Here is a 57,671-nt window from a genome sequence, read left to right on the forward strand (position 1 = left end):
TTTAGTCATCAGTCCAATTTATTATAGAGCCAAATATTCATAAAAAAACACTGACAAAAGCATTGCTTTCGTCAGTGTGTCGAATCTATTTCTTATAAGAAACGTTTAGCAGCGACAGAAATTGGTGGAATTTCGTCGAAGTCTAATTTTTTATCTTCAGTAATTGATCTGTAAGCCCATTTACCATAGTTGATTGCTTCTTCATTAACAATTTTACCTGGTAATGGTGCAGCATTTGGATCAACATGTACATCAACGATTGTTGGTACATTTTCATTTAACGCTGCTTCTACTACTTCATCGATACGGCTAGGATCTTTTAATACATAACCTTTACCGCCTGCAGCTTCAGCGAATTTAGCATGGTCCATATCAGAGAAATCAATGGCATATTCTAATTCACCTGCAGCTTGTTGTTCATATTTAATAAATGATAATTGTTTGTTATTCATAACAAAAATTGTCATTGGTAAGTCATATTGAACAGCAGTTGCAAAGTCTTGCATTACCATTTGGAATGCGCCGTCACCGCTAATTGAGATAGCTTGACGTTTAGGGAAAGCGATTTTAGAAGCAATTGCTCCTGGAAGTCCGCAACCCATTGTACCTAACCAAGAAGAAATAATAAATTTATTATTTACTGATAAGTTTAGGTAACGTGTTGACCAAACTGTAGATGTACCTACATCGATTGAGAATACAGCATCATCGTCACTATATTTACTAATTGATTTCATTAAACGTTCTGGGCGGATTGGTGTGCTTTCTTGATTCATATCTTGTTCCATCCATTTATCCCAAACAGCTTTACGTTCTAATGTTTTTTCTAAGAATGGGCGTTGAGGTACGTGTTTGATAACATCAGTTAATTGATGGAAAGCAAGTTTCGCGTCACCAACGATACCAACATTGACACTGAAACGATGTCCAATTACATCTGGGTTTGTATCAATTTGAATTGCTTTAATATTTTTCTTAGGTAGGTAGTCAACGTAAGGGTAGTTAGTACCTGCCATGATTAATAAATCGGCATCTTGAATTGTTTGGTAAGATGTTTTTGTACCGATTTTACCTAAGTTACCGATGCTATATGGGTGATCATCAGGAATGATTGTTTTAGCTGGTAACGTATGAATTACTGGAATTTTAGCCGCTTCTACAAATTCACGTAATTCATCTTTAGCATTTTGTGCACCTACACCAATAATCATTACTGGTTTTTTACTTTTATCGATTAATTTTGCAGCTTTTTTAATGCTACGTAATGTTGGAGTTGGTGCTTTTGGTTTAGTAGTGTCTATAGCACGATGAGTTGTGTCTTTAATTTTTTGAGTTAATAAGTCATTAGGACATACAACTACTGCTACACCACGTTTTTCATATGCTGTACGAATAGCTTCGTTAACAATTTCAAATACGTTATCACCTTTTTGAATTTGGTGATTATATACAGATACATCTGAAACCATATCAGTAATGTTTGTTTCTTGGAAAGCTTTTGTACCTAATAAAGTACTATTTGTTTGACCTGCTAAAATTAATTGAGGTACGCGATCCATTTTTGCATCGTACATACCATTTAATAAGTGAACGATACCAGGACCACCAATACTTAATGCTACCCCAATTTTACCTGTCATTTTAGTGTATGAAGCTGCAGCTAAACTTGCTACTTCTTCATGACGTACATGATAGAATTTAAATGAGTCTCTAACAGTACGTAAACTATCTACTACTGCGTCAATTGAATCCCCTGGAATACCATATAAGTGATCAATATCCCATGCTTCTAACGCTTTAACTAATGCTTCGTTTGCTTTTATCTTCGCCATTATTACAATAGCTCCTTTCTCTTTTTAAACGAGTACAATATATATATTCCCTTTAGTAGAATAAAATAATCATAATTGGAATAAGTATCGAACTAATTACAGCAGTTAATATCATTCCAATTGAACTGAATGCACCAGATTCATTATCGTGTTCTAATGCTTTTGCGGTACCAAAAGCGTGTGATGCATTCCCATATGTTAACCCTCTGGCAATAGAGGTCTTAAAATTACCTAATTTCAATAACATTGATCCCATCATACTACCTATTAAACCTGTAGTTATAATGAATAATACTGTAATCGTATCAGTACCACCTAATTCCTGTGATACTTCGATACCTACAGCAGCTGTTATTGAACGTGGTAATATTGTTACTATCGTCTCCTCGTCGTAACCCAATAAGTTTAACGAGGTAAACACTAACATAAAATTAAGTATTACGCCAACCATCACGCTTGAAAAGATAATACTTAAATTCTCAATAATTTTATGTCGATTCTTATATAGTGGGTAAGCTAAACATACAACAGTGGCATTCAATAAATGATTGATCCATTTACCACCTGTCATATAATCATGATAGTTTTGATGTGTTAACAATAATACAATAATGACACCGACCGAACCTACTAACGCTGGGTTCAAAAATGGATTATCATATTTTTGTTGTAGCTTTTTTGCAGCAAAATACATAACGACGGTCAACAATATCATTAAGATAGCTTGAATGAATGTCATACTATTGACGACCTCTCTTAACGTTAGGTTGTTTAACCATTTTTTCAGCGATGTAACCAGAAGCTAGTGCAACGCAACTTGTACCTACAATAATTAATAAGAAGAAAATGATATAACTCTTTGTAATATCAGAAGCAACATCCATTATTCCTACTACAGAAGGTATAAAGAAAAACACCATTGTAGCTAATAGAAATTCTGCGCCGTCAGATATCCAATTCATACGTATCACTTTCAGTTCAAGTAAAATGTACAACATTATCATGCCTACGATACTTCCAGCTAGTGGTATATGCAATAATGTTTGCAATAAACTACCTAAGTAACTAATGACTATGATAATGGCAATTTGTATGATAACTTTTGAAATAAATAATACTTTTTTCAAGATGACTGACCTCCCACTAAAATATGTCGAAATTGTTACAGTGAAATTTAAACCTACATTCATCATTCTAATTCAACCTAAGTAAATAGAAAAATATCCATTTTAAATACCACCTATAGTTTTTTTCTATGTAATCGCTTTAACAACTATACGTATTGGTGTGATTGAATTTCGATGACAATATTATTGCGTTCGGAACGAACCCAACATATGCAAATAAAAATAGAGAAGCGTTTCGTTTAAACGCTTCTCTATTTTTATTTACCTATTTATTCTGCTTGTTGTTATGAAGTATTATTTAGTCATATTTTAATCTCTTGCTCATAAATTCTATCCATTTAGAGGTAGCGTGACTTAACAGTTTATCCTTTTTCCAAATTGCACCTAATTCCCAACTCATTCCAGTATCCTCAATCTTAATACTTCTGATATTGTCTTTGAGCATGTTAGCGATGTGCTCTGGTAAGATACTTACACCTAAACGTGCTAGCAACAGATACTCAATAAAGTTCCATTGCGAGACATTTGAAACCGTATTTGGGAGAAAACCTGCATTTTTAGCTGCGGCAATAATTTTATCATTAAGGTAAAAGTCTTCGTTAAACAATATAAAATCTTCATTCTTAAGTTCTGCCATTGTAACAGAATCACGTGCTGCAAGGTCATGTTCTTTACTTACAACTAATCTCAAATCTTCACTATATAACGGTAAACAGTCAAAGACGTTCTCATCTATTGGAATTGTTGTAATTCCAATATCAATTTGATCATTAATAAGTCGCGTCTCTATAGATTTACCGCCACTTTCATTTAAATTATACGTAACGTTTGGATAGAGCTTGTGAAACTCCCCTAATATGTAGATAAATTGTTGCATGTCCATTACTGCAGACATACCTATATTGATATGACCTGTTTCTAATCCTAATAGCCCATTAATTTCGAAAGGAATATTATCATATAACGCTATAATTTCCTCACACTTTTTATAGAATATTTTACCCGCATCAGTGAGTACGAGGTGACGCTTTTGACGATCAAATAATGTCATTTTCAATTCATTTTCTATATCTTTAATTGCTTTACTAATCGTCGGCTGCGCTATGTATAGAGATTTCGAAGCATTTGTCATACCACCTTGATTAACTACTTCCATAAAATATTTCATATGTTTGATGTCCAAATGCTCACCCTCTTTGTTCATTATTGTAATTTCATTATACACGAAATATTTTGAGAAAATAAAAATATGTAAAGTTAAACTAAATATTTCCGAGAACAAGTCTAATTCAAATTCAATGTCAGACCCTATATGTTTCATTATAAAAAAATGTTATAATCACATAGGCTCAAATTGATTGAAGAGGTGAGGCATTGAGCTTTTATGAATTTATGCAAAATTTCGTTGGTGATGACACACCATTAGGTGAATTGGTAAATTGGATTAATCAAGATAGCAATTTCCCTAGAGAAGTGAAGAGCCAAGCAGAAGTATTGTCATATTTTCGAAATAATCCATGTTCAGAAAACATACCCGTGACTATCGTTAAAAGAGCATTGGCTGTTTTTAACCAATTCACAAATGTATGATTTCTAACTTGTTATTATACATCATGGACGTATCATCTCACCAAGCGCCTTTATGGCGCTTTTTTTGGGAGTGGGACAGAATTTTATTTGAATTCGTTGTATCCCCAGCTTGCATTGCTTGTAGAATTTCTTAGTGAAATTCTTTTTGCTAGGGCCCCGATCCCCAGCTTGCATTGCTTGTAGAATTTCTTAGTGAAATTTTTTTGCTGAAGCCCCGCACACCCCGCAAAGATTACTAGAGCTGAGAATAGCTGATTAGCGCATCTTCTCAGTTCAGTCAGCTACTGCGAATATAATAGGTGAATTTAATATATTATTTTTATTTCTAAGCGCCTTAATGGTGCTTTTTTTATAGGGTAAACTTCAAATCAATTTCACATTTAAAATTAAGTAATGCTTTGAACTTTAAGACATTACCGTGTTGCTATCTTAAATTGTGTAAAATTACTTTAATGTAAAATAAGTTACAAATTACGCTGTTATATTTCATATATATTACAGTTACTTGTATAATTCGTTTCTTATATTGTATTAGACCTTTTTAACGAATATGATTAATACAGTTTTTAATTCTTTTATATTTTGAAGGGAACAAAAATGAAATTTAAAAAATTATTTTCACGTCTTTTACTCGCTACTGGAATCATGTTCGCAGGGACTTTTACATATCAAAACATTGAACACACGCACGTATCTGAAGCCGCTTCATATAACTACTATACGAAAGGTCAATGTACTTGGTGGGCATACCAACGTCGTGCTCAACTAGGTAAACCAATATCAAATCGTTGGGGAAATGCAAAGAACTGGTATTACAATGCACAACGCTCTGGTTATAGAACTGGTCACACGCCTAAACGCTACGCAGTAATGCAATCTACTGCAGGATATTATGGCCACGTTGCTGTAGTTGAGCGTGTATATAGTAACGGTAGTATTAAAGTTTCTGAATACAATTACAATAGACCGAATGCATACGGAACTCGCTACTTAAGTAAATGGTCTGCACGTAGTTATAATTACATCTACTAAAATAAATAATGACATATAAATGATAAATAAAAGCCACTATTTATGAATCGAGGTATTGAATTAAGTACCTCACTCATAAGTAGTGGCTTTTCTATATATTGTTATTGTTGTCGTAAATCTTTTAAAATTTGTTGAGCCGTAGCAGTATTTGCTTTAGGCGCAGTTTTCAATGCTTCGGCAACACGAGCAATCTCATCACCTTGAGCACCTACTACGATTGCTAATGATTTGTATTGTAAACTCATATGACCTTTTTGAATACCTTCAGAAACTAAGGCTCTACATGCTGAAAAGTTCTGTGCCAATCCTACAGCAGCAACAACTTGACCTAATTCTTGTGCTGATTGAACATTTAATAATTCAAGTGATGCTTTCGCAATTGGCAATACTTTCGTACCACCACCAACAATTGCTAATGTCATCGGTACTTCTATTGTTCCGACTAAGCGACCACGTTCTTTATCAAACTTCCAAGTCGCAATACCTCTATATTGTCCATCACGACCGGCATATGCATGTGCACTTGCTTCTGCTCCGCGTGTATCATTACCAGTTGCTAAGACTACGGCGTGAATACCATTCATAACACCTTTATTGTGTGTTGCAGCACGATGTATATCGACTTGTGCTAGTACAGAAGCACGCTCCATGCGTTGTGCTACTTCTTCACCAGAACGATCACCTTTATTTAAATCTTTGATATCAATTTCACCTTGAACTCGTACTACTGAGGCTGTGGCATGGTTAGACAAAATGCTCATAAGCACATCGCGATCTGGAAACTCATTGTTCATATGTGCAGTTATAGCTTCCAAGATTGTATTAAGCATATTGGCGCCCATTGCATCTTTAGTATCTACAAATACTTTTAAAGACAATAGTTGATTCTCTGGGAACGTATCAATTTCAATACGTCTGTATCCACCACCACGTTCTATAATTGATGGGTAAGCTTCAGCTACAATCTGTTCAATTTGTGGTTCTAAATCGTAAATTGCTTGTGCCAAGTCATCGGTATCACTTACGTCATCAAATACAATTTGACCAATCATTAGTCGTTCACTCTTAATAGTTTTAAAACCACCTGTATTATTGACTAACTTAGCGCCATAACTTGCAGCAGCTACTACAGAAGGTTCTTCAACCATCATCGGTACAACATATTCTTTATCATCGACAATGATTTTAGGTAATAAACCTACAGGCAATGTGCCTTGACCAATTACATTCTCAATTAAGCTATTCGCAACTTCTTCATTAATTAATGGATTTTTTAGTAAAACATCATAATTAGCATCTGTTAACCATCCATAATCAACAAGTTGTTTTAATTTATCTTCACGAGATAAATGTCGAAATTTCTTATCTAAACTCTTCATAGCATTATTCCCCTTTATCAATCATTAGAGCGATACCTAATCCTCCACCAATACATGCTGTAGCAATACCCGTACGTTTATTTTCTTGTTCAAGTGCGTTCACTAAAGTAGTGACTAATCTAGCACCACTGGCACCAATTGGGTGTCCTAGTGCAATAGCACCGCCATAGATATTTAATTTTTCATCTGGAATATGCAAATTGTCTTTGACTGGTATACTTTGTGCGGCAAATGCTTCAGTCATTTCTACAATATCAACATCATCGATTTTGCTATCCGTTTTATCAAGTAGTTTCTCAACAGCATAGAATGGTGCATAGCCCATATATTGAGGATCACAACCTACTTCCGCATAATCTCCAACGATTCCTAAAATGTCGTAACCATGCGCTTTAGCATATGATTCCTCCATTAAAATGAGTGCAGATGAACCATCGTTAATACTTGAAGCATTACCACCAGTTACTGTTCCATCTTCTTTGAAAATTGTCTTTAATGTTGCAAGCTTCTCGACACTACTATTTGGACGAACACCTTCATCAGAAGTCATTTGTTCCCCTTCCGCGTCAGTCATACCGATAATTTCATTATTAAATTTACCATCTTGCGTCGCTTTAGCAGCTTTAGCTTGTGAATGGTTTGCGAACTCATCTTGCATTTCACGCGTGATGTCATATTTTTCAGCTATGTTCTCAGCTGTTACACCCATTGGTACATAATGAAAGGCATCTGTTAAACCATCATGCATAAAGCTTTCCACTGGTTCTTGACCTTCTTTTAAGATTAATTGTGGGGCATTTGTCATACTTTCAACTCCACCCACTGCAACAATATCCGCTTCACCTAGTTGAATTAACTGTTTCCCTAATATAATTGCTTTAAGACCTGATCCACATACCTCATTAATTGTCATAGCTGGTGTTGTATCAGGTACACCCGCTTTAATCGCAATTTGACGTGCTGGATTTTGTCCTACACCACTTTGTAGCACGTTACCAAAGATAACTTGTTGTATTATATTAGGGTCAATATTTGCTGAATCGATTGCACCTTTCAAAGCTGTCGTTCCCAATTCAACTGCAGAATAATTTCTTAATTTACCTTTATATCTACCGATTGGCGTTCTTTTAGCACTAACTATAGCAATTTTTTTCATTCTTTATCTCCTTATATGTAGTTTATATATAAATTGTAATTTAGTTATTTAATTTGGTAAAATAACTATTAATATGATTATTAATAATAGCCGATAGAAGTTATCTCACACTCAATGTTATACCATGCAGTTTCACGTATTTTATTATATTACTATATTAAACGACATGCGTTATTGCATTTAACTTTTCGTATGAAAACGCTTTCTATTAGTGAGCATTTTAAATGAAATTGTCTCAAAATGCTACTATTAATATGAATTATAAAATTAGAATAACGAAAGGATGTAGTGCCCGTGAGTATAGGAATCGATAAAATTAACTTTTACGTACCTAAATACTATGTAGACATGGCTAAGCTTGCAGAAGCTCGCCAAGTTGATCCAAATAAATTTTTAATTGGGATTGGTCAAACTCAAATGGCAGTCAGTCCAGTATCACAAGATATTGTATCTATGGGGGCTAATGCTGCTAAAGATATTATAACAGATGATGATAAAAAAAATATTGGAATGGTCATTGTAGCAACTGAATCTACAATCGATAATGCAAAAGCTTCTGCAGTACAAATTCACAATTTACTAGGTATTCAGCCATTCGCACGCTGCTTCGAAATGAAAGAAGCTTGCTATGCTGCAACACCTGCAATTCAATTAGCTAAAGACTACATTGAGAAACGACCTAATGAAAAGGTACTTGTTATCGCAAGTGATACAGCTCGATATGGTATTCAATCTGGTGGCGAACCGACACAAGGTGCTGGTGCCGTAGCTATGTTGATTTCAAATAATCCAAGTATCTTAGAATTGAATGATGATGCCGTTGCATATACTGAAGATGTGTATGACTTCTGGAGACCAACTGGACATAAATATCCATTAGTTGCCGGTGCATTATCTAAAGATGCATATATCAAATCATTCCAAGAAAGTTGGAACGAATATGCTCGACGTGAAGGAAAAACATTATCTGACTTTGAGTCATTATGTTTCCACGTACCTTTCACTAAAATGGGTAAGAAAGCTTTAGACTCAATTATCAATGATGCCGATGAAACGACGCAAGAACGTTTAACATCTGGATATGAAGATGCAGTATATTATAATCGTTATGTAGGTAATATTTATACTGGGTCTTTATATCTAAGTTTAATTTCATTATTAGAGAATAGATCGCTTAAGGGTGGTCAAACTATTGGATTGTTTAGCTATGGATCTGGTTCTGTAGGAGAATTCTTTAGTGCTACGCTAGTCGAAGGCTATGAAAAACAATTAGATATTGAAGGACATAAAGCCTTATTGAACGAACGTCAAGAAGTTTCAGTTGAAGACTATGAAAGTTTCTTCAAGCGATTCGATGATTTAGAATTCGACCACGCTACTGAACAAACAGATGACGATAAGTCTATTTACTACTTAGAAACTATTCAAGACGATATACGTCAATATCATATTCCTCAATAACATTGACATTAATTAAGAGGCGTTCGAGACAAGAGCAATTTAGGCTCTTGTCTCGAACGCCTCTTAATTAATGGGTAAATATAAAGGTGTTATGGTTTAGTTGAATTTTTAGGTCTATACAATTTAGTCATATCTACTTTCTCAAGTTCAAGTAATTTAATTTTATGATTAATCGTGCCACCATATCCTGTTAAACTTCCATCTTTTCCAACCACGCGATGGCATGGAATAATAATAGAAATCGGATTGCTACCTACTGCACCACCTACTGCTTGTGCAGACATATTCGGCTTATTACGTTCTTCACCTACGCGTTTCGCTAGATCACCATACGTTTTTAATTGTCCATATTCTATTTCTTGTAGCTTTCGCCACACACTTTTTTGAAAATCAGTGCCTTCCGGTTTAATTGAAAAATCAATTTGCGGACGATTTCCTGAGAAATATTCATTTAACCACTCAACCACTTTTTTAAAAATTTCTAAATCAGGATTTGTTGGATGAGTAACCGTTGTGTCACTATATTTATAGAGTACATGTGTAAGTGACTCACCATCACTAATGAGTTCTAAATTTTGTACGGGAGATTCGTAAAGCATTGAATAAGACATCATACCACTCCTTTCTGACCATTATGAAGAAGTTTCATGTCAAAGTACAACGGGAAGTATGTTATTACTTAAAATAATGGAGGTGTTAAAATGGCTGGTTTAAATAAAGATGATGTTGATTTACATTTTAATACCAGTCAATTTAATGAAGATGATCATGCGAAGCAAATTTCATTCTTCTACAAAGCCCTATACCAAATCAACGATATCGTACTGGGCATTATATTTTTAATAGGTAGTTTTCTATTTTTTTGTGACCAAACAATGGATTGCCGGCACGATACTATTCGTAGTTGGAAGTATTCAAATGACAGCACGACCTGTGATCTCTTTTGTCCATGACATGAAACTGTCTAAATATTACAAACGCAAATATAAACGGCTCCTATAGGAAGAGAAGCAACATTAATAGGTATAAGCGTATGAATCTAACACTTGTAGAATCATACGCTTATTTTGTTTGCGCTAGAACCAGTCCTTCTTTTTGAAAAGAGTAATGAGTGAAACAACAACCACTAATGAAGTAGCAATAAAGACGAAATAACTATAATGCCAATCAAGTTCTGGCATATAAGAGAAGTTCATGCCATACCAACCTGTTAAAAATGATAGCGGAAAGAATATAGACGAAATAATGGTTAAGATATCCATCACACCGTTAATTCTATTAGAACGGTAAGACTCATTATTATCTTTAATATCATCTGTGATGTGCTCACATGCCATCAACGTATCTGTTTGTCTTAATATTCTACTATGAATATGTTTAATCAATAGTTGATATTCGTGTGATACGTCTAATGGTGATTCATCTATTATTTCATTTAGGAGTTGCTCCATAGGAATGAGCACACGTTTCAGTTTAATCATTTCAGAACGAATATTATATACGTCATCCATTAATTTACGGTTATTGACTTTATCTACATTTTGATCCTCAAAAGAGAAAACAGTGTCTTCAACATGATCCACATATTTAAAGTATTGATGTGTAATCTTATCAACCATGATAGTTGTTAGTTCAATCGCAGTTATAGCTTTAGGTGACTTATTGAATGACGTAATGATATCTGATAATACATTCATAGGATATTTATGGACCGTGATTAGCCAATTACCCTTAACAGTAATACTCAATGGTTCTGCTGAGAAATTATTATGGCTAATCGCATGCAATATTAAATATAAATGCTGTTTCTGTGGGTGATTACTAACTTTAGGTCTCGTAACTGTAAATACAGATTCCTCAATGTGGTGTCTAGCAATATTGAATCGTTGAGTGAGTAATGCTTGATCGTTTTTCGTCGGATTCTCAAAATCAATCCACACAAGTTTGGCATCCTCAGGAATAGCTGAAAATATACATGCAGTATGGAAGTGATCTGCTTGGTCTTGAAAATGGACACGAATTGCCATAGTATCCCCTACTTTAGTTAAGTTTTACTCATCAATACCACTTTTCAGAAAATGAAAACAAAAGGTTAGGACTATCATGTCGAATAGGAAAGAATTCAATATTCATTCATAGTCCTAGCCCCACAATCGTCCTAACCACTTATAACAATTCATTTATACTTATCAATTGATGTCATTAGTTTTGGTTAAAATTATATAATTCATAACCTTTATCTTTAGCATATTCAATTGCTAAAATTTCTAAAACATTAATAAACGCTGGTTCATCTTTAACATTGACATATTGGAATTTCAAATTATAATCTTCAGCTGTAATTGATTTAATATCCTCTTCATTAACACCTTTTTTTTGTGCTAAACCTTTTTTAAATTTAGTAGTGCCGACACCTGATTTTAAATTATATTGACCTAATTTATTAAATAAGTCTTTTGTAATTAATTGGTAACCTGTAGAATAGCCACCTGTTTGACCAACGAAGATAGGCGTCTTTTTATCGAAAATAACATATACGCCAAATTTGTCTTGAACTTTTTCACGATCTTCTTTGCTAAATGTTAATGCATTATCTTTATCATATTTGAATAATTTTTTAAGTTGCTTCTTATTATCTTCTTTAATTTGATCTAATTGTTTAGTACCTTTCATAATTAAAATCCTCCAATATAGAATGTATTTATAAAATAAGACTTGGAAAATAAAATAAATTTATAAAAATTGCAATTTTATTTTTAGTAGTTAAACAATGTTTCTATTTGGATATCATATACCCTTTCAAAACGCTTTAAAACGCTTTACCAAATTCATTACACAATACATTTCTTATTTTTAATCAGTTTATTTTTTATACGTAATTTACATTTTTAATGTAAATGCATGTTTATTTATGTATTTATATAATCTATAATTAAATATTATGTTTCACCAAATTTATTAGATTCTTCTATCTATGTTAGGGGAGAACAATTTTGAATGATAAAGACTTACGGGTAATTAAAACTAAAAAGGCATTAACTGATAGCTTATATTCATTGCTCGAACAAGAGATGTTTACAACATTAACGGTTAATAAAATTTGTAAGCATGCTAGTGTTCATCGCACTACTTTTTATAAACATTTTTACGATAAATACGAATTGTTGAAATACCTATTAAAGTTAACACACAATGACTATTTTGCGACTAATATTAAAGAACGTTTGAATAATCCTTTTCAAGCTTTAGCTAATTCCTTCAATAAGGAAGAGATATCTCGAATTGAACTTAAGCAATATAACGATAAAGAGTTTGAAGATGTTCGCAATAATTATTTAATTGAAATAATGCAAAAGGATTTCAAAACCAACATGCATCGTATTACTGTTGATAATGTAGTACCGAAAAGCCTAGTATTCTATGTGTTCGGTTCGGTACTAAATGCATTTATCGATTGGAAAAAGAATGAAAATGTCGAGATTAAACCTAAGCAAATGGACCAAATCTTTCATAAACTTATCAATGTCAAAGCACATGATTAATTAGAATACTCATTCCATTTTGTTCAAAGTTACACGACCGTATATTAATCGCTATTTACATCTATTCATTATATAATGGACTGAGTTACAAACTAACTAAAGGGGTTTTATCATGACTGAATTATTTCCATATTTAGCCTTTGAAAAAGCAAAAGACGCAATAGCATATTACGAAGAAGTATTTGGCGCAACAAACGTCAAAAAATTAGAAGTGAGCGAAGAACAAGCGGAACAATTTGGCATGACAAAAGAACAGGCTGCAGAAGCTACAATGCACGCTGAATTTGAAGTACTAGGTGTTAAAATTTTATGCTCTGATTCATTCGGACGTGTAGAGAACATCAATAATGGAATTTCATTACTTATTGATTTCGATGTTAACAATCAAGACGATTCAGATAAAGTTCAACAATTTTACGATAAAATTAAAGATCATGACTCAATAGACATTGAAATGCCACTCAAAGAACAATTCTGGGGTGGAAAAATGGGCGCCTTTACAGATAAATATGGCGTACGTTGGATGTTACATGGCCAAGACTATACACAACTTAATTAATAATCACATTGATTTTATTAAACTACTAATCAAAGATGTTATGACATCCAATTCATAGATTAGTTAGAAGCAAATTCTATTGAAGTACTATAGAATTTGCTTTTTTTATTTAACATTAAAGTCATACTCATTTAAGAAAGTAGCGTTGATATAGATAATAAATAGAGTTTGGGAATGGGGCTCAGCAAAGAGATTTTCAACAAGAAAATCTACAAACAAAGCAAGCTAGTGAAAAGTAACTTAAGTGCTTGAGCACTTAAGTAAGTAGTTCAAAAGATGAATTATGAATATTGTTGCGTGACTCTTGGCGTTTTAATTATTGAACACAAGTGCTGTTGCACTTGTGTAAGACGTTCTAAGATAGAATACAAAACATAATTGCGAAGACTCCTAGGGGAGCAGTGCCAGTCGAAGACTACAGGCTGAGACGGCATCCCAGGAACGCGAAGCAGCTTATGTGAGTAATCATCTATCTAACGAACGCCTTTAGAGTAATACAGGCACGAGCCTTTCCTGCAAGAAAGCGTCGCAACTAAAATGAGTAAAAATTCATCTGAGAATTTCTTTACCCCCTAGACAATCATCTCAACTTTAATGAAATAAAAATAAGTCAGTAAATGAATGGACTGCATTCATCTACTGACTATTTATTTAAAAATGTTATTTTAAATTTTATTGAACATGATATATATTGATCTTAATGGCTTAGAACATCTCTGAAACTACTTTTTGTTCTAAGAAGTTTAATAAGTAATCTGGGCTACCTGTTTTAGCATCTGTACCAGACATTTTAAATCCACCAAATGGATGATATCCTACAACTGCTGAAGTACATCCACGGTTAAGATATAAGTTACCTACTTCGAATTCATTAACAGCTTTAATCCAGTTTTCACGATTATTTGTAATAACTGCACCTGTTAAGCCATAGTCTGTATCATTCGCAATTTCAATTGCTTCTTCGAAATTATCAAATTTAGTAAAGCCAACCACTGGACCAAAGATTTCTTCTTGCATTACTTGATCAGATGATTTTAATCCTGAAATAATTGTTGGTTTAATGAAGTAACCTGTTGAATCATCAGCTTCGCCACCGATTTCAATTTTACCTTCTTTCCCACCAATTTCGATATATTTTTTAATTTTGTCGAATTGTTTTTTATTAATAACAGGACCCATGAATGTATTATCTACAGTATTACCAACTGTTAATTCTTTAGTTAATGCTACCGCTTTTTCTAATACTTCATCATACACTGAACTGTGTACGATGGCACGTGAACATGCAGAACATTTTTGGCCTGAGAAACCAAATGCTGACGTTACAATTGATTCTGCAGCTAAATCAGTATTAATATTTTCATCAACGACAATCGCATCTTTACCGCCCATTTCTGCAATAACACGTTTTAAGAATGTTTGTCCTTCTTGAACAACTGCGCTGCGTTCGTAAATACGAGTTCCTGTTGCACGTGAACCTGTAAATGTAACAAAATGTGTATGAACAGAATCAACTAAATAGTCACCGATTTCTTTCGGATCACCAGGTACAAAGTTAACAACACCCTTAGGTAGACCCGCTTCTTCTAAGATTTCGATTAATTTATACGCTGTTAATACTGTATCTTCAGCAGGTTTCAATAGAACCGTGTTACCAGCTACTACTGGTGCTAATGTTGTACCAGCCATAATTGCAAATGGGAAATTCCATGGTGGAATTGTAACACCAGTACCAATTGATTTATAGAAGTACTTGTTATGTTCCCCTTCACGATCTAATACCGGTTTACCATCTGCTAATTCCATCATTGAACGTGCATAGTATTCTATAAAGTCGATACCTTCTGCAGCATCGCCTACAGCTTCATCCCAAGGTTTACCTGCTTCATATACCATGACTGCAGAGATTTCCTCTTTACGACGACGAATAATTGCTGCAACACGTAATAATAACTCTGCACGATCTTTATGTGACCATTGACGCCATGTTTTATAAGCTTTGTTTGAAGATTCAAACGCTTTATCTACATCTTCCTTAGTAGCTTTAGATACTTTAGCAATTAATTCCGTTGTATTAGCTGGATTAATTGAATCAAATGTATCATCTTTAGTAATGTGCTCACCGTCAATCACAATTGGAAGTGTTTGACCAAGTTCACTTTTAACTTGCTCTAACGTTTTTTGAAATCTTTCTACATTTTCTTGTACTGAAAAATCAATCCCAGGTTCATTTTTGAAAGGTACTACCATTCTTAATTACCCCCTATGTATTTGTAAGAATTATAAAAATCAGTAAAACAATGACTTACTTAAAATGATAATTTGTGTCATTAATTTCATTCTACTATGCTTCGGGTTATTTTTGCAATCGCTTACATTAAAATTATCTGAAAAGTTTTAATTATTAGTCAGAGATGGCTTATTTCTCGAAACAATCTAACTATATTATTATAATTTTATATTTTTATAAAAATAAGGTATAATAAATTTACACAATTTAACGACATCAAGAAAAGGAAGTTCACACATGAAAGCATTAATTACAGGCGGAGCAGGATTCATTGGTTCACATGTAGCCGAACATTTTGTTAAGCAAAATATCGAGGTACATGTCATAGATAATTTAAGTTCCGGATACTTACATAATATTCCCTTTGTTAATAAAGAATATATTTACGTAAAGGATATCACCGATTTTGAGTTTGTAACGCACTTAATACGTCAAGAACAATTTGATTATGTTATTCATTTAGCAGCCATGGTGAGTGTTGTTGAAACGATTGAGAAACCATCATTATCTAATCAAATTAATATTGATGCCACAGTTCATCTTTTAGAAACCATTCGAACGTATAATAAGCAAATTAAGAAATTCATATTTGCGTCATCGGCAGCCATTTACGGTGATCTACCAAGTTTACCTAAATCCGTTTCTCTCTCTAAACCGTCGCCATTATCTCCATATGCAATACAGAAATACGCTGGAGAACAGTATGCTAAGATTTACAATCATTTATTCGATATTCCCTGCGCTTGTCTCAGATTCTTTAATGTTTATGGCCCAAGACAAAATCCTAACTCGGATTATTCAGGTGTCATATCAATAATGAATCATAAATTTACGAATCAAACTGAATTTACCTTCTATGGTGATGGTGAACAAACTCGTGATTTTGTTTACATTAATGATTTAATTGACGCTATGTGGCTTGTGCTTAATACCCCAACAACAAGTGGTTCAATATTCAACATAGGTACGGGCATACAAACAAATCTGAAAGCAGTTTTTAAAGCGTTTGAGAAGGGCTTCAAGTACAGTATCCCATGCCAATTTAAAGCACCAAGACTTGGAGATATTAAGCATTCTTGTGCTGACATTACACCACTTGAATCATTGGGTTATCATCCTCAATATGATATAGCCAAGGGCATTCAATCTTATTTGGCATATAATAAAGAACATAAAGTAAAATTATAAAACAATCGACTCAGATAAATTTAAAAGACAATCTCTATTTAATTTCAATAGAAATTGTCTTTTTATCATTTTAATTAACCAATGGAATTGCTACATGCATTATTCAATCATGATTAATACACATTCAAACGCTTTTTGGATCAAGAATTCTTTAAGTTTAATAGATATTGTATTTACTGATTATTTTAGAAGTTTATAGAACTCTTCTATCGCTAATTGATTGTATTCTTGAGCGTTAAACGTCTCATAATGTGGTGTTTGATGTTTGATAAAACGCTCTAAGCCGTGCTTAATATCATTGACATCATGACTCACTAACATCCCATACTTACCATTGTTTAATACATAACGATTCGCAATGATATCCGATGCCAATACGTTCATACCAAGTGATAGTGCTTCAAGTAGAACCATTGATTGGCCTTCATAATAAGACGTTAACGATAAAACATCTGCTTGTTTCATAATATAGAATGGATTTTTTCGTTGTCCTAATAAAAAGACATGCTGTTCTAACTTCAACTTACGAATTTGTTGTTCTAATTTATGTCTTAATGGACCTTCTCCCATAATATATAATTTCGTATTAGGATAATGCACGATAACCTTGCCAACCGCTTCAATTAATAAATCAAATCCTTTTTCAGGTGATAAACGACCAACCGACACAATTTTAAAATCATCCTCTTTAAAAGGTACCGACGTCACTTTCCCTTTATTCACACTGACGAGCACCGGTACATTATTTTTCTCAAATTGATCAGCATCATCTAACATGAATTGCGATATTTTACTTAAATTAATCGTGTTTGTTGACGCTACAAATTTCTTATTTAGTGCTTTTTTAGCTATATTGCGCATATTTTGTTCTTTTGATGCATCAGAAACACATACCAGTTTATCAAATTGATCATATAATGTTATCAAACCTTTTAAATTTTGATAATGCGGTTTCACACCATTTACGGTTCTCTCCATATCTGCTTTGATATCACTATGAAGGTAGACCAATTTACGTTTAGCAGTCGTAGCTAAAATAAGATTCGCCCAAAACATAGAATACCCACTGAAATCTATCGCATAATCAAATTGACTTTCACCTAATACTTTGCGCATCTCACGTTCATATACATGTTTTGGATATAAGAAACGTTCTAATGCACTTTTTAGCCCTCGTTGTCTGACGAAGTCTACTTTATACGTCTCTTTTAACGACGCTGCTAATGGGCCAACTCTTAAAATAATTCTTACATTTTGGTTAACATTATTCAGATTATTCAAGATTTCTTCATTATTACTTCGATTTGTAAATAGTGTAACGTCATATTGATTGTAATCAATATTCTCTAATAAATTGATAACAGAAGAGGTAATACCATTATTTTTCATTCCACCAGGATAAATTAATAGTCGTTTTTTAGCACATTTCTTTTCCTTTTTACGTTTATGTTTTGAGGTGAATACCCGGTCAATCACCTTGTCAGTAACATTTCCATCATCTAGATACGTATACGTATTTTTGAACGTTTGATAGTTATGTTGCACCTTACTTAATTGATATGTTTTCTGTTGTATCACTTGTACAACATCATCAATGGTATGCACAACCGGTCCCGGTAAATCTTGAGCATTGATATACATTCCTCTTTCAAATTGATATGCTTCGTAGTCAGGTGTATAAAAGACAATGGGTTTATTTGTGACTAAATAGTCAAAGAAGATACTTGAATAATCCGTTATCATTAAATCAACAAACGCCAATATTTCATTTGTATCAAAATAATCTGGAATAAGATATGGTTTTAGTGCCTCATTTTTAATTGCTTTTTTTATAAATAAATGGATGTACCTTTACTAATACTTGATAATCAAGAAGAAGTTTCAACTTTTCAACTTCTTCCACAATATGATTTAAACTTTCCTCAGGCGTGTTGACATCATCACCTCTCCAAGTTGGACAATATAACAATATTTTCTCATCAGTAATATCAATGTAAGATTTTAATTCATTAATGAGCATTTTTGAATCACTATTCAATGTAAGATCTATTCTTGGATATCCAATTTCTAAAATTTGCCCACCATAAATGTTATCCAATCTAAATGCCCTTTTAAAAATTTCTGACGTATGGCGATTAGGACTTATGATATAATCACTCGATAAAAAGTTTTTAATAATATTTTGCGAACCACGTAAGCCATTTTCAAGGTCTAGACCCATATATTTGAGTGGCGTCCCATGCCATGTGTTCACATAAATTTGATCAGGCTTTTTAATGAAATAGGCTGGAAATGTTGAGTTGTTAATTAAATACTTACATTCGGTTAGTGCCCTTAAATACTCTGGAGATTCTTTAATCACGAATTCAATATTTTTGTATTTCTCAAATTTCTTTTTATAAAATTCTAACGTTTCGGTAGTGTCGACGACCCATTTATGCGTATATTTACGATATTTAGGATGATGAATCAAACGTTTAAAGATAGCATAAGGACTATCTGTAATACTCTTTCCATCTCTTACTTGGTATAGAATATCGTGTTGTTTAAGTTTATTCGCTTCATAATTTTGCGCATAACGCATTATTTTACGTGTATAAGCTGAGTTATTTCTTCTTTGTAAAGGCGTCGTTATAAATTTGAATTTACGTCGACTTTGATTTTGTAAAAATGTTTTCAGTGTCATATTCATTTTCCTTTCTAAGTTGTATTTCGTTTCTAAAGTTGATGTCATAAAATGAATGTTTTGAGTTACATTTTGATTCTTAAGTATGTATGGAGATAAACTCCCATATACACTCCAAATACATTATATCATTTATCTATATTATATATTATGCAACTAATTTATTTTATATATTAAATTCTTAGATACAAAAAAACTTTGGGCCACTGGACGACTCAAAGGTTATTTATACCTGACCTATGAAATGACTATTTAGATGCACCATTTTCATTTATCTCTCTTATTACTTTAGCTGGTACACCGGCAACTAAACTATTTGGTGGTACATCTTTAGTTACGACACTTCCTGCTGCTATAACTGAACCATCTCCAATCGTTACACCAGGTGTGACAACGACATTGCCACCAAACCAAATATTATTTCCAATCGTAATCGGCTGTGCTAACTCTAATCCTGCATTACGTTCTTTAGATGTTAATGGATGATGCGCAGTATAGAATCCACAAGATGGCCCTATAAATACATCATTACCTATTGTGATGCCACCTCCATCCATAAAATAACAATTACTATTAACAAATACATTTTTGCCTAATTTAACATTCCAACCATAATCTGTATCGAACGGACTATTAATTGCGACATTCTCTAATGTATAACCAAATAATTCAGTTAATATTGCCTGTCTTCTACTGTCATCACTCGGACGCGTTTGGTTAAAGTCAAAACATAAATCTTTTGCACGTACTCGTTCAGTTTCCAAATCTTTATCAAAATTGGCATCATACCACTGGTGTGCTAACATCTTTTCTTTTTCTGTCATTGTACTTACCCACCTTCATTTAATATTTATATTACAGTTTAAACAAATTAAGTGGTTTTCGCACGGAAACACTCCCTTTTTCAACATATAATAAGCCATAAAGGCACTCAACACCTTTATGGCTCAATATAAGAAGCTTACTTTTAAGTTGTAATATAATCGCCACCATTAACATGTATGATTTGACCAGTGATGTAAGAACTATCCGCATTTGTAGCAAGAAACACATAGGCTGGCGCTAGTTCAGCTGGTTGTCCACGTCGACCCATTGGTGTGTTTCCACCTTGGTTCTCTACTTTGTCCTCATCAAAAGTAGCAGGAATTAACGGAGTATAAATTGGACCTGGTGCCACGCCATTAACTCGAATATTTTTCTCCATTAGTGTCGTTGCTAGTGAACGTGTAAATGAAACAATCGCACCTTTAGTTGAAGCATAATCAATTAAATGACCAGAACCACGATACGCCGTCACACTTGTCGTATTAATAATTGTATCGTTGTCACTTAAATATGGAACGGCAGCTTGTGATAAGAAGAACATGCCAAATATATTTGTTTCGAATGTATCTTTAAATTGTTCAGGCGTAATGTCCATGAAACTATCCTGAGGATATTGGACCGCCCCATTATTAACTAGAATATTCAGGTCACCAAAGTCTTGAACAACTTGTTGCACTAATTTTTTAGATTGCTGTGCATCTTTTAAATCATGAGCATAAGCTTCAGCCTTTACGCCAATCTCTTTAAGACGATTAACAGTTTCCTCTGCATCTTCATGCTCGTCATAATAACCAATAGCTACATTAGCGCCTTCTTTAGCAAACAAGATTGCAACAGAGCGACCAATCCCTGAGTCACCACCAGTGATTAATGCAACTTTACCTTGCAATTTACCAGCTGCTTTATATTCATCTAGTTCTGAAATGGGTCTAGGATTCATGTCTTTCTCTGTTCCTGGTTGACGATTTTGAGTATAACCTTTAATTTGTTTATGGAATTCTAATAGATTCATTCATTTTCACTCCTTATCCATTTACTTAACCGTTCCCAATCAAGACTCTTTTGAAACAAAGGATCAAGTTGCATAGGGCAGTTCTACTTATTACAACTTTAGAACGATAAAAAGTCAGTTCTCTAGTATCATGCAATTTTATTAGAAAGCCTATATAATTAAATTAAACTTCTATTAAAAAAACAACTAAAGCCACTAACGAGATATTACAGAAAAAGGAGTGCGACATTCTATGAGAGGTTTATTGAAAGGTATTATTGCATTGCTTATCATTCTTGGCGTTGTAAAGACATTCCAAGATCATGATGTAATGAACGAAGCAAATTATTATTATAATCAAGCCAAAAACGGTGAACTTGTTCAAAATATATCCAATTTTGATTTTAATAATTATAAAGACTTAAATTTAGAAAATTTTAAACCATCTGATTTTTTCTAAGTTAGCTGTATAATCTTTACAAATACAATAGTAGTCTAGGACATAAATAATATATTGATACTATTTTGCAAATTCGAAGTAGTAGGACAATGAATTCACAAAGATTTCTGTCCTACTTTTTTTATGCGAAAAAGTAAGACATAAACATTGACTTTAATACCCTAAGGGGGTATATTATGTATGAATTGCAATGGAGGTGTCTTAATGAGCAATAAACAAAATGCCACATTGAACATTACTGGTATGACTTGTGCAGCTTGCTCAAATCGTATTGAAAAACGATTAAATAAAATGGATAACGTAAAAGCACAAGTTAATTTGACAACGGAAAAAGCAACGATTGAATATGATACTAATGACTATGCAATAAATGACTTTGTTACGACGGTTCAAAAGCTTGGGTATGATGTAGTCATTGACAAAGCTGAGTTAGACATAACTGGTATGACCTGTGCAGCATGTTCAAATCGTATAGAGAAAATATTAAATAAAACGCCAGGCGTTAAAGATGCGACAGTTAATTTAACGACTGAACAAGCTATGGTAGCGTATTATCCTGGGCAAACGGATTTAGATACCTTAATTGGACGAATTAGAAACTTAGGTTACGACGCACAACCTAAACAATCCGAAGAAGATCAAGCAAACCGAAAACAACAAGAACTTAAGCATAAGCGAAATAAATTAATGATCTCTGCTATTCTGTCATTACCTCTATTAATGACAATGCTCGTCCATCTCTTTAATATGCATTTACCCGACATATTAATGAATCCTTGGTTCCAATTTATCCTTGCGACACCTATCCAATTTATAATTGGTTGGCAGTTCTATGTTGGTGCTTATAAAAATTTACGTAACGGTGGGGCTAATATGGATGTGCTCGTTGCATTAGGCACTAGTGCTGCATACTTTTACAGTATTTATGAGATGATTAAATGGTTAACAGGTGCCACAAACATGCCTCACCTTTACTTTGAGACAAGCGCTGTACTTATCACATTAATTCTTTTCGGAAAATATTTAGAAGCACGTGCTAAATCACAAACGACGAATGCATTAAGTGAATTACTTAACTTACAAGCAAAAGAGGCACGACTAATTGATGACAATGGTATCGAAAAAATGGTACCGCTCAATCAAGTTAATGTTGATGATATCTTGTTAATTAAACCCGGTGAAAAGATACCTGTCGATGGTCAAATTATTAAGGGTGAAACTGCTATTAATGAATCAATGCTAACAGGTGAATCAATGCCAGTTGATAAACACGTTGATGATGCAGTAATAGGCTCAACTATGAATACGAATGGTGTTATTACAATTAAGGCAACTAAAGTTGGCAAAGATACTGCCCTATCCAATATTATTAAAGTGGTTGAGGAAGCTCAAAGTTCTAAAGCACCTATCCAACGTTTAGCTGATATTATATCAGGCTATTTCGTTCCAATTGTTATTGCGATTGCTTTACTGACATTCTTAATTTGGATTACACTTGTACATCCTGGTCAATTTGAAGATGCACTTGTTGCTGCGATATCAGTTCTAGTGATTGCTTGTCCATGTGCACTTGGTTTAGCTACACCAACTTCAATAATGGTTGGAACTGGTCGCGCTGCTGAAAATGGTATTTTGTTTAAAGGTGGCGAATATGTCGAACGTACACATCAAGTTGATACAGTTGTGTTTGACAAGACAGGAACACTTACACACGGCAAACCAGAGGTAACTTATTTTGAAGGTGACAAAGATATCTTAGCTTTAGTTGCTTCAGCCGAAAATAACTCTGAACACCCACTTGCTACTGCAATTGTTAACTACGCCAAACACCATAAAGTTAACTTGGTAAATGTCACAAATTATCAAACATTACCAGGTCACGGAATACAAGCTGTTATAAATAATACTAAGTTACTTGTTGGCAATCAAAAATTAATGTCAGAACACCAAATCAATATACAAAGCATTAAGCAGAAAATGGAACATATGGAAGCTGATGGACATACTGTTATGCTAATTGCCTATGGCGACGAACTAAAAGGCATGGTTGCTGTAGCTGACACTGTTAAAGCATCTGCTAAAGAAGCTATCCAACAATTATCATCTATGAATATTAGAACGGTTATGCTAACTGGTGATAATGAACGAACTGCAAAAGCTATTGCTAAAGAAGTCGGTATTGATCAAGTCATTGCCGGCGTTCTACCTGAAGATAAAGCACAACATATAACGCAATTACAAGAACAGAAGCATAGAGTTGCTATGGTAGGCGATGGAATTAACGATGCTCCTGCACTTGTCAAAGCAGATATCGGCATTGCAATGGGAACGGGTACAGAAGTAGCAATAGAAGCTGCAGATATCACCATTCTTGGAGGAGATATTCAATTAGTTCCTAAGGCCATTCATGCAAGTCATAAAACAATTCGCAATATTAAACAGAACTTATTCTGGGCATTTGGATACAATATTGCAGGCATCCCTATTGCGGCAATGGGATTACTTGCACCTTGGATAGCTGGTGCTGCGATGGCCTTAAGTTCAGTTAGTGTTGTAAGTAATGCCTTAAGACTAAAACGAATGAAATTATAATTATGAAGCATTTCTATTTTATTTCTTTGTTTATTAAAAAGGAGTAAAATATGGGTATATATGAGTAAGAACAATGGAGGTGAAAGGTATGATTAATAAAGTAATTAACGTTGAAGGTATGAGCTGTGACCATTGCAGAAACGCTGTGGAATCTGCATTAGCTAAATTAAATGGTGTGACTTCAGCAGAAGTAGACTTAGATAAGAATCAAGTTCGCGTAGATTACGACGAAAACAGAGTATCAGTTGAACAAATGAAAGAAGCCATTGAAGATCAAGGCTACGATGTAAAATAAAATCCGGATAAGAAACCTGCTTTTGTTAGGCAGTCAATCTAACCAGGGTAAAAGCGATTTAAATATAAGCAAATTATGAAATGTGCGCATTCGCTAAAGCTAATTAAAGGAGTTGAGTCTGGGACAATGAATTCACAAATAATTCTGTCCCACGCCCAACTCCATTTTTTAATTCACTCTTAATTTAGTAGTACCTGTATTAATAACATCAATGACTGCATCAAGTGCATCAACAATTAAATTCTTAACTGCCGCATCAGTATAAAACGCAATATGTGGTGTTAACCAAATATCTTCTCTAGCAATTAATTCATCTAATAAGTCATCATTAATCACTTTATCACGGTAATCTCCAGGGAATAAACCTCGTTCATGCTCATATGTATCTAATGCAGCACCTTTAATTTGACCACTATCAATTGCATCAAGCAATGCTCTGGTATCAACGATTGATCCCCTAGCAGCATTTACAAATACGGCACCTTTTTTAAATTTTGAAAATAAATCTCTATTGAAGAGATGTGGATTATATTTCGTTGCTGGAATATGAACTGTAACAATATCTGCATCACGTAAAGTTTCTTCCAACGTATCCTTATACTCAACATATTGCCCAACCTTTTCATTAGGAAATGGATCATATGCAACAACATGGCTTCCATATCCTTTTGCAAAAATGCTTGCCGCTATCGAGCCAATACGTCCTGTTCCTATAACAGCTACGGTCAAATCACTAATTGAACGTGACAATATTGAAGGTTCCCATCTAAAATCATATTCACGAAGTTTACGTTGAATATCGTTCTGATTTCTTACAATATTAATCGCTTGTGTTACTGCAAACTCTGCAATTGAACTCGGTGAATATGACGGTACATTAGATATAATAATGCCATATTGTGTAGCTAAATTTAAGTCGTAAGTATCAAATCCAGCACTACGTTGTGCAATATGTGTAATACCAAATTGTTGCAATTTAGCAAATACATCTTCCGATATTGGGTGTTGTTGAGATAAAGATAAGCCATCAAATCCTTGAACACCATCGACATTATCTTCTGTTAATATTTCTTTATTTAACTCTACTTCGACATTATTTTGTTCCGCCCACTCTTCAATGTAAGGAATATCTTCATCTCGTACACTCATTATTTTAATTTTAGTCATAAAATTTCATCCTTTCTATTTGTGACTTCTTGTTACTCGTTATATAAATAAGATAAAGAAGCCAATCGTTTAGCCGCTTCAGTTAATAATTGGTCATCTAATGCTAGGGAAATACGAACGTAATGACGACCATTTTCACCAAATGGAATGCCAGGCGCCACTAAGATCGATTGTTCTTTCAACAAATACTGTTCAAATGATTCACTATCATACCCTGGTGGTGTTTGAAGCCATGAGTAAATGCCACCTTTAGAATGTACAAATGGTAAATTGGCATCTTTTAATTGCTTTTCAAACATGTCACGACGACGTTTGAATGTTTCATTTTGTTGATCTAGAAAGTCATCATAGTGATTAAGTGCGTATGTTGCTGCATCTTGAAGGGCACCAAACATACCAGCATTAGTATGTGTTTGATATTTCTTCAGCGCTTGTATCATGTCTTTGTTACCTACTGCGAATCCTACTCTAAACCCTGACATATTATAGCCTTTAGATAATGAAAAGATTTCAATTGCTACCTCCTTTCCATCTTTAGAAGCAAGTATACTTGGGTTCTTTGCATCAAATCCAAAAGCACTATAAGCGAAATCATGAATGATCTTTGTATGTGTACCTTTAAATCTTTGAATCGCTTCATCAAACACTGCTTTAGTAGCCGTTGATCCAGTAGGATTATTTGGGTAAGTCAAATAAACGAGTGACGTACGTGCTAATGTTTGTTCATCTACTTTGCTCCAATCTGGCAAATAATGTGGTGGATCCAAATTAAGTGGTACTGGATTGGCATCAGCAAGCATGACACCAGCGAGGTAATCCGTATAACCTGGGTCTGGAAGTAGCACACTTTCTCCAGGATTAACAATACATGTAGGCAAAGCCACTAAACCATTTTTAGTACCATAAAGTATGCACACTTCATCATCTTTATGTAGCTCAACGCCATATTGTCGTTGATAGAAATTAACAATTGCTTCTTTAAAGGATTCCTTACCATGAAATGCACCATATTTTTGATTTTCAGGAATTCGAACAGCATCAGCAAAGTGATCAACGATGCCTTTAGGCGTTTCGCCATCCGGGATACCAACTGCCATATTAATTAACGGTAGTGGTCCATGCTCAACCTTACGTCCCATTGTCTTACCAAAGTAACTATCTGGAATATTGGCTAGTTTATTAGAAATTGTCATTATTTACCCCCTTTTAAAATTAAAAAAGCTATATATCACTCTCAATTGATAGTGACATATAGCTTAGTTATGACTATGACACTTATCTTTGAGGCATACCTCTTTGGAATTAGCACAGTACTTTTGTCTTTTAAGTCTGTTGCTGAAGTTTCATTGGGCCAAATCCCTTCACTTCTCTGGATAAGTCTATTGAATTAATATTATTGTATCAGTTCAATAAGTATTGTCAATATTTATAATTTTCAGATTTATAGCAAGTTTTACTTTATTTTCCGTGTTCTATATCTTCTAACATTGCTTCGGCAGTAATTTTAGCACTGGTCAACACAATTGGCACACCTGCACCAGGGTGCGTACTTGCTCCTGCAAAGTATAAGTCTTTATAATCTCTTGATACATTTGGGGGTCTATAATAATTGCTTTGTGTAAGTGTTGGCATAAGTCCAAATGCTGAACCGAATTTGGCATTATAACGACTCTCAAAATCAAGCGGTGTAAATACAGTTTCAGATACAATATCCTGACGTATATCTTTAAGTGCCTCAATCGTTTCTAATTTGTTATAAATGACATCTTTCGCTTGTTCAACCATACTAGGATTGTTCCAGTCAATTTCACCTATCTTCAACTCAGGGACTGGCATTAAGACATACATCCCTGTCTGATCTTTAGGCGCTAATGCTTCGTCTTCTACAGATGGGAAGTAAAGATACAATGATAGGTCATCAGGCATCTTACCACTAAAAATGTCATCAATATTGCCTCTAAACTCTTTAGCAAATACGACATTATGTACATGTAATTTATCACGTAATTGACGATTAATACCTGCATAAATTAAAAATGTTGAACATGAATAGTCCATGTTATCTACCTTTTCAGGAGAATAGTTCTTTAAAGGTGAGTGCGCAGGCATTAAGTTTTGTGCCACACATGGAAAGTCAGCGGTACATAGCACTTTGTCAAAACGTCGAATATCACCATTAACACGTAGACCATCTGCACGTTTAAATTTAGGATCAATAATGATTTCTTGTACATCTGCATTAAGTTCTACTTTAACACCATGGTCTTGACCAAGTTGTAGTAAACCTTGTGCTAAGCCTTACATACCGCCTTTTATATAATGAACGCCATGTACCATTTCAATCATTGGAATAATAGAATAAATTGAAGGCCCTTGTTTAGGATCAATACCTATGTAGAACGTTTGAAATGCGAATAACTTACGTATTTTTTCATTGGATACATAATTATCTATTAATTGATTCGCATTATTAAATGTTTTTAATTTTAATCCACGATATAGCATCAATGGGTTATAAAATTCACTTGGTTTACGGAATGTTCGTTCAAGGAAGTATTTGCGTGCCACTTCATATCGTTTATACACATCCGTTAAAAATTGCATAAAATCTTGAGTAGAACCTGGTTCTATCGCTTCTAACGTTTGACTAAGTTGTGATAAATCAGTTGATACACTCACTTTATCTTTATCAGAAAAATAAATATCCATAATATGTGTAAGTGGCTTCATATCAACGTAATCTTCAAAACGTTTGCCACTTTCTTCAAATACGGCTTTATAAACATCCGGTACCATCACTATGGTTGGTCCCATATCAAAAGCAAAGCCATCTTTCTTAAATTGGCTCATACGGCCACCAACTTGTTCATTCTTCTCAAATATTGTAACTTGATGATCTAAGCGGCTAATCGTGCTGCAGCTGCTAAGCCGGTAACACCAGCGCCCACTACTGCTATATTCATATATCTCACCTAATCTTTATATTTTTTCTTTAAATTACGGTAGATTTTATGTTTTTTCCATTTAGAAACGTACGCACGGTCTTTCAACGAGTAATCTGCTTTACGTACTTCGGTTAATATACCTCGATATATTTGGGCTGCTAACTCAATAATCATACGAGCTTCTTCATTGTATACATTAAGATGATTTAAAACCATGTCATAGTTATTATCGGCTAGTGTAGCGTAGAATTCCCAAATTTTAATGTAATTGTCAGAGGGTTGATCACGTCCTATTTCATCAGCAATTGAAACATTAAATTCACTTAAACGCGCTTTACTAAAATAAATACGTCCGTTACGATAATCATCACCAACATCACGTAGTATGTTCGTTAATTGAAGTGCCTCACCTAATTGTTTTCCATACTCATATGCTTCATCTGACGGTGGCGTTGCCAATATTGGGATCAGTAATACGCCTACAGTTCCCGCAACACCATAACAATAATCTAGTAGACCACGATCTGTTTCAAACATTTCGAAATGCTGATCTGCTTCAACCGTATCAATTAAGTCATAGAGGGCTTGGAAATTCATTTGGAAATGTGTAGCTGCATCAGCAAATGCCATCATAATGCGGTCATCACTTTCAAATGTCGTTGTTGTTTGATGTTCAATAGCTTTAACATCACGGTTAATCTTATGTAGATATTCCACGTCTTGGTGTACATCGATACTATCATCAACGATTCTACAAACTGCATAAATCGCCCAGATTGCTCGTCGTTGTTGTTCTGGTAACATATCAAACGCATATGAGAAACTCTTAGAGTAATCTTTCATAATTTGATGACAATATTGATAATTTTCTTCTAATGTGCTCATGGAGAACCCCCTGCTAAATATTATTTAATACTAAATTGTCGTCCTTTCCATTTTACCTGTTTCGTGTAATGAATGTGACGATATGAATTTATATAAATTAAAACAAAAAATAAAAACAATATTGGGTTGATAGATAAAAATAAAATTGAAAAACGTCCTACTCGACGATGTAAACGAATAAATTGTAATGTATATAAACTATATGATAACGCCATTCGCTTAAATGACAAAGTTTTCATAAATAAACTAAATGTTAATCCGCTATATGAGGTGATACTTCCCACCATCCATAAGATAATTAACATCATGATATGAGGTTGTGTTGACGAAGCACCTACCGCTAAGTGTTTCATCCATCCCTCTATCATTGTTTTAAATTCCGCTTCATACATTCTAAAGCTAACAAATCCCTGACCTTCAAATTGTGTCACTGGCAAATGGCAACGATGAAACACTTTTCCTAAAGAAAATCCTTCAATAATATGAGATGTAGCATTTTTATGTCCTTCTGGCGCTTGAGATGCATCCGATTTATTTGAATTAACAAGATAAATCGTTGGGTCTTGTGTCAATACTTTGTCATGAAACACTTCTCGATAATCACGCTTAGAATCATTTGAGAATAGGAAATTATGATGTGCCAATTGAGGGTATAAATGTCTACTCCTAAATGCATCACATAGCCAGATGCTGCAAGTTCATAAACTTTCTCTAATTGTGCTATTTTTTATTTGAAAAGTGCAGTAAGTCACGATACATAGGTCTCACTTCTCTATTAGAAACAATGTAATCTGGACTCACATGTAAACCATCATCTAATCTAACGCCTGTAACATGATTAAAATACGTATCAATATTATGTATATCCGTACCGGTATGAATGGTTACGCCCTCTTCAATCGCTAATTGTTCCAATGCACATGCAAGTTTATGAATACCACCATTAACGTACCATAATCCTTGTTCATATTGCATGTGAATTAAAAGAGAAAGTACTGTTGGTGCATCATAAGAAGAAGAGCCAACATACTTTATAAAGTAGCCAAGCATATCTCTTAATTCTTGCTTCTCAACATAACGATTAATAGCTTGTTGCATTGTTGAGAAGTAATCCACACCTTTAAGTGAACGCAATGATCCCTGGCATTTAATAATTTCAGAAACTGTATCAAGCCCTAGTGCAAAGTAGCCATTTTCCGTAAAACGATGTATTTTTTTGCATGATTTAAAAATTGATGAAGTTGCTGAATATCGTCATTGGTAAGATAGGTATTGGCATTTAACATTTGAGACAAGTCTTCATATAAAGCTATCACTTCACCATTAATGAAGAAACTACGCCATTGCAAAGGTAATCGTTCAATAGTAACATAGTCTTTCATTTGCTTATCACTATAGTTAAACAAGTTTTTAAATATGTATGGCATCGTTAATATAGCTGGACCTAAATCAAAACAGAATCCCTCTGTTTCTAAACGATTTACTTTCCCACCAATGATGATTTTCTTTTGAGACATGTACGTTCATCTCTTTTCATTCATAGTTGATAGTAATGTTCTAACCTAGGACGATTGTATCGTTGCGTGAGTATGACCGGTAAATTTGCCGAAATCATATAACACACATCAATGAATAGTATATATTTAGGCGCTTTGATAAAAACAACAATCGGTATCATTGATAACCAATGAACAAGTTCTGCACGGCGCATTTCTAAAATCATAAAATGTATATCTTCTAATTTAAATGAAATCAGTCACCTTTTATTATAGATACGATAATTGAATTGAGCTGCTTCTGGAATGTAATGTTTCCATTTATTAATACGAAATAGTTTATTCCATAAAGCACCTCTCTTTTCCCATGACCTTATTTTAAAAACTGATTCATATCTCACAAATAAAAAGGACGGGCATCGTAACATGATATTAGATAGCTATAATTGTACAGTTGTCCAGAACACACTATGTATTAAACCTAGTTTTAATACTTTTCTTAATGTCATTGATATTCAACACTTTCAATTTGTATATTGTCTTAGTATCTTCCCTATAATCGCGGTCGGTAAACGTTAAGCTACAGTGTCTATTAAAAATAAAAAAAGAGGCCGACCTTAAAGTCGACCTCTTTCGCGATAACTCGATGTACTATCCAGTTACCTTAGTAAATCCTACCACCAACCGTTGTTAGCACGGAATGCAATTGCTGCATCTAATGAACCGTAACGGCTATTAGCATAGTTAATCATACCTTTAGTTTGTGAAGCTACTGAACCAGTACCCCATGATTCCATAGTTTGACCTAAACCTCTGTAACCAGCTGGGTTAACTGCGTTAGGATTACCACCTGATTCAGGCATTACGATTGCGTTCCAAGCAGCTTCAGTACCACCATTAGCTAAGAATTGAGCTTTAACTGATCCACCAGTTGAAGCTGATGATGAAGTTGAAGCTGAGTATGAAGTAGTTTTTGGTGCAGATACTGCTTCAACGTTAGTGTTGTTTGCTTGTTGGTTTGAGCTTACTGATTGAGTTGAAGCTTCATTGCTGTAAGAAGCTGAGTAGTCAGTTGATTGAGCAGCTGGAGCAGCTTGTGTAGTTGCTACTGTGTCAGCTCCACCAACGTAAGTGTAATCCCAAGACCAAGATTGACCGTCTGAAGTGAAGTTGTATTTGAAACCATCTTTAACGAATGTGATGTTGTATGCACCAGCTTGTACTGGGTGAGCATTTAATTCAGATGGGTTGTTTTGAGCTAAGTTAGCTAATTGTGCATAGTTTGTAGTTGATTCAGATGCATGTGCACTGTTATCTGTAGTTAATGCATAACCTGTTACTCCTAAAGCTACTGCTAATGACGACGCGATTACTGTTTTTTTCATAATAAAAAATTCCTCCAAAAAAATTTAGTTTATATTTTCGTTTTGTTAAATTCTTAAGTTATTGTGTTTTGCTCTGTGTTTAACTTTTGACAATAAGTACTATATCATAAAAAAAAGCCAATAGTATTACGCTTATCTTACAAAAAATTACAATGAACGACTTATTCTGTAACATTGAAATATTTATATTTCATTCTGTAATATTATTTTTTGAACAAATCGTTTAAAATTTCATTATGAAATGAGGTTTTACAATACTCTTTTAAGAAATTTACAATAATTTTACATATTCTGTAATATTACAAATTGCCGTTTTGTTACAATGCCGTAATATTTCTAACAACTTAGAATATATTCAATTTATTTATATAACATAGAAAAACCAAGAAACGACTCTATCATTAACCGTTTCTTGGTTTATTAATCAACTCATTACAGTATAGTCTTATAAATTAATAATCCTTGACGCCCCATAATACTTTTTCGCATTTACGAATAATATACTTCATTATTTCTATTCTTGATGTTTTCTTATGATCTGCTGGTACGACTAGCCATGGTGCATGTGTTGTATTTGTTTTTTTAACCATATCGTGGCTGGCTTCAACGTACAAATCCCACTTGTCACGATTACGCCAATCTTCATCAGTGATTTTCCATTGTTTATCTACATTATTTTGACGATCTTTAAAACGTTTAAGCTGTTCGTCTTTATCTAATGTCAGGAAGAATTTTAGGATGATCGCACCTTCATCGGTCCACATCTTTTCAAATGCGTTGATCTCATCATAGGCTCGTTGCCATTCATTCATTGTTGCAAATCCTTCAATTCGCTCAACTAATACACGTCCATACCAACTTCTATCAAACAATTCGATATGACCGCTTCTTGGCATATCCTTTGCAAAGCGCCATAAATAATGATGTTTCAATTCAACATCTGTAGGTGCGCTGATGCCATTAACTTCATAACCAGTAGGATCAAGCTTTTCTCTAATACGCTTAATATTACCACCTTTTCCTGCTGCATCCATTCCTTCAAATACAAGAATTAACGGAATTTTTCTATCATATAAAGCAAATTGTATTTCGCGCATACGTTTCTGCAGTTCAGTAATTAATGTTTTGTATTCTTCTTTAGAAACTTTTTCTACATCTTTATCAAACAGTTCAGTAGCAAAGTGCTCTGAGAATTCACCATCATAAACTTTATCCTTCGCATGATGTTTCGCTATGGCTTGTTCTAAACGTTCAATAATGTGTTCATACATCTTTTCAATCGCCATTTGGCGTTCTGTATAGTCAATAATCTTCCATTGTTTATCCTGTTTAATAAATTGATGCATGTCTTCTAAATACGTTTCTGTTGATAGTACACTTCCATACTCTTGAACTTTCCAACGCATCAGTGGATTATCTTTTGTTTGTTTAATATGTTCTTGTCTTTTATCTTCATTGATTTCAATAAAGAATTTGATGATTTCATAATCATCCTCGATTAACATATCTTCAAAAGATGTAATTTGTTCTTTTAAAACATCATAATTTTTATATCTATCGTGTTTAATTTCGTTTTCTCGATAATCTAAATAATGAGAGTACCAGCTTCTAAAATAGACATTGATATCACCTTTTTTAGGTAATGTATTCCAATATTTTTGTAAAAACTGATAACGCAAATCATCCTTTTGCGGTGATTGTGTCGCAATAAAATGTGTATATTTGGCATCAAAATTGAGTAATAATTCATTTGAAAGTCGTGTTTTTCCAGAAGCAGGGACACCTTCAAATAGAATCATAATTGGAATACCTAATTTGTGTGTCTGTCTTGTAAGTTCAGCTGTCTTTAGTGCTAATTTTTCGATTTTATTAGCCATTAACCATTCACCCTTTAAGTAACTTATTATTTCATTTTTATTGTAACACTATTTATTTCATATTTTATCTTAATTTCTATATGTATTCTCATTTTCAAAAAAGAATTGATAAAATGCGATAATCAACACTTTATCAATTCCTATTTAACAAATGGTTAACCCATAAATTTATATATGTCGTTTGTATAAAGATGTAATACTTTTCGGAAAATAATATCTAAAATGAATGCAGTCACTAATGGTACAACAAAGAATCCCAAAATAATGAGTAAGATACTTAATATTGCAGAATCTACATGTAAGAATTTAAAAGCACTAATTGGTCCAATCATCCCAATGAAACCAAATCCTGCAGACTCTTTAGTTCCCGCAATACCAATCAAGCTACCTGCAATTCCTGAAATTCCAGCAGTTATAAGAATTGGTAACATTATAATTGGATATTTCACCATGTTTGGCATCATCATTTTCACACCGCCGAAGAATATAGAAATTGGTACTGCAACTCTGTTCACTTTGCTTGTCCCAATAAGTAATACTGCTTCAGTAGCTGAAATACCAATAGATGCTGAACCTGCTGCCAGACCTGTAATCCCTATAGCAATAGCTATCGCAACAGTTGATAATGGTGAAATAATAATAAAACTAAAGACCATAGAGATAAGCATACACATCAATACAGGTTGTAGTTCTGTGAAGCTATTAACCATATTACCAATGCCAGTTGTAATCATATGTACGTATGGCAATATAAGTACACCAATTGTAGCGGATAAACCACCTACGATAGTTGGATACACAATCAGTGCCATGCTACCGACACGTTTTTCAATTAATAAAATAAATAATACAGCAATCGTTGCAGTAATCATCGTATTAATCAAGTCTCCGATGCCGGCAATTACCCAGGCACCATTCTTAAATTGTGCAGCCCCGCTTCCTACATAAGATGCACAAGCAACAACTGCAATTGCTAATGGTGTCATATCAAATTTCAAAGCAATAAGCGCTCCTATTAAAGCAGGTACTGTAAATTGCATTGCTTGTACGACATGTAACAATGTTCCAAAAAATGGGTGGTGATGCATGAACGCTTTAAAGATTTCTCCCAAAATAGCATTAGGTACTAATCCAACAACGATACCAATGGCTACGCCCGATAGCACTCTAAATGTAAAATCTTTAACGCCTATTTCTCTAAGTGTTGATGTCATATAAAAAACCTCCTATTGTTTAATCTGCACACTTAATATGTTGATCAGCCTACTTACTGATGATTGATGCCACATGTAAACAACTACTCACGTCAATCATTTGAATAAGTAACGATAGATTTTACTATATCATAAATTCTAAATTTTCAGAATATTATTTTTATTTTTCTCAAAAAAGTAACATTTAACGATAATGATTGGATTCCAAAATTTACTTCTTGGTTAATAGGTATGAATTTTTGATGTTAAAAAATCTGAAACATGACTCAGGCTTCAGATTTTTAATACTATCTATTTTGTTTTTCATATCAGATATTAAATAAACTCTTTTCTTTTTCTGGTAGTTGATCAATAAATGATTGTGGATCTTCTGCATAATCATTGCCTATGCCATCCTTCATTCTTTGAAAATGTAAATGCGAGCCAGTTGTCTGTTCACCTGTATTACCAGATAAAGCAATCACATCTCCGGCTTTAACTTGTTGACCTTGAGTTACCTTGAAATCATTTAAATGCATATACCATTGATGATATCGGCCATTATCTTCAGAGATTTGTATCACTTTTCCACCTAAATCATCTTCAAATATTCTTGTGACAACACCATCTGTCGCTGCTAACACTTTTGTATCTTCAGGTAAGTCATAATCATTACCATAATGTTTGTCATTACCTTCAAACTCTAAACCATGATTATATGTGCCATAACCATGCGTCAAACGTCCATCACTATTCCAATCACCATATTGATTATCATCATTAAAAGACATTTGAGATGGTTGCATATCAATTTCACGAATTAAATATGTTACGGAAACACCGATACCTACACATATCAGTATAGTCATAACTTTTTTGATAAATTGTTTCAAACATCGCTCTCCTTTTTAATTCATTATTATTCTGTATATTATCAAACATCACGACAAGAAAGTGTATACTTTGCTTATAATCAGACTAATTGACTAGATAATGGACAAAATTGACTATTACAATAGTAGAAACTCGTCTCATAATTAATTTTAACCATAATTAAATTAAAAATTTTATTAGGAAATTGAAGTTTGACTACTCCACAGTTTAGGTTGATAGTTACATATCATTGTAAGCGTGAACTTTGACAACCATCTCACTTCGACAGATAATTTAATGTAAGCTATAGGTCAACAAGGGAGGTGCCTATATTGACTACGACTAAAGTGGATCCTCGTATTATCAGAACAAAGAAGCTGCTGGTAGAAGCGTTTCAAGAGGTTTCCCGAGAGAAAAAGATGTCACAAATCACTGTTAAAGATATTACTGAACGTGCCACGGTCAATCGTGCTACTTTCTACGCACATTTTACAGATAAATATGATATTCTCAATTACACTTTATCCGAAACAATTTTGAAAGATTTAAATAATACATTATCCGTATCAGATATTATTAATGAAACTGTCATATCAAACCTATTTATTTCTATTGCTAATTATATGGTTGAAGTGCAAGACTCTTGCAAGATGAATAGTGAAACGTTTTGTAACCAAGCCCATCAACGTATTAATAATGAATTAGAAGATATTTTTACCATTATGCTTCGTAATAGCTACCCTGAACAGGATATTGACGTTCTCGTTAATAGTGCTAGTTTTCTAGCTTCAGGATTATGTGGTCTCGCTAGACATTGGCTCGATACCAGTTCGCTTACAGCAGAAGCTTTTATAGATAAAAATTTACCTTTCTTAATTCATCACATCACACACTTGTAATTAAACCTTTAAGGCATTGCCTTAAAGGTTTTTTATGGAAAAAGCTAATCTAATCAACAAATACTGAGCATTGTTGTCTAAGCAACAAGTTTCATAAGCATGTATGTTGCATATTATTTAAATGGGGCGTATATTACATTTATACAACATGTGTTAGTTAGATAATAAGTGTTGTATAAATATTAAATGAAGTTAGGAGGTAAGGACATGTCAGATATTGATGAACACGAGGGATTTAAACGTACGTTTAAAAATAATAAATTGACACTAGGTTTATCCATACCGTTTGATAATAAACAACAAAACAATATTGATTTTGATGAGCAATTGAGACTCGCTCAAAAGGCAGAGTCTTTGGGATTTACAAGTTTGTCTGTGAGAGATAATCCATTGTATAGCCCTCACTTAGGCAACGTTACTACGAATTATGATCCATTCGTCTTTTTAACTTATCTGAGTGCCTTTACCTCAAAGATTGCACTGGGTACTGGTAGTACCGTAGCAACCTTACGACATCCCATTCATCTAGCTAAATCAGCTGCCTCACTTGATCTCATTTCCAATCAACGTTTATTACTCGGTATGGCTACCGGTGATCGCTCTTTTGAATTCCCTGCATTTAAAGTAGACGAAAATGAATTAACAGAACGTTATCAAACAACCATTCACTCACTAAGAGAACTGTGGCAATCACATTCTCCCAAAATCTCAAATTCAATTTTCGAATTATATGAAGATTCAGGGTTACAAGTATTGCCAAAACACCATTCAATTCCAATGTTTGGTACCGGATATTCAAAACAATCAATGGCTTGGCTTCAAGAAAATATGGATGGTTGGCTATTTTACGCACAACCTTTTCAAGATCAAAAGAAATTAGTAGAAGCTTGGCACAGTGGTACCGACCGATTTAAACCGTTTATGAATATTCTAATGATTGATTTATCCCAAAATCCAAATGAAACCGTAAAACCGATTAAATGTGGTTTCCGTACTGGACGTAAAAATTTATTACAAATATTAAAAGCTTATGAATCAATTAATACAAATCATATTATCTTAAGATTTACAAACGATGATCGTGATATCGAAGCATTAATAGAAGAGGTTGGTGTGCACATTGTTCCCCACTTCCCAGCTCATACAAATTAGGAGGAATAAATAATGAGAGAATTATTAGATAGAATTAATCAATTAGCAAATAAAGAAAAAGTTGAAAGTTTGAGTGTTGATGAAAAACAAGAACAACATCAATTAAGACAAGAATATTTAGGTATGATTAGAGGTCAAGTACTTCATACTTTCTCAACGATGAAAGTTTTAGACCCACTTGGCCAAGACGTTACACCTGATAAAGTGTATGACTTAAGAGAAGAATACGGCAACATTCAAGAAAATTAAAATCATATTATCAAGACTTAGGCTGCCCTTAAAGTTCCAACTTTGAGGGTAGCTTTTTTATGTCCATATTTTTGAGTAAAATCCTTAGTTGATCACAGCTCATTTTGTTGAAACCCTTTCCTAGGGAAACTATAAAGTAGTTCTTTGATTTTAATAATTAAAACTACTTAATGAAGTGATCGCTCACTTATGTTCGTTTATGCGACTGATTCTCTATGCCGCTCAACAAATATATTTCATAGTCTATCGTAGAATAATTCAAGCCATAAATGTTTATTTATAAGATACATTCAGGTATAGAATCAAACATCCTAACTTATCACGATAATAATTATGATATTATATAAAATAAATATATAATAATATATAAAACAACTAAGAAAGGGCATACCATGAATAAGGTTAAAAAAGGGTATTTATTTAATATTATTTCCGTAGCAATCCTGTCTTTACCCCCAATATTAAACAAACTTTCACTCAGTGATTTATCATCTATTCAAGCAAATTTTTTTATGCTTTGTTTTCAACTTTAATATTATTAATAACTGTATTACTCGATAAAAGTAAAATAAAAATCTATCCTAACAAATTTATATGGCTCTTAGGTATTACTAATACAATAGGTACTTTACTCCAATATGTAAGTTTAAGTTTGTTAGATCCATTTAGTGTTGGATTATTAGGAAGATTTTATATTATATTTGCGTTGTTTCTTTCAGTGCTCTTTCTAAATGAAACATTGTGCAAAAACGATACCCTTCCTATAATTTTTGCTGTTATAGGTACATTCTTGATTACTCATTTTTCAGGTGATTTTAACAGTATATTAGGTGTGATTGTCGCCCTATCTTATACATTCTTTTTTGCGCTAACGAATATATTAGCTAAAAAGACCGTCAAAGACATTGATTCTAAAACCATCTTACTATACAATCGGGCGACTTCTACTTTGTTGCTTATGAAAGAGTTATACTTTGATTTAGCTGGAAAAGTCCTACCTTATCAGCTTCCAAATATTACTCAATGTGTAGACATGGATAAAATTATATATGGTTCAGATGCACCTTATACAACCGATTAAGTTGTTACGATGTTAGCTGATGAACTTGAAAGAACTGATCTATTATCACATCATGAACTTGAGAAAATGTTCTATGATAATGGCAAACAATTATTAAAAACAATTAAAGAAGATTAATAAGCTTGAGCGGCACGGGTATCACTGTACCTGTACCGCCCATGCTTATTTTTATGCCAATATTTCATCCATTGATCGATTTACGCTACTAGCGTACATTCCACCAAATTTTAGTAAATGGACCATAAATAAATATAGTCTATAAAATTCTAAACGCTTACGAGCACCTTTTCCTGAAGGATAGTGCTTCTCATATTCGTCATAAAATTCTCGGGTAAATCCACCAAATACAGTAGTGATTCCTAAATCAAACTCCCTATCGCCATAAAACGGTGCAGGATCGAATAAAGCGGGGCTACCATCTGTTAAGAACATATAATTGCCACCCCATAAGTCTCCATGCAATAATGACGGTTTACTATTGTGATTTTCTAGTTCATTTACCATCACTGTGCGGACTTGTTCATAGACTTTATTATCTTCGTCATTCCATAATCCTTTCCCCATGAGTTCATCTCTCAAATGATCCATACGACGTTCGACAAAGATTTCACTCCACGAATCAGACCAAGTATTATCAAATGAAATATCTCCACCTTCATGAGGTAAATCAAATCCAAATTTGCCGTCAGATTGTTGCTGGCTATGCATTTTGGCTACTAATTGACCTAGTTTTCGTTGACTACCGGTCGTTCCCTCATCTAAGTAACTCAATATTAAGAAAGCATCACCATTAATTTCACCGCTATCAATCACATGTGGTGCTGTAACACCTGCTTCCTCAAAAGCGTTAAGTCCAGCAATTTCAGCAGCATAGAATGATTTATCACGATTGCGTTGAACTAATAAGAAATACACGTCATCTTCTGTAGTTACTTTGAATGCTTCGTTCACATCTCCACCACTCACCGACTTAATGTCTCGTATATGATTTAATGGTAATTGTTCTTGCCAATCTTTTTTCATGATGTTTCCTCCTTCGAATACATCTTCTCACTTTATTATTATATTTCCTGAAATAGGACTATTTAATCGTTAGCATATATATCCACATTTAAGTTGAGGCAAATTTTTAAACAGTTTCTAAATTAACTATGCAATTATTCTTGAACATGCTAGTCTTAGAGAGGAATGTTTTTTCAATGATATTAAATGAGGATAGTAAGCCTCAAATACAATGAAACAGGAGCATTAAAATGTATAAATTAATTAAACCACTATTATTTAAATTCGACCCTGAAAAAGCGCATGGCATGACCATTGATGCTTTAAAACTTGCCCAAAAACGTCTCTTTTTACTACCTATTATGCACAAAATCTTTAACTATGAAGATCCTTATTTAACACAAACAATTAAAGGTATCACATTTAACAACCCAGTTGGTTTAGCTGCTGGCTTTGACAAATCTTGCGAAGTACCTAAAGCACTTGAAAATGTTGGCTTCGGTGCACTTGAATTAGGTGGCATTACACCTAAACCTCAAGATGGTAATCCAAAACCTCGCATGTATCGTCTAGTTGAAGATAATGCATTAATCAATCGTATGGGCTTTAATAATATTGGTATGAACAGAGCGTTATGGAATTTACGTCGCCATTCATACAATATCCCTGTTGGCTTAAATGTTGGTGTAAATAAAACGACACCTTATAATGAGCGTTATCAAGATTACATTAAAGTAATTGATACGTTTAAAGCTGATGTCTCATTTTTTACAGTTAACATAAGTTCACCAAATACTGAGAATTTACAAAGTTTCCATGATAAAGATGAATTTTCAATGTTATGCAAAGCTTTGAAAGACTTTAAAGCCAATACAGAAGTAAATGTCCCTATTTTCTTAAAATTAACTTCTGATTTAGAACTAGATGGTTTTAAAAATATTCTACCAGCAATCACTGAAACATTTGATGGTATGATTCTAGCGAATACAACTCGTAAGCGTGATGGTCTCACTTCTTCTAATAAAGTAGAAGATGGCGGATTAAGTGGACAACCCCTTTTCAAAAGAAATTTAGAGTTAGTGAAATGGGCATATCAACAAACAAATGGCGAATTCTTAATTATCGGCACAGGCGGTATATTTAGTGCTAAAGATGCCATTCAAATGATGCGAAATGGTGCATCTCTTGTTCAAATCTATTCTTCATTAGTTATTGAAGGTCCTGGTTTGACTAAGAAGATAAATAAAGACATCGCTGCTTACTTAAAGCGACATAATTATAATAACGTGAGTGATATTATTGGATTAGACGCAAAATAATATAGCTTTACTTAATTATAAAAAGTACTATACTTAAGCCAAAGATAACAAGTTTACCGGAGGGGTATACGTATGACTGCAGAAGATAAACATACAAAACAAAATGCAGACCAACCGTCTAAAAGTAAAGAACAGCCATCAAATCAAAATGATAAAGTGCAAAAAGATGACGATAATAGCATTGGTTACAATGGTGAAAAGAAAACTGCACTTGATCTTGAAATCGAACGTGAATTACTTGAAATGATGGAAAATGAAGATCCAGAACCTGAGAAGCAGAAAAAAGGTTTGAAAATTGCAGGTATCCTATCTGCATTTGTGATTGCCATTCTAGCCATTATACGTCTCATTAATCGAACAATATAAAATACGACTCCTAATTTAAAATGATTAAACTTCAAATTAGGAGTCATTTTCTTTAAAATTGTTGTAAAAAATCTTTAGCTTCTTGATTGATTTGTTTAAAATCAATGCCTTGAGCCATCGCAGCGAAGACACATCCACAATAGCATTGTCGAAATATATGATAGTCATTACACATCTCTATTGAACGTTCATAGCCCTTATTTTTCTTGAAGTCACTCGGCAAGTAGCTCACATCATATAAATGTTGTACTTCCATACCCAGTTCATTTATAAGTTGCGCATTCTTTTTAGGTGATAGTGTGAGTGCACTTCCAAAGTAATCATACCCGTATTTCACAGCAGCTTCAGCAACTAGCTCCAACCGCATTTCGAAACATGCCGTACAACGTAACCCACCTTCTGGTTCTTCAGTGAGGCCACGTGATTTTGCCATTTTCATAAATTCATGCGGTTTATATTCCGCTTCAATATATTTAACATTCTTTCCGGTTCTCTCATTAAAATTATAGACAAATTGTTCCTGAACTTTTGCACGTCTTAAATATTCATTTTTAGGATGTATATTGGGATTCGCAAAATAAATTGCCACGTCAGCATATTCCGTTAAATATTCTAACGTATAAGTGCTACATGGCGCACAACAACTATGTAGTAAGAGTTTAGGTCTTAAACCTTCCCTTTCCCATTGATTAATTAATTTTTTCAATACCTTATCGTAGTTAATTTTTTGATTCTTCATTTTAGCAATAATTGGATCAGCTTTTAACATAAAAAATGACTCCTTAAGCATTATATACATTTATTATATAATAATTAAGGAGTTGAATAATAGTTAATATTCTTTTTTTAGCATAATCATATAGTAAATAAACATGATACCGTCGAATAGCACACCAGAAATTGCACATTTGATTAATTGTTCTTTGAAGTTAAACCCATCATTAAAAATATAAGGGAAGATAATCCCCGTAATAATAAACATCATCGTTGCAAAATAAACGACGAAAAACGAGCATTTTATTGCAAGCTTTTTCACCCATTATTTGTATTCTTCAGCTGAATGAGCTTTTAACTCATCTAAACGGTTTCTTCTATTAATCCAAAGAGATACAAACGTTAAAATAACACTCAACGCTAATAAGCATATTGTTCCAAAATCCACTGTTTCTCTCTTCATATCAATAACCAAGCTTATTGTACCTAAGATAACTATTGAAATATATGTCAATAAAAACATAACCGCTAACTTATGTTCAAGCACACATTGCTCACGCTCATCACGACCTGTGGGATTTCGAGTGAACCAATTAAATAAATTTATCCATTTCTTAATCCTCCTCACCATATTCTTTAACAATTTTACCTTTACCAACGAAATAACTTACTACGCCGAAAATTAAAGCAGAAATAAAATTAAATGTTATGAAAAATCCTAATTCAATCTTTTGATCTGAAAAATATAGTCGCGTTAAATTAAGTAGGATCATGATTACACCAAACATAATACCACCGAAAATACTGCCTAACTTATGCTTCTTTAATAATCTTTGATATGCTTCTTTAGAATAAACTCGATTTTCATCTAAATTATTTTTTCGAATGCCTCTCGATAAGAAAATACTAGCAATCGATTCTGAAAGTGATGACGATGAATTATGTTATGTTCATACTTTCGAACAAGATACAGAATTGACTGATAATATGAAATTAAAACTGTGGATAGCCGCAGAAAATGCTGACGATTTAGACATCTTTGCAGGCATTAAAAAGTTAGACGGTCGTGGTAATGAGGTGCATTTTCCTGATTTCAATCATATTGAAAAAGGTCAAGTTGCAACAGGTTGGTTACGCGCTTCTCATCGCGAACTAGATGAAACGAAATCAACAATTGCACAACCATGGCATACACATGAACATGAACAAAAAGTTAGCCCAAATGAAATCGTGCCAATCGAAATAGAATGGTTACCATCTGGTACATTATTTAAAAAAGGTGAGTCATTAGCAGTTGTTGTTAAATGTAACGAAATTATCAAAGGTAATAGCACTCCTTTACCTAATACGAAAACACGTTATGAACACGAAGATACTGTAAACAAAGACAATCACCTTGTTTATACTGGTGGCGATTATGATTCACACCTAATTATTCCAGTAATTGAATAATTATTTAAAGTAACATAAACATTAAGCATATTCTTTTTCTCAATACCTAAAAGCCAGTAAATGAATTATAAAATTCACTTACTGACTTTTAAATTTATATATCATCTACCATTAATATTTATCTCAAGATATCATTAGAGCCAACGCCAAAATAATTGATGTAAAATACCTAAATCATCATATCGATGAATGATAGTTGAACCAAATAAATGTAAGGCAAATCCAATAATTACAAAGAAAATCATTACACTATAGAAACTCGCAAAACGTAACGTATGATTTACACTATACTTTGAAATTAAGTACACTGATGATGTTAAAAGTAAAATCACTGAAAAGGCAATCAATATACCACTGAAAATATACAACTCAAGGAAAAACACAATAAATCCTAAAAATAACATACTTACTGATAATGTATTAACTAATATATAATCAGATAAAACCTTTTTAAAGGAAATGCTTTCTACTATCATTAAGCGAATAACGGCGAATGTTACGATAAATAAAAACGCAAGTGCTAGCATAGTAGTTAATACAAATTTCAAGATAATTGTTGCAGTATCAACAAAATAACCATCAAATAAACGTGCTGAAAGTAGGTGTAAAAACATTCCCAATATAAGTAAACCAATAATGACTAATGATGATAGCAAAGTCATACTAAATAACTTATTCCCTTTCATCACTGCATCATGAGAAGTAAAAGCTTGTTTAAAAAATTGCTTACTTTCATTGAAGGTCGATTTCACTTTAATCGTGAATGGACCTTCAGCGTAGCGGTGTTCATAAGACATATATCTATGTGTAAATTCACCACGATCGTACTCACTATGATTCTGTTCTCCATTAATTTGTTCTTGCTTAACAGCTGTAGAATGACTTGTAGATTGAATCTCCGAATTGAATGATTCTGTTGTTGATTGCGTTGATTGAGATAATGAACCATTTAATTTATTACCACAACTACCGCAATATTGATCTCCTTGTTGATATGTCTGACCACAATTTGGACATTGCATTAGGGCTCCCTCCATAAATATAAAATTCTAAGTTATTATACCATTATTTTATATTGTGTCATATATTATATTTTATAAATTAAAAAAGAAAGATGAATTCATTGAAAATTCATCTTTCTTTCATAGGTATGATTATTCAGCTTCTCTAATCTCTGCATCAACATCTGCGTAATCAATTTCTGTTTCTGTAAATGTTTTATTATTAACTGGGAAATGTTGTTTGAATGTTTCGAAATTCTGTATTTCAACAGTTACATCGTCTACTTCAAAGTCTAATACATGACCACCAAAGTTGCGCTCATCATTAGCAAAGTGAATATGGAAACCAGCTGATCCAATACCGTGGAATAATTCTGGAGTAAAGAATCCAATAATTGTTCCTTTAATATCTTCACGCGTCTCCTCTGGTTGTCTACGTGCTGAATCAATTAATCTAGTGTAAGGTGGTTCTTGTTTAGGCATCATTCGTACGTGCATTTTTTTAAAAGTACCACTTATTTTCACTGCAGAGAATAAGTTATCACTTAACATATGTTCTTTAACTTCGTTTAACACTTTTTCAGAATCTTTATTTGAAGTTTGATATGTTTGATCTGCTTCAAAACGAGTAATTGTTGCATATGGCGTCATTTCATCACCATTTAGTTTCTTAAACTCCTTATGCTCGTTAGCATGGAATGCTTCACCATCTAAAAAGATAACCTCACCATTAGAACCTGTTAATGTAGCTAGTCCTGAATCACCATGTTCTAATAGTTCATCGATAGACGCAGTTCCTTCTAATAGACCTGCCATTAATGTACCTAAAGTACCATGTTGATATAATACGTGACTCATTGAATATTCACTCCTATGTTTGTTTGACTAATAATTAATTTAAAGAATCTGGTAATACATTCGTTGATAATTTGATATTGTCTTTATAATTCACTGGGATATCAATTAATACAGGGCCTTCAGTTGCATAGCCTTCTTTTAAAGCCGCTTCTAATTCTTCTTGATTAGTAACACGTAACCCTTTTGCACCGAATGATTCAGCATATTTCACATAATCAACTGGTCCAAATTCAACTCCAGCTGAACGTTTATATTTCATTTCTTCTTGGAACTCTACCATATTATATTTACCGTCATTCCAAATTAATTGGATGATGTTTAAATTTTTGCGTACGGCTGTTTCTAAATCTTGACCTGAGAATAAGAAACCGCCATCTCCAGCTACTGACACAACTTGAGTATTTGGGCGCACTAATGCAGCTGCGATTGCCCAAGGTAAAGCAACACCAAGTGTTTGCATACCATTACTAAATAGTAAATGTCTTGGATTGTAACTTCTAAATTTACGTGCCATCCAAATATAATGGCTACCTACGTCTACAGTAACAGTTGTATCGTCAGTTAGTGTTTTTTGCATTGTTTCAATAATTTCTAATGGATGCATTACGCCATCTTCATGTGTGTACTTGATACCTGTTGCTTCAATGACTTCTGCTCTCAAACGTTCTAAGTCATCTAAACGATTTTGATTAATAATAGGTTCATGCACATTTTCAGATAGGAGTTGAATTGTCCCTGCAATATTACCAATTAATTCTTTTTTAGGGCGTAAAAAGTTAGTGATTTCAGCCTGTACTTCATCAATAACAATGATTTCTGTATCTAATTCTTTATTCCAATTACTTGCTTCGTATTCAATTGGATCATAACCAATTGCAACAACTAAGTCAGCTTTTCTTAATAATTCGTCACCTACTTGGTTACGGAATAAACCGACTCTTCCGAAGAAGTGATTTTCTAATTCACGGTCAAGTACACCGGCACCCTGGAATGTTTCAACAACTGGTAAATTTGATTTAGCAACTAATTGACGAATTGCTTCAGTTTCTTTCTCACTTGAACTTCTCATACCTACTAGCAACACTGGGAATTTCGCATGTTTTATAGCTTTGATAACGTCTTGAATGTCTTCTGAATTTGGAACACCTAGTTGTGGTTGTTCACATAAATCAATTGCATTAGATGTTACTGGAGACTCGATAACATCTTGTGGGATACTAATAAAACTTGCACCATTTTTACCTGAAGTCGCTGTACGAATAGCGTTTGTCATTACTTCAGATAGAGACTCAGGATCTTGTACTTCTGCGCTATATTTCGTAGATGATCTTAAAAGAGAAGCGTTATCTACTGCTTGATGCGTCATACGTAATAAATCGTTACGTTTAACTTGACCACCGATAGCTAACACTGGATCACCTTCTGAAGTCGCTGTTAATAATCCAGTTGTTAAGTTACTTACTCCAGGGCCACTCGTTACTAATGCTACACCTGGTTTACCAGTTAAACGACCGATACCTTGTGCCATCATGGCAGCATTTTGTTCGTGACGTGTCACAATAAGTTCTGGACCATCATCTTCAAGAGCATTAAAGAGATAGTCTATTTTAGCTCCTGGAATACCAAATACGTAATCTACATTATTATTTTTTAAAGTATCAATGACCATGTTTGCAGCAGAATAGTTTTCTTTAGTCATCTGAATTCATATCCTTTCAAGTTCTGTTTTAAAGTTTAATATTAAAAAGAAGCCACCTACATGTCTATTTTTTAAGGGAAAAAGAGGAAAAGACTTAGTTACATGAGTTGTGGCTTCTTTATATTTAAAGTTACTTCATTATTTCATTGTTGCTAGTAATCTCAGTTAGGGATACATATTTAAATGCGAGATGGGAGTCTTCTATCTATGTCAATTGGTGTAATAAATCATAAAGTTCAGCACTATTATGCTAATACAATATAAGGGGATGGATTTACTACACGAAATAGAAGCATTTAAATATGATGTAACTTTACTACATGACTAATTATAGTATGTTCTGAACTATTAATAAAATACATATTTTCGATAGAACCTATTCCATAATGGAATAGGTCAACAAACTTTAATTTTTTAGTAAAATACCACTAAATAAAGGTCTAATTACTTGACTTATTGTGTGTTTTTAGTATGCTAACCCCGACCAAAAGACCACTTTTTATATTTTATGGATAATTTTACTCTTTTTTGTTGTTTTTATTTCTTATTAATCTGTTATAATCAAATCTATCATTTAAAATTTCCTTGTTACACTCTGTCATTTTATAAAAAGTAAGAAAACTTAAAATTTTCAGAAATTTTAGACAAAAATACAAAGTTTTGTGCTAATATAATAAATATTCTAGAGATAACAAGCTAATCTTATAACTCAATATATTAAGTAAGTGGAGGTTCATGATTATGGCCAGTTTTTTCAAAAATTTAACTCGAAAAGAAGATCCCACAATCTATCAAAATAAAGATGGTCATTTAAAACGTACATTACGCGTTCGAGATTTTCTTGCATTAGGTGTTGGTACGATTGTATCAACTGCAATTTTTACATTGCCTGGCGTTGTAGCCGCTGAACATGCAGGCCCTGCCGTTGCATTATCATTCTTACTTGCAGCGATTGTTGCAGGTTTAGTTGCCTTCTCATATGCCGAAATGGCATCAACAATGCCTTTCGCCGGTTCAGCTTATTCTTGGATTAACGTTTTATTTGGAGAATTTTCAGGTTGGGTCGCAGGTTGGGCACTTTTAGCTGAATACTTTATTGCCGTAGCCTTTGTAGCATCCGGATTCTCTGCCAATTTAAGAGGACTCGTATCACCATTAGGTATCGTATTGCCTAAAGCATTATCGAATCCATTCGGAGCTGGTGGTGGTGTGATTGATATTATCGCTGCTGTTGTAATCATTATTACTGCAATCATTTTATCACGTGGTATGACTGAAGCAGCACGTGTAGAAAACGTCTTAGTTATCTTAAAAGTATTTGCAATCGTATTGTTCATTATCGTAGGTTTAACTGCTATCCAAGCATCTAACTATGTTCCGTTTATTCCAGAACATAAAGTGACTGAAAATGGTGATTTCGGTGGTTGGCAAGGTATTTATGCTGGGGTTTCTATGATTTTCTTAGCTTATATTGGATTTGATTCAATCGCAGCCAACTCTGCAGAAGCTATCAACCCACAAAGAACAATGCCTCGTGGTATTCTTGGTTCATTAGCTGTCGCTTTAGTATTATTCGTAGGTGTAGCTTTAGTATTGGTTGGTATGTTCCATTATTCTAAATACGCTGGTAATGCTGAACCTGTAGGTTGGGCACTTCGTCAAAGTGGCCACGGTATTATTGCTGCTGTCATTCAAGCTATTTCAGTAATCGGTATGTTCACCGCTTTAATTGGTATGATGTTAGCAGGATCACGTTTATTATATTCATTTGGTCGTGATGGTTTATTACCACCTTGGTTATCAAAATTAAACCATAAACATCTACCAAACAGAGCACTTTTAATCCTAACTATTATTGGTGTATTAATTGGTTCAATGTTCCCATTTGCATTCTTGGCACAACTTATCTCAGCAGGAACATTAGTCGCATTTATGTTTGTGTCTCTTGCAATGTATCGTTTAAGAAAACGTGAAGGTAAAGATTTACCTGAACCATCGTTTAAAGTACCATTCTTCCCTGTACTACCAATAATCACATTTATTTTAGTATTACTTGTATTCTGGGGATTAAGTTTCGATGCTAAACTATATACTTTAATTTGGTTCGTTGTTGGTATCATAATCTATTTAAGTTATGGTGTTCGACATTCTAAGAAAAATGAAGAAGAGGACTACGTCGTACCAAAAGATTAATACAAATGAAAAAGCACCTGTCTCATCAATTGAGATAGGTGCTTCTTTTCGTGTTACCAGCCTTGACCATCAATATTATAATTATTCAGTTGTCCATCTTGTAACGCTTGCAATGCATTCTCTATTGTATTTAAAGCATAATCTAATTGTTCATACGTAATAACTAATGGTGGTTGGAAACGTAGTACATTACCAGCTACTGCAATCAATACAAGACCATGATCAAAACAATAATTACATATTTTAAGTGCTTCTTCAGAAGCTCTCGTCTTAGCTTGTTTATTTGATACGATATCAATACCAATTGATAAACCTTTACCACGCACATCTCCAACGAAATCATAATCATTCACCCATTGATCCATTCGCTTGCGCACGTAAGCCCCTTTTTCAGAACTAGCAGTTAATAAATCTTCATCTTCAATCATACCTAATGTAGCTAAAGCCGCTTCACAACTTACAGGATTCGCACCAGTTGTAAATAGATGTGCCGGTGCCTCAAGTGTCTCTATGATTTCTTTACGACCAACAATAGCAGACATCGGTAATCCACCTGCTAGTGATTTACCAAATGTAATTAAATCCGGTGTGAAATTAAAGTGATCAATTGAACTCCATGTACCAGTTCGCCCTAACCCCTGTTGAATATCGTCTACAGCAATTAGAATACCATGTTCACGGCATAACGCTTCTAATGCCTCAAAGTAACCATCTACAGGTTCTAATAGACCTCCGTCACCTTGGATTGTTTCTACAACAATACAAGCCACTTCTTCCGCTGGCACATATTTCGCAAACATTTCTTTTAATGGTGCAAGATACTCTTCAACTGTATTTGCATTTGGCTGCTCATACATCCCTCTATATTTATCAGGGAATGGAATATGATAAAATCCATTCAATAATGGTCCATAATGTTTGCGCATATTTAAACTAATGGCAGACATGGATAATGATCCAAATGTTGACCCATGATATGCATTTGTAAAACTAATAATGTAAGGGCGTCCCGTATAAGCTCTCGCAAATTTTATAATACCGTCATTCGCATCAGACCCACTTAATCCAAACGTTACACGTTTTTCATAGTCACCTGGAGCAATTTCACAAAGCTTTTTAGATAATTTCACTGCTGGTTCATGATACATATATGCTGGTGTATAATGAATAAATTTCTCAGCTTGTTTCTTAATCGCTTCAGTAACTGGTTTAGGTGCGTGTCCTACATTTTGTGAACTTGCACTTGATAATAAATCAATATATTCTTTACCATCCACATCTACTAGTGTCGCACCATAACCATGGTCAATGGCTAATGGATAGTATTTTATTCTCCCTGATGCGGCGAAGTATTTCCCATCTTCATTAATTAATTCCTCTGCTTTACTCATATCGGCTCATCCTCCCAAGATAGACCATCCCTTTTGTTTCCCTCTATTTGAAAAGTTCTCCGGCCCTCTAAATAAACACTATTTAAGTGATAATATTGAATATATTACTAATAATTGTCAGATTTGTAAATATTTTCTGAATAATCAAAAATAATTAAAGTTTATAATTTTTGGTATTTATTATTTTCTTTTTAAAAAGACCCCACAAAGCTATTACTTTGCGGGTAGTTTAATATGGATAATTATTTACTTTCGTATGGAATTACATCGTCTCCATATTCTTTCTTAATATAATCTTTAATTTCTTTCGATTGCATAACTTTTAATAATTCTTGGAACTTTTTATCTTTTTTATGTCCTTCTTGTACAGCAATAATATTGGCAAACGGAGATGATTTACCTTCCATAACAATTGCATCTTTAGAAGGTTTCAAACCATTATCGATGGCATAGTTAGAATTCATAATCACTGCTGCTCCTTCACCGTTTTTATATGTCTTTGGTAAAAACTCAGCCCCTTGTTGATGATTGAATTTTAAATTCTTTTTATTTTCAGCGATATCTTCAAACTTAGCATCTTCAATTTTGACACCTTTTTTCAACTTAATGAGACCTTCATCTACAAAGAATGATAAAAATCGTCCTTCTTCCGCTGGATTATTTGAAACATAAATCGTTGAACCTTCAGGAATATCTTTTAGATTTTTATATTTTTTACTGTATACGCCCATTGGAGTTGTAAATACTTTACCTAATTCTTCTATTTTATATCCATGACTCTTCTTTTCAGCTTTTAAATAAGGTACATGTTGGAAGAAGTTCGCATCTACATCACCTTTATCTAATAGTTTATTTGGCACTTTATAATCATTGACCTCTTTAACTTCTAAATCATAACCTTTTTTCTTTAATTGTTCTTTAGCTTTCTTCAACACATCTCCATGGGGTGCAGGTGAAGCAGCAACCGTGATTTTTTTATTATCCTCTTTATCTTTGCCACATCCAGCTAATACAATAACTAAAACTAAAATACTTATAACACTTAACCATTTTTTCATGTATATCGACACCTCTTTTTTAATAATGATTCAATTACACTTCAACTCTTAAATAGTTAGAAGACATAAAAAAATACTTTCTATTATTTAAGAGAAAGTATCGATACACTTTCTCTTATCTCTTAAAGTATTGTCTACTTTATGTGAATTAGCACCATTTCGTTAAACGACGGTTGCTGGGCTTCTTAGGGCACATCCCTCCACCACTCTTGATAAGAGTTAACAAGTTTTATTGAATTGTTATTATATTAGCATTGGATAGTGTTTGAGTCAATATCATTTTTTAAATATTCTAAATTTTTAAAATGTGTGATTTCCTTCGTCATAGGGAATAGCTTGTTAAACTCATTTGAAGGATGGATAATTATGATACGATACGGCTACCACTTTCTTAGTGCATTACTGATTAGCATTTTATTATTGCTTATCATGTTTACTATGGATGTCGTAACACACACGACGCACCTAACCTTGTTATTAATCAATATCGATTTCATTGCTGACCCAAATCAAACACCACTGATTTTAGAACTATTGATTCATATTGTCATTGGATTTTTAATTTACATCACATTTCTAATTATTTATAAATTTTTCAAACCTTTTTACAAAATAAGTTATTTATTACTGATCATCATTTTTCTAATATTATATCCATTACTTATTCTATTGGCACAACGTTCATTTTTTCAATTTAGTTGGACAGAATACGGTTTATGGATGATTGCACATTTAATTTTCACTGTTTGCATGGCATGGTCTATCCCTTACTTTTCTAAAAAGAAATGGTAAGTTAGCATCATTAAATTTAGTATCACGATTACTTATATTCATAAAAACTTTAATATTGTAAATCTAACTTTACAAATATGTCATTCTTTAAGCTAATTTAAAGTTTCAATATGGTTTACTTTAAACCCCTATTTTAATTAATTCTGAGTGTTACACTAAGGCTGTAAAAGATAAATAATGAAATGGGGTTTTCATTGTGATGAAGGTTTCTCTATTTGCGTCAACACTTATTTCAAGTACAGTATTATTAACTGCTTTTAGTGGACATCAAGCTTTTGCTGCTGATATCGTTACTAAGAATAACGCACAAGAAGTTGCTTCAGAGGCGTTATCAAATAGTGGAGGTAATCCAGATTTACAAAACTTTGGAAAAGTAATCGACAAAGGGGACTATTTTGAAATTAAAAGCCATAATAAAGCAAATGCTGGTTTAGGGGTTTATAAAGTTCATAAAAATGGCCAAGTCGAATATAAAAATGATAAATATAGTAACTTTAATCAACTTCAAAGTGGAGAAACATATGTTGAACACGGTATTGCAAATGCTGCTGAATTAGATGATCTAAAGGAAGAAGCATCTAAAATTAATTCTGTAGATTGTGCGCGTGAATTAAATTCATATTATGTCGGTAACGTTAAATCTAACGAAGTGCCTTCGTCTCAATCAGTAAAAAAACAAGGTAACCATAATAGCACAAATGCTCAATCTTCATTACCTGAAACTGGTCATTCAGACAGTGAACAATCCATTCAATTATTAGGTAGCATTTTCTTATTACTAGGCGGTGCGTTAGTAGCTAAACAATCTCATAAAAAAATCTCATAGAAAAAACGAGATGACTTCAAAGTCATCTCGCCTTTTTTGTTATTGATTGCTGTTCCCATTCTCTTCAGTACTATCTTTTTTATTGTCGTCTTTATTGTCTTGCTGTTTTGTATCTTGCTCTACACCTTCTGGGTCACGTTCTTTCGCGCTACCTTTTTTAGGATTATAGTTTGCACCTTCAGTATATTCGTTCCCCGCATTCCATAGTAAGAACTCATTCACACCATTATCTTTTAAAGCCTGAACTTGTTCAGATACTGCTTTGGCATCATAATCAATATAATTACCATCACCTAAATATGATGCTGTGAAATCTTGAATCCATGGACGAGAAATTGGTTTTTTCTTACCTAGTGAATCTAGTAAACTATTTTCTTTTTGAATGTATCGATTTACTGTTTTGTACGGTTCTGTATCCGGAGCATCTAAACCAAAGTCACCGTTACTCCAATGTGAAGGATAAATCATTGATGAAATCGCATCTACATTTTCAGACATTTTAGGGAAACTTTGACCAATGCCTGGTGCGTTTTTAACTAATGCAGAATAGCCAAATACGTCTGCCGATACGTTAACACCCATTGGTTTCAACTCTTTATTAGCATGTTCTAAGAATTTTGTAATTGTATCAACACGTTGATCACCTGAACTTAACTTGCTATTTTTATAGTCACCCTTACTATAAGTTAAACTGTCTGCTTCATTTTCAAAGCCTTCTGGGAAACGCACATAGTCAAATTGGATATCTTGGAATCCAGTTTTAGCTGCTGCTTTAGCGACAGTAATATCATAATCCCATACTTCCTTCATGAATGGGTTAACAAAGCTATCGCCTTTACCATTAGTCCAAACTGACCCATCACTTTCTTTAAATGACCACTCAGGATGTTCTTCAGCTAATTTAGTATCCTTAAATGTAACGGTACGAGCAATTGGATAAATATTGTTATTATGCAATTTTTTCAACAATTTCTTACCATCTACAATATCTAATGTGTTCTTATCTACTTGTTTATTTCCAGTGTTAAGTTTCATTGTGATATTACCTTCATCATCTTTAACATCGATAACCATTGTATTTAATTTAGAATCTTTAATGAACTTAATTAATTCATCAATCTTATCGCCTTGTGTCGAATTGCTTGTGACATAAATACCTTTAACGCCATCTTTAGGGTAATCGACTTTATTCTCATTCTTGTTTTTGTCATTATTCTTTTTTAATTTCTCGCTTTGACTGTTAGTTTGTTCGTTCTTCTGGCTGTCCCCTTTTTGCCCGCTACTAGATGAATTATCACCATTACTGCACGCAGCGAGTAACAAAGCACTTGTTGTTAATACAGCAAATATTTTGTTCTTTTTCATTCCTTTAGTCTCCGAATATGCTTTATATGTATAATTAGGCTCTCATTATTTAGAATAGTAAGCGATTTAAATAGTTTAATTATCCTAAATAAGAGAACCTAACTTTCTTATAGAATAGCATATTTTATGTACTATTAATCAATATGGCAAAATTTTATATAATAAATTATCTAATATTTGCATACATTTAATTTTTTAAAATTAATGATACCCTGATTATGTTACAAGAGTTCTGAGATGAGAATTGTCCATCACGCATAAAAATAGAGTGTATAGAAAATAGTTACTTTCTATACACTCTATTTTTCATATTAAACTAGTTATAAATTGTTAAATCTTTATATTCATCATCAAGGAGCTTTTTTAATAGAACTTCTATATTATCTTCGCAACAATAAAGACCATCTTTTACATTTAATTCTGTATCTTTATCAGAATTCGTTAACCAAATGGCAGCCATATTAACATTTAACGCTCCCATGATGTCATTTCTATAAGAATCTCCTATAAACAAGCACTCTTCAGGATTAACGTTTAATCTAGACGTGACATTTAAAAATGCTTTAGGATAAGGCTTTTCGCAACCTATATTTTCAGATATAAAAATATTCTTCTCAAAAATTGTTCTAATATCGAGATTATCAATTTTAGTGTTCTGTTCTTTAATCTTTCCATTAGTAAGTATGGCGATGTTTACATTTTCTTTCAAGGTCATAAGTAAATCATTCATTTTTCTATTAACAGTTATACTAGACAGTAGCTTAGTAAAAAAGGATTCGAAATACTCGTTAGCTTCTTCGCGAGAAATATTTATATCAAAATGCTGTAAAGTTTTAATTAGTCTTAACTCTCGCAATTCATCTAAGGTAATAACCCCTTCATCATGCTGTTTCCAAAAGTATAAATCATATTTTTTAAATAATTTCATAAAGTCACTATAATCTATATCTTTAAACAACGTATACGTTTCAAACGTATCTTTATTCGCTTTTATCCATAATTTATTAAAAGAAAATAGCGTATTATCTAAATCAAAAATAACCAATTTAACTTTTTTAATCATTACTCACACGCCTTTTTAAATGAATGAAGGGTTCAAAAACTCCCTACTTTAAAATAAATGATAACATAAAACGAACTATCATTCACATTTCATATAAATAGTTCGTTTTTATGTCGTTAATAATAAGAAACTATGTTAAATATTTGTAGGTATTTTTTAAACTAATGACCATCTTAATGATTATGTTATAAGTTTTTGAGACTTGAATTACTTATAACCCATTTAATATGATCTTGCGTTTTCAATTGTTGTAACTTGATGAATTCATTATTATTTTCAGGAAATTGCCACACATATTTTATAAATTCAAAACTAATTGTATTCGGATTACCCCCAATACGATGACGTTTCAAATTGTGAATAAT

At 33.3% G+C, this 57,671-nt stretch carries 49 protein-coding genes, 7 pseudogenes and 2 riboswitches (1 of these 58 running past the window's edge); of the genes and pseudogenes, 20 read left to right on the top strand and 36 right to left on the bottom strand.

The genetic code is table 11. The features are described 5' to 3' along the window. Positions 1–92 precede the first annotated feature (92 nt). The 4 genes from HMPREF3265_RS06680 to HMPREF3265_RS06695 all read right to left on the bottom strand — a co-directional run bounded on the left by HMPREF3265_RS06680 (position 93) and on the right by HMPREF3265_RS06695 (position 4,142). Positions 93–1,832, bottom strand: a complete 1,740-nt coding sequence (locus HMPREF3265_RS06680; RefSeq protein WP_037538548.1) for a pyruvate oxidase — start codon at positions 1,830–1,832, stop codon at positions 93–95. 52 nt (positions 1,833–1,884) lie between these two features. Then, positions 1,885–2,571 (bottom strand): LrgB family protein, encoded by a 687-nt coding sequence (locus HMPREF3265_RS06685; protein ID WP_053025597.1) that lies wholly within the window; start codon positions 2,569–2,571, stop codon positions 1,885–1,887. A gap of 1 nt (position 2,572) precedes the next feature. Beyond that, the gene (locus HMPREF3265_RS06690) at positions 2,573–2,959 is read right to left on the bottom strand and encodes a CidA/LrgA family protein (RefSeq protein ID WP_070580936.1); all 387 of its coding nucleotides are present in this window, start codon (positions 2,957–2,959) and stop codon (positions 2,573–2,575) included. A gap of 298 nt (positions 2,960–3,257) precedes the next feature. Further along, positions 3,258–4,142, bottom strand: a complete 885-nt coding sequence (locus tag HMPREF3265_RS06695; RefSeq protein ID WP_053025592.1) for a cidABC operon transcriptional activator CidR — start codon at positions 4,140–4,142, stop codon at positions 3,258–3,260. 191 nt (positions 4,143–4,333) lie between these two features. Here HMPREF3265_RS06695 and HMPREF3265_RS06700 point away from each other — a divergent pair, with 191 nt between their 5' ends. Next, a complete protein-coding gene (locus tag HMPREF3265_RS06700) occupies positions 4,334–4,549 on the top strand; it encodes a sterile alpha motif-like domain-containing protein (protein WP_070580938.1) in 216 nt (71 codons plus the stop codon). A gap of 597 nt (positions 4,550–5,146) precedes the next feature. Beyond that, positions 5,147–5,581 (top strand): CHAP domain-containing protein, encoded by a 435-nt coding sequence (locus HMPREF3265_RS06705; RefSeq protein WP_059747656.1) that lies wholly within the window; start codon positions 5,147–5,149, stop codon positions 5,579–5,581. Positions 5,582–5,682: 101 nt separating this feature from the next. Here the strand turns inward: HMPREF3265_RS06705 and HMPREF3265_RS06710 are convergent, their stop codons facing one another. Beyond that, positions 5,683–6,960, bottom strand: a complete 1,278-nt coding sequence (locus HMPREF3265_RS06710; RefSeq protein WP_070580939.1) for a hydroxymethylglutaryl-CoA reductase, degradative — start codon at positions 6,958–6,960, stop codon at positions 5,683–5,685. Positions 6,961–6,964: 4 nt separating this feature from the next. Beyond that, the gene (locus tag HMPREF3265_RS06715; RefSeq protein WP_070580941.1) at positions 6,965–8,116 is read right to left on the bottom strand and encodes a thiolase family protein; all 1,152 of its coding nucleotides are present in this window, start codon (positions 8,114–8,116) and stop codon (positions 6,965–6,967) included. Between the two features lie 294 nt (positions 8,117–8,410). On the opposite strand from HMPREF3265_RS06715, the gene HMPREF3265_RS06720 reads away from it, so the two are divergent. Continuing rightward, positions 8,411–9,577 (top strand): hydroxymethylglutaryl-CoA synthase, encoded by a 1,167-nt coding sequence (locus HMPREF3265_RS06720; protein ID WP_070861200.1) that lies wholly within the window; start codon positions 8,411–8,413, stop codon positions 9,575–9,577. Between the two features lie 89 nt (positions 9,578–9,666). Here the strand turns inward: HMPREF3265_RS06720 and HMPREF3265_RS06725 are convergent, their stop codons facing one another. Then, positions 9,667–10,188 (bottom strand): methylated-DNA--[protein]-cysteine S-methyltransferase, encoded by a 522-nt coding sequence (locus HMPREF3265_RS06725; protein WP_037551570.1) that lies wholly within the window; start codon positions 10,186–10,188, stop codon positions 9,667–9,669. 90 nt (positions 10,189–10,278) lie between these two features. Here HMPREF3265_RS06725 and HMPREF3265_RS06730 point away from each other — a divergent pair. Further along, a pseudogene (locus tag HMPREF3265_RS06730) lies at positions 10,279–10,579 on the top strand (YrhK family protein). Between the two features lie 74 nt (positions 10,580–10,653). Here HMPREF3265_RS06730 and HMPREF3265_RS06735 read toward each other — a convergent pair. Beyond that, the gene (locus HMPREF3265_RS06735; RefSeq protein ID WP_070632602.1) at positions 10,654–11,604 is read right to left on the bottom strand and encodes a CorA family divalent cation transporter; all 951 of its coding nucleotides are present in this window, start codon (positions 11,602–11,604) and stop codon (positions 10,654–10,656) included. A 175-nt stretch (positions 11,605–11,779) separates the two neighbouring features. Then, the gene (locus HMPREF3265_RS06740; RefSeq protein WP_011274829.1) at positions 11,780–12,250 is read right to left on the bottom strand and encodes a hypothetical protein; all 471 of its coding nucleotides are present in this window, start codon (positions 12,248–12,250) and stop codon (positions 11,780–11,782) included. A 320-nt stretch (positions 12,251–12,570) separates the two neighbouring features. On the opposite strand from HMPREF3265_RS06740, the gene HMPREF3265_RS06745 reads away from it, so the two are divergent. After that, positions 12,571–13,119, top strand: a complete 549-nt coding sequence (locus HMPREF3265_RS06745) for a TetR/AcrR family transcriptional regulator (RefSeq protein ID WP_070580947.1) — start codon at positions 12,571–12,573, stop codon at positions 13,117–13,119. A 112-nt stretch (positions 13,120–13,231) separates the two neighbouring features. Further along, positions 13,232–13,678 (top strand): VOC family protein, encoded by a 447-nt coding sequence (locus HMPREF3265_RS06750; protein WP_070632605.1) that lies wholly within the window; start codon positions 13,232–13,234, stop codon positions 13,676–13,678. 705 nt (positions 13,679–14,383) lie between these two features. Here HMPREF3265_RS06750 and pruA read toward each other — a convergent pair. Beyond that, the gene (pruA, locus tag HMPREF3265_RS06755) at positions 14,384–15,928 is read right to left on the bottom strand and encodes an L-glutamate gamma-semialdehyde dehydrogenase (RefSeq protein WP_053025579.1); all 1,545 of its coding nucleotides are present in this window, start codon (positions 15,926–15,928) and stop codon (positions 14,384–14,386) included. A gap of 277 nt (positions 15,929–16,205) precedes the next feature. Between pruA and HMPREF3265_RS06760 the strand changes: the two genes are divergently transcribed. Then, the gene (locus HMPREF3265_RS06760; protein WP_070580951.1) at positions 16,206–17,156 is read left to right on the top strand and encodes an NAD-dependent epimerase/dehydratase family protein; all 951 of its coding nucleotides are present in this window, start codon (positions 16,206–16,208) and stop codon (positions 17,154–17,156) included. A 180-nt stretch (positions 17,157–17,336) separates the two neighbouring features. Here HMPREF3265_RS06760 and HMPREF3265_RS06765 read toward each other — a convergent pair. The 3 genes and pseudogenes from HMPREF3265_RS06765 to HMPREF3265_RS06775 form a co-directional block, all read right to left on the bottom strand. Beyond that, a pseudogene (locus tag HMPREF3265_RS06765) lies at positions 17,337–19,842 on the bottom strand (CDP-glycerol glycerophosphotransferase family protein). Between the two features lie 248 nt (positions 19,843–20,090). Then, complete coding sequence (locus HMPREF3265_RS06770; protein WP_070580955.1) at positions 20,091–20,666, bottom strand: sugar O-acetyltransferase; 576 nt, start codon at positions 20,664–20,666, stop codon at positions 20,091–20,093. Positions 20,667–20,809: 143 nt separating this feature from the next. Further along, positions 20,810–21,679 (bottom strand): SDR family oxidoreductase, encoded by an 870-nt coding sequence (locus tag HMPREF3265_RS06775; RefSeq protein WP_070580957.1) that lies wholly within the window; start codon positions 21,677–21,679, stop codon positions 20,810–20,812. Positions 21,680–21,911: 232 nt separating this feature from the next. Here HMPREF3265_RS06775 and HMPREF3265_RS06780 point away from each other — a divergent pair, with 232 nt between their 5' ends. From HMPREF3265_RS06780 to copZ, 3 genes are all read left to right on the top strand, one after another. Continuing rightward, a complete protein-coding gene (locus HMPREF3265_RS06780; protein ID WP_011274822.1) occupies positions 21,912–22,118 on the top strand; it encodes a hypothetical protein in 207 nt (68 codons plus the stop codon). A 204-nt stretch (positions 22,119–22,322) separates the two neighbouring features. Beyond that, the gene (locus HMPREF3265_RS06785) at positions 22,323–24,710 is read left to right on the top strand and encodes a heavy metal translocating P-type ATPase (RefSeq protein ID WP_070581123.1); all 2,388 of its coding nucleotides are present in this window, start codon (positions 22,323–22,325) and stop codon (positions 24,708–24,710) included. 88 nt (positions 24,711–24,798) lie between these two features. Beyond that, positions 24,799–25,005, top strand: a complete 207-nt coding sequence (gene copZ, locus HMPREF3265_RS06790) for a copper chaperone CopZ (RefSeq protein ID WP_029376679.1) — start codon at positions 24,799–24,801, stop codon at positions 25,003–25,005. A gap of 168 nt (positions 25,006–25,173) precedes the next feature. Here the strand turns inward: copZ and HMPREF3265_RS06795 are convergent, their stop codons facing one another. From HMPREF3265_RS06795 to HMPREF3265_RS06840, 11 genes and pseudogenes are all read right to left on the bottom strand, one after another. Further along, complete coding sequence (locus tag HMPREF3265_RS06795) at positions 25,174–26,172, bottom strand: D-lactate dehydrogenase (protein WP_070580959.1); 999 nt, start codon at positions 26,170–26,172, stop codon at positions 25,174–25,176. A 32-nt stretch (positions 26,173–26,204) separates the two neighbouring features. Beyond that, positions 26,205–27,365, bottom strand: coding sequence for an aminotransferase class I/II-fold pyridoxal phosphate-dependent enzyme (locus HMPREF3265_RS06800; RefSeq protein WP_070580961.1), 1,161 nt, complete (start codon positions 27,363–27,365; stop codon positions 26,205–26,207). A 79-nt stretch (positions 27,366–27,444) separates the two neighbouring features. Beyond that, positions 27,445–27,552, bottom strand: a riboswitch (SAM riboswitch). A 78-nt stretch (positions 27,553–27,630) separates the two neighbouring features. Beyond that, a pseudogene (locus tag HMPREF3265_RS06805) lies at positions 27,631–29,135 on the bottom strand (phytoene desaturase family protein). Positions 29,136–29,144: 9 nt separating this feature from the next. After that, complete coding sequence (locus HMPREF3265_RS06810; protein WP_070861201.1) at positions 29,145–30,002, bottom strand: phytoene/squalene synthase family protein; 858 nt, start codon at positions 30,000–30,002, stop codon at positions 29,145–29,147. A gap of 20 nt (positions 30,003–30,022) precedes the next feature. Continuing rightward, positions 30,023–30,511: pseudogene (locus HMPREF3265_RS13125) on the bottom strand (4,4'-diaponeurosporenoate glycosyltransferase); the annotation flags it as partial. Beyond that, positions 30,497–31,498: pseudogene (locus tag HMPREF3265_RS06820) on the bottom strand (phytoene desaturase family protein); the annotation flags it as partial. The pseudogenes HMPREF3265_RS06820 and HMPREF3265_RS13125, both read right to left, overlap by 15 nt. A 41-nt stretch (positions 31,499–31,539) precedes the next feature. Further along, entirely contained in the window at positions 31,540–31,758 is a 219-nt protein-coding gene (locus HMPREF3265_RS12905; RefSeq protein ID WP_276311088.1) for a glycosyl-4,4'-diaponeurosporenoate acyltransferase CrtO family protein, read from the bottom strand. Positions 31,759–32,172: 414 nt separating this feature from the next. Further along, a complete protein-coding gene (locus HMPREF3265_RS06825) occupies positions 32,173–32,883 on the bottom strand; it encodes an aggregation-promoting factor C-terminal-like domain-containing protein (RefSeq protein ID WP_070580963.1) in 711 nt (236 codons plus the stop codon). 452 nt (positions 32,884–33,335) lie between these two features. Further along, a complete protein-coding gene (locus tag HMPREF3265_RS06830; RefSeq protein ID WP_070580965.1) occupies positions 33,336–34,760 on the bottom strand; it encodes a phosphate--AMP phosphotransferase in 1,425 nt (474 codons plus the stop codon). Positions 34,761–34,915: 155 nt separating this feature from the next. After that, positions 34,916–35,974 (bottom strand): PTS sugar transporter subunit IIC, encoded by a 1,059-nt coding sequence (locus HMPREF3265_RS06835; protein WP_053024544.1) that lies wholly within the window; start codon positions 35,972–35,974, stop codon positions 34,916–34,918. Positions 35,975–36,282: 308 nt separating this feature from the next. Beyond that, positions 36,283–36,846, bottom strand: a complete 564-nt coding sequence (locus HMPREF3265_RS06840; protein WP_070580967.1) for a M23 family metallopeptidase — start codon at positions 36,844–36,846, stop codon at positions 36,283–36,285. 312 nt (positions 36,847–37,158) lie between these two features. On the opposite strand from HMPREF3265_RS06840, the gene HMPREF3265_RS06845 reads away from it, so the two are divergent. From HMPREF3265_RS06845 to HMPREF3265_RS13130, 4 genes and pseudogenes are all read left to right on the top strand, one after another. Beyond that, the gene (locus HMPREF3265_RS06845) at positions 37,159–37,725 is read left to right on the top strand and encodes a TetR/AcrR family transcriptional regulator (RefSeq protein ID WP_037551553.1); all 567 of its coding nucleotides are present in this window, start codon (positions 37,159–37,161) and stop codon (positions 37,723–37,725) included. 207 nt (positions 37,726–37,932) lie between these two features. Continuing rightward, complete coding sequence (locus HMPREF3265_RS06850; RefSeq protein WP_070580969.1) at positions 37,933–38,877, top strand: LLM class oxidoreductase; 945 nt, start codon at positions 37,933–37,935, stop codon at positions 38,875–38,877. A 12-nt stretch (positions 38,878–38,889) separates the two neighbouring features. Then, positions 38,890–39,126, top strand: a complete 237-nt coding sequence (locus tag HMPREF3265_RS06855; protein ID WP_070580971.1) for a DUF896 domain-containing protein — start codon at positions 38,890–38,892, stop codon at positions 39,124–39,126. 392 nt (positions 39,127–39,518) lie between these two features. Further along, positions 39,519–40,084 (top strand): annotated as a pseudogene (locus HMPREF3265_RS13130) (EamA family transporter); the annotation flags it as partial. Between the two features lie 291 nt (positions 40,085–40,375). Here HMPREF3265_RS13130 and HMPREF3265_RS06865 read toward each other — a convergent pair. After that, positions 40,376–41,230 carry a fructosamine kinase family protein gene (locus tag HMPREF3265_RS06865; RefSeq protein ID WP_070440856.1) on the bottom strand — a complete coding sequence of 285 codons (855 nt, stop codon included), beginning with the start codon at positions 41,228–41,230 and terminating at the stop codon, positions 40,376–40,378. 230 nt (positions 41,231–41,460) lie between these two features. On the opposite strand from HMPREF3265_RS06865, the gene HMPREF3265_RS06870 reads away from it, so the two are divergent. Together HMPREF3265_RS06870 and HMPREF3265_RS06875 are read left to right on the top strand one after the other, a co-directional pair. Then, positions 41,461–42,528: a quinone-dependent dihydroorotate dehydrogenase gene (locus HMPREF3265_RS06870; RefSeq protein ID WP_070580974.1), complete on the top strand. Its 1,068-nt coding sequence runs from the start codon at positions 41,461–41,463 to the stop codon at positions 42,526–42,528. 72 nt (positions 42,529–42,600) lie between these two features. Next, entirely contained in the window at positions 42,601–42,894 is a 294-nt protein-coding gene (locus HMPREF3265_RS06875; protein WP_070440861.1) for a hypothetical protein, read from the top strand. 52 nt (positions 42,895–42,946) lie between these two features. On the opposite strand, the gene HMPREF3265_RS06880 is transcribed toward HMPREF3265_RS06875, so the two are convergent. The 3 genes from HMPREF3265_RS06880 to HMPREF3265_RS12590 form a co-directional block, all read right to left on the bottom strand. Continuing rightward, positions 42,947–43,663, bottom strand: coding sequence for an epoxyqueuosine reductase QueH (locus HMPREF3265_RS06880; RefSeq protein WP_070440864.1), 717 nt, complete (start codon positions 43,661–43,663; stop codon positions 42,947–42,949). Positions 43,664–43,933: 270 nt separating this feature from the next. Then, positions 43,934–44,155, bottom strand: coding sequence for a hypothetical protein (locus HMPREF3265_RS12920; RefSeq protein ID WP_240565834.1), 222 nt, complete (start codon positions 44,153–44,155; stop codon positions 43,934–43,936). Positions 44,156–44,222: 67 nt separating this feature from the next. Continuing rightward, on the bottom strand, positions 44,223–44,396 hold the full coding sequence (locus HMPREF3265_RS12590; protein WP_176743868.1) for a hypothetical protein: 174 nt from the start codon (positions 44,394–44,396) through the stop codon (positions 44,223–44,225). 127 nt (positions 44,397–44,523) lie between these two features. On the opposite strand from HMPREF3265_RS12590, the pseudogene HMPREF3265_RS06890 reads away from it, so the two are divergent. After that, positions 44,524–45,060, top strand: a pseudogene (locus HMPREF3265_RS06890) (CocE/NonD family hydrolase C-terminal non-catalytic domain-containing protein); the annotation flags it as partial. A gap of 134 nt (positions 45,061–45,194) precedes the next feature. Here HMPREF3265_RS06890 and HMPREF3265_RS06895 read toward each other — a convergent pair. The 3 genes from HMPREF3265_RS06895 to alsS form a co-directional block, all read right to left on the bottom strand. Further along, on the bottom strand, positions 45,195–46,082 hold the full coding sequence (locus HMPREF3265_RS06895; protein WP_070440872.1) for a zinc ribbon domain-containing protein: 888 nt from the start codon (positions 46,080–46,082) through the stop codon (positions 45,195–45,197). 132 nt (positions 46,083–46,214) lie between these two features. Beyond that, positions 46,215–46,919 (bottom strand): acetolactate decarboxylase, encoded by a 705-nt coding sequence (budA, locus tag HMPREF3265_RS06900; protein WP_070440875.1) that lies wholly within the window; start codon positions 46,917–46,919, stop codon positions 46,215–46,217. A gap of 34 nt (positions 46,920–46,953) precedes the next feature. Beyond that, positions 46,954–48,618, bottom strand: coding sequence for an acetolactate synthase AlsS (alsS, locus tag HMPREF3265_RS06905; protein WP_070580978.1), 1,665 nt, complete (start codon positions 48,616–48,618; stop codon positions 46,954–46,956). 741 nt (positions 48,619–49,359) lie between these two features. Between alsS and HMPREF3265_RS06910 the strand changes: the two genes are divergently transcribed. After that, positions 49,360–50,811: an APC family permease gene (locus HMPREF3265_RS06910; protein ID WP_070580980.1), complete on the top strand. Its 1,452-nt coding sequence runs from the start codon at positions 49,360–49,362 to the stop codon at positions 50,809–50,811. A gap of 53 nt (positions 50,812–50,864) precedes the next feature. Here HMPREF3265_RS06910 and HMPREF3265_RS06915 read toward each other — a convergent pair whose 3' ends face one another. Together HMPREF3265_RS06915 and HMPREF3265_RS06920 are read right to left on the bottom strand one after the other, a co-directional pair. Beyond that, positions 50,865–52,202 carry an aspartate aminotransferase family protein gene (locus tag HMPREF3265_RS06915; protein ID WP_037537345.1) on the bottom strand — a complete coding sequence of 446 codons (1,338 nt, stop codon included), beginning with the start codon at positions 52,200–52,202 and terminating at the stop codon, positions 50,865–50,867. A gap of 242 nt (positions 52,203–52,444) precedes the next feature. After that, a complete protein-coding gene (locus tag HMPREF3265_RS06920) occupies positions 52,445–53,260 on the bottom strand; it encodes a MetQ/NlpA family ABC transporter substrate-binding protein (protein WP_033079716.1) in 816 nt (271 codons plus the stop codon). Between the two features lie 112 nt (positions 53,261–53,372). Then, a riboswitch (SAM riboswitch) is annotated at positions 53,373–53,479 on the bottom strand. Positions 53,480–53,626: 147 nt separating this feature from the next. Between HMPREF3265_RS06920 and HMPREF3265_RS06925 the strand changes: the two genes are divergently transcribed. Continuing rightward, complete coding sequence (locus HMPREF3265_RS06925; protein ID WP_016930668.1) at positions 53,627–54,052, top strand: hypothetical protein; 426 nt, start codon at positions 53,627–53,629, stop codon at positions 54,050–54,052. Between the two features lie 199 nt (positions 54,053–54,251). Continuing rightward, positions 54,252–54,878, top strand: a complete 627-nt coding sequence (locus HMPREF3265_RS06930) for an LPXTG cell wall anchor domain-containing protein (RefSeq protein ID WP_210423035.1) — start codon at positions 54,252–54,254, stop codon at positions 54,876–54,878. Positions 54,879–54,917: 39 nt separating this feature from the next. On the opposite strand, the gene HMPREF3265_RS06935 is transcribed toward HMPREF3265_RS06930, so the two are convergent. The 3 genes from HMPREF3265_RS06935 to HMPREF3265_RS06945 form a co-directional block, all read right to left on the bottom strand. Next, positions 54,918–56,243 carry a putative glycoside hydrolase gene (locus HMPREF3265_RS06935; RefSeq protein WP_070861203.1) on the bottom strand — a complete coding sequence of 442 codons (1,326 nt, stop codon included), beginning with the start codon at positions 56,241–56,243 and terminating at the stop codon, positions 54,918–54,920. Between the two features lie 316 nt (positions 56,244–56,559). Then, on the bottom strand, positions 56,560–57,306 hold the full coding sequence (locus HMPREF3265_RS06940) for an HAD family hydrolase (protein WP_033079713.1): 747 nt from the start codon (positions 57,304–57,306) through the stop codon (positions 56,560–56,562). Positions 57,307–57,491: 185 nt separating this feature from the next. Further along, positions 57,492–57,671: the end of an AAA family ATPase gene (locus HMPREF3265_RS06945; protein ID WP_070580985.1), read on the bottom strand. 303 nt of this gene lie beyond the right edge of the window; 180 of the gene's 483 nt are visible here — the last part of the coding sequence; its start codon lies off the right edge, out of view — the gene reads right to left on this strand; it ends in the stop codon at positions 57,492–57,494.

This window comes from Staphylococcus sp. HMSC62B09 (genome assembly GCF_001839115.1).
Taxonomy (GTDB): domain Bacteria; phylum Bacillota; class Bacilli; order Staphylococcales; family Staphylococcaceae; genus Staphylococcus; species Staphylococcus haemolyticus.

Bases quoted from the DNA above. Each gene is read 5' to 3' on its own strand.
- HMPREF3265_RS06680 (WP_037538548.1), bottom strand. From the start codon at position 1,832: ATGGCGAAGATAAAAGCAAACGAAGCATTAGTTAAAGCGTTAGAAGCA.
- HMPREF3265_RS06685 (WP_053025597.1), bottom strand. From the start codon at position 2,571: ATGACATTCATTCAAGCTATCTTAATGATATTGTTGACCGTCGTTATG.
- HMPREF3265_RS06705 (WP_059747656.1), top strand. From the start codon at position 5,147: ATGAAATTTAAAAAATTATTTTCACGTCTTTTACTCGCTACTGGAATC.
- HMPREF3265_RS06710 (WP_070580939.1), bottom strand. From the start codon at position 6,960: ATGAAGAGTTTAGATAAGAAATTTCGACATTTATCTCGTGAAGATAAA.
- HMPREF3265_RS06715 (WP_070580941.1), bottom strand. From the start codon at position 8,116: ATGAAAAAAATTGCTATAGTTAGTGCTAAAAGAACGCCAATCGGTAGA.
- HMPREF3265_RS06725 (WP_037551570.1), bottom strand. From the start codon at position 10,188: ATGTCTTATTCAATGCTTTACGAATCTCCCGTACAAAATTTAGAACTC.
- HMPREF3265_RS06735 (WP_070632602.1), bottom strand. From the start codon at position 11,604: ATGGCAATTCGTGTCCATTTTCAAGACCAAGCAGATCACTTCCATACT.
- HMPREF3265_RS06740 (WP_011274829.1), bottom strand. From the start codon at position 12,250: ATGAAAGGTACTAAACAATTAGATCAAATTAAAGAAGATAATAAGAAG.
- HMPREF3265_RS06750 (WP_070632605.1), top strand. From the start codon at position 13,232: ATGACTGAATTATTTCCATATTTAGCCTTTGAAAAAGCAAAAGACGCA.
- pruA (WP_053025579.1), bottom strand. From the start codon at position 15,928: ATGGTAGTACCTTTCAAAAATGAACCTGGGATTGATTTTTCAGTACAA.
- HMPREF3265_RS06760 (WP_070580951.1), top strand. From the start codon at position 16,206: ATGAAAGCATTAATTACAGGCGGAGCAGGATTCATTGGTTCACATGTA.
- HMPREF3265_RS06770 (WP_070580955.1), bottom strand. From the start codon at position 20,666: ATGACAGAAAAAGAAAAGATGTTAGCACACCAGTGGTATGATGCCAAT.
- HMPREF3265_RS06775 (WP_070580957.1), bottom strand. From the start codon at position 21,679: ATGAATCTATTAGAATTCCATAAACAAATTAAAGGTTATACTCAAAAT.
- HMPREF3265_RS06780 (WP_011274822.1), top strand. From the start codon at position 21,912: ATGAGAGGTTTATTGAAAGGTATTATTGCATTGCTTATCATTCTTGGC.
- HMPREF3265_RS06785 (WP_070581123.1), top strand. From the start codon at position 22,323: ATGAGCAATAAACAAAATGCCACATTGAACATTACTGGTATGACTTGT.
- copZ (WP_029376679.1), top strand. From the start codon at position 24,799: ATGATTAATAAAGTAATTAACGTTGAAGGTATGAGCTGTGACCATTGC.
- HMPREF3265_RS06795 (WP_070580959.1), bottom strand. From the start codon at position 26,172: ATGACTAAAATTAAAATAATGAGTGTACGAGATGAAGATATTCCTTAC.
- HMPREF3265_RS06800 (WP_070580961.1), bottom strand. From the start codon at position 27,365: ATGACAATTTCTAATAAACTAGCCAATATTCCAGATAGTTACTTTGGT.
- HMPREF3265_RS06810 (WP_070861201.1), bottom strand. From the start codon at position 30,002: ATGAGCACATTAGAAGAAAATTATCAATATTGTCATCAAATTATGAAA.
- HMPREF3265_RS06825 (WP_070580963.1), bottom strand. From the start codon at position 32,883: ATGAAAAAAACAGTAATCGCGTCGTCATTAGCAGTAGCTTTAGGAGTA.
- HMPREF3265_RS06830 (WP_070580965.1), bottom strand. From the start codon at position 34,760: ATGGCTAATAAAATCGAAAAATTAGCACTAAAGACAGCTGAACTTACA.
- HMPREF3265_RS06835 (WP_053024544.1), bottom strand. From the start codon at position 35,974: ATGACATCAACACTTAGAGAAATAGGCGTTAAAGATTTTACATTTAGA.
- HMPREF3265_RS06850 (WP_070580969.1), top strand. From the start codon at position 37,933: ATGTCAGATATTGATGAACACGAGGGATTTAAACGTACGTTTAAAAAT.
- HMPREF3265_RS06855 (WP_070580971.1), top strand. From the start codon at position 38,890: ATGAGAGAATTATTAGATAGAATTAATCAATTAGCAAATAAAGAAAAA.
- HMPREF3265_RS06865 (WP_070440856.1), bottom strand. From the start codon at position 41,230: ATGAAAAAAGATTGGCAAGAACAATTACCATTAAATCATATACGAGAC.
- HMPREF3265_RS06870 (WP_070580974.1), top strand. From the start codon at position 41,461: ATGTATAAATTAATTAAACCACTATTATTTAAATTCGACCCTGAAAAA.
- HMPREF3265_RS06875 (WP_070440861.1), top strand. From the start codon at position 42,601: ATGACTGCAGAAGATAAACATACAAAACAAAATGCAGACCAACCGTCT.
- HMPREF3265_RS06880 (WP_070440864.1), bottom strand. From the start codon at position 43,663: ATGTTAAAAGCTGATCCAATTATTGCTAAAATGAAGAATCAAAAAATT.
- HMPREF3265_RS12590 (WP_176743868.1), bottom strand. From the start codon at position 44,396: ATGTTTGGTGTAATCATGATCCTACTTAATTTAACGCGACTATATTTT.
- HMPREF3265_RS06895 (WP_070440872.1), bottom strand. From the start codon at position 46,082: ATGCAATGTCCAAATTGTGGTCAGACATATCAACAAGGAGATCAATAT.
- budA (WP_070440875.1), bottom strand. From the start codon at position 46,919: ATGAGTCACGTATTATATCAACATGGTACTTTAGGTACATTAATGGCA.
- alsS (WP_070580978.1), bottom strand. From the start codon at position 48,618: ATGACTAAAGAAAACTATTCTGCTGCAAACATGGTCATTGATACTTTA.
- HMPREF3265_RS06910 (WP_070580980.1), top strand. From the start codon at position 49,360: ATGGCCAGTTTTTTCAAAAATTTAACTCGAAAAGAAGATCCCACAATC.
- HMPREF3265_RS06915 (WP_037537345.1), bottom strand. From the start codon at position 52,202: ATGAGTAAAGCAGAGGAATTAATTAATGAAGATGGGAAATACTTCGCC.
- HMPREF3265_RS06920 (WP_033079716.1), bottom strand. From the start codon at position 53,260: ATGAAAAAATGGTTAAGTGTTATAAGTATTTTAGTTTTAGTTATTGTA.
- HMPREF3265_RS06925 (WP_016930668.1), top strand. From the start codon at position 53,627: ATGATACGATACGGCTACCACTTTCTTAGTGCATTACTGATTAGCATT.
- HMPREF3265_RS06930 (WP_210423035.1), top strand. From the start codon at position 54,252: ATGAAGGTTTCTCTATTTGCGTCAACACTTATTTCAAGTACAGTATTA.
- HMPREF3265_RS06935 (WP_070861203.1), bottom strand. From the start codon at position 56,243: ATGAAAAAGAACAAAATATTTGCTGTATTAACAACAAGTGCTTTGTTA.
- HMPREF3265_RS06940 (WP_033079713.1), bottom strand. From the start codon at position 57,306: ATGATTAAAAAAGTTAAATTGGTTATTTTTGATTTAGATAATACGCTA.